At 54.4% G+C, this 57,671-nt stretch carries 40 protein-coding genes (2 of these 40 cut by a window edge); 38 read left to right on the top strand and 2 right to left on the bottom strand.

Going from position 1 to position 57,671, the window contains the following annotated elements; all coding sequences use genetic code 11:
- From NSU01_RS27245 to mtaB, 9 genes are all read left to right on the top strand, one after another.
- Window positions 1-723, top strand: the 3' portion of a protein-coding gene (locus NSU01_RS27245; protein WP_042139457.1) for a methyl-accepting chemotaxis protein. The gene continues 189 nt to the left of window position 1, outside the view; only the last 723 of its 912 coding nucleotides appear in the window; its start codon lies beyond the left edge, outside the window; its stop codon occupies window positions 721-723.
- Window positions 724-898: 175 nt separating this feature from the next.
- Entirely contained in the window at window positions 899-1,456 is a 558-nt protein-coding gene (locus NSU01_RS27240) for an RNA polymerase sigma factor (protein WP_042139456.1), read from the top strand.
- Window positions 1,416-3,074: a DUF4179 domain-containing protein gene (locus NSU01_RS27235; RefSeq protein ID WP_042139455.1), complete on the top strand. Its 1,659-nt coding sequence runs from the start codon at window positions 1,416-1,418 to the stop codon at window positions 3,072-3,074. Before NSU01_RS27240 ends, NSU01_RS27235 begins: the two co-directional genes overlap by 41 nt.
- 178 nt (window positions 3,075-3,252) lie before the next feature.
- Window positions 3,253-7,785: an S-layer homology domain-containing protein gene (locus tag NSU01_RS27230; RefSeq protein ID WP_076245049.1), complete on the top strand. Its 4,533-nt coding sequence runs from the start codon at window positions 3,253-3,255 to the stop codon at window positions 7,783-7,785.
- A gap of 401 nt (window positions 7,786-8,186) precedes the next feature.
- Window positions 8,187-8,756: a DNA-3-methyladenine glycosylase I gene (locus tag NSU01_RS27225; protein WP_076245046.1), complete on the top strand. Its 570-nt coding sequence runs from the start codon at window positions 8,187-8,189 to the stop codon at window positions 8,754-8,756.
- Window positions 8,757-8,970: 214 nt separating this feature from the next.
- Complete coding sequence (prmA, locus tag NSU01_RS27220) at window positions 8,971-10,041, top strand: 50S ribosomal protein L11 methyltransferase (protein ID WP_042139451.1); 1,071 nt, start codon at window positions 8,971-8,973, stop codon at window positions 10,039-10,041.
- A gap of 2 nt (window positions 10,042-10,043) precedes the next feature.
- The gene (locus tag NSU01_RS27215) at window positions 10,044-10,727 is read left to right on the top strand and encodes a site-2 protease family protein (RefSeq protein ID WP_076245043.1); all 684 of its coding nucleotides are present in this window, start codon (window positions 10,044-10,046) and stop codon (window positions 10,725-10,727) included.
- Window positions 10,728-10,884: 157 nt separating this feature from the next.
- A complete protein-coding gene (locus tag NSU01_RS27210) occupies window positions 10,885-11,649 on the top strand; it encodes an RsmE family RNA methyltransferase (RefSeq protein ID WP_042139449.1) in 765 nt (254 codons plus the stop codon).
- Window positions 11,650-11,652: 3 nt separating this feature from the next.
- The gene (gene mtaB, locus NSU01_RS27205; RefSeq protein WP_042139448.1) at window positions 11,653-12,996 is read left to right on the top strand and encodes a tRNA (N(6)-L-threonylcarbamoyladenosine(37)-C(2))-methylthiotransferase MtaB; all 1,344 of its coding nucleotides are present in this window, start codon (window positions 11,653-11,655) and stop codon (window positions 12,994-12,996) included.
- A gap of 134 nt (window positions 12,997-13,130) precedes the next feature.
- On the opposite strand, the gene NSU01_RS27200 is transcribed toward mtaB, so the two are convergent.
- Window positions 13,131-14,297, bottom strand: coding sequence for an acyltransferase (locus NSU01_RS27200; RefSeq protein ID WP_042139447.1), 1,167 nt, complete (start codon window positions 14,295-14,297; stop codon window positions 13,131-13,133).
- Window positions 14,298-14,680: 383 nt separating this feature from the next.
- Between NSU01_RS27200 and NSU01_RS27195 the strand changes: the two genes are divergently transcribed.
- The 4 genes from NSU01_RS27195 (at window position 14,681) to NSU01_RS27180 (ending at window position 20,308) form a co-directional block, all read left to right on the top strand.
- On the top strand, window positions 14,681-16,933 hold the full coding sequence (locus NSU01_RS27195) for an Ig-like domain-containing protein (RefSeq protein ID WP_076245040.1): 2,253 nt from the start codon (window positions 14,681-14,683) through the stop codon (window positions 16,931-16,933).
- A gap of 177 nt (window positions 16,934-17,110) precedes the next feature.
- Window positions 17,111-17,680, top strand: a complete 570-nt coding sequence (locus tag NSU01_RS27190) for an ECF-type riboflavin transporter substrate-binding protein (protein ID WP_076245038.1) — start codon at window positions 17,111-17,113, stop codon at window positions 17,678-17,680.
- Between the two features lie 97 nt (window positions 17,681-17,777).
- Window positions 17,778-19,484, top strand: a complete 1,707-nt coding sequence (locus NSU01_RS27185) for an ABC transporter ATP-binding protein (RefSeq protein ID WP_076245036.1) — start codon at window positions 17,778-17,780, stop codon at window positions 19,482-19,484.
- Window positions 19,481-20,308, top strand: coding sequence for an energy-coupling factor transporter transmembrane component T (locus NSU01_RS27180; protein ID WP_076245033.1), 828 nt, complete (start codon window positions 19,481-19,483; stop codon window positions 20,306-20,308). Before NSU01_RS27185 ends, NSU01_RS27180 begins: the two co-directional genes overlap by 4 nt.
- A gap of 88 nt (window positions 20,309-20,396) precedes the next feature.
- Here NSU01_RS27180 and NSU01_RS27175 read toward each other — a convergent pair whose 3' ends face one another.
- Window positions 20,397-21,386, bottom strand: coding sequence for a Na/Pi symporter (locus tag NSU01_RS27175; RefSeq protein WP_076245031.1), 990 nt, complete (start codon window positions 21,384-21,386; stop codon window positions 20,397-20,399).
- Window positions 21,387-21,488: 102 nt separating this feature from the next.
- On the opposite strand from NSU01_RS27175, the gene NSU01_RS27170 reads away from it, so the two are divergent.
- From NSU01_RS27170 to dnaG, 25 genes are all read left to right on the top strand, one after another.
- Complete coding sequence (locus NSU01_RS27170) at window positions 21,489-22,889, top strand: class I SAM-dependent rRNA methyltransferase (protein ID WP_042141546.1); 1,401 nt, start codon at window positions 21,489-21,491, stop codon at window positions 22,887-22,889.
- 772 nt (window positions 22,890-23,661) lie between these two features.
- The gene (gene addB, locus NSU01_RS27165; RefSeq protein ID WP_076245029.1) at window positions 23,662-27,246 is read left to right on the top strand and encodes a helicase-exonuclease AddAB subunit AddB; all 3,585 of its coding nucleotides are present in this window, start codon (window positions 23,662-23,664) and stop codon (window positions 27,244-27,246) included.
- Window positions 27,243-31,433 carry a UvrD-helicase domain-containing protein gene (locus NSU01_RS27160; RefSeq protein ID WP_076245027.1) on the top strand — a complete coding sequence of 1,397 codons (4,191 nt, stop codon included), beginning with the start codon at window positions 27,243-27,245 and terminating at the stop codon, window positions 31,431-31,433. The genes addB and NSU01_RS27160 overlap by 4 nt, the downstream gene beginning before the upstream one ends.
- Window positions 31,434-32,285: 852 nt before the next feature.
- Window positions 32,286-33,473 carry an exonuclease SbcCD subunit D gene (locus tag NSU01_RS27155; protein WP_076245025.1) on the top strand — a complete coding sequence of 396 codons (1,188 nt, stop codon included), beginning with the start codon at window positions 32,286-32,288 and terminating at the stop codon, window positions 33,471-33,473.
- A complete protein-coding gene (locus NSU01_RS27150; protein WP_076245023.1) occupies window positions 33,470-37,114 on the top strand; it encodes an SMC family ATPase in 3,645 nt (1,214 codons plus the stop codon). Before NSU01_RS27155 ends, NSU01_RS27150 begins: the two co-directional genes overlap by 4 nt.
- A gap of 606 nt (window positions 37,115-37,720) precedes the next feature.
- A complete protein-coding gene (locus NSU01_RS27145; RefSeq protein ID WP_042139435.1) occupies window positions 37,721-38,080 on the top strand; it encodes a histidine triad nucleotide-binding protein in 360 nt (119 codons plus the stop codon).
- A gap of 138 nt (window positions 38,081-38,218) precedes the next feature.
- Window positions 38,219-38,392 (top strand): 30S ribosomal protein S21, encoded by a 174-nt coding sequence (rpsU, locus tag NSU01_RS27140; protein WP_005547957.1) that lies wholly within the window; start codon window positions 38,219-38,221, stop codon window positions 38,390-38,392.
- Window positions 38,393-38,407: 15 nt separating this feature from the next.
- On the top strand, window positions 38,408-38,851 hold the full coding sequence (locus NSU01_RS27135; protein ID WP_039310385.1) for a GatB/YqeY domain-containing protein: 444 nt from the start codon (window positions 38,408-38,410) through the stop codon (window positions 38,849-38,851).
- Window positions 38,852-39,230: 379 nt separating this feature from the next.
- Window positions 39,231-40,571, top strand: coding sequence for an NfeD family protein (locus tag NSU01_RS27130; RefSeq protein WP_063779841.1), 1,341 nt, complete (start codon window positions 39,231-39,233; stop codon window positions 40,569-40,571).
- 87 nt (window positions 40,572-40,658) lie between these two features.
- Window positions 40,659-41,660, top strand: coding sequence for a flotillin-like protein FloA (floA, locus tag NSU01_RS27125; protein WP_039310446.1), 1,002 nt, complete (start codon window positions 40,659-40,661; stop codon window positions 41,658-41,660).
- Window positions 41,661-41,676: 16 nt separating this feature from the next.
- Window positions 41,677-42,291 carry a hypothetical protein gene (locus NSU01_RS27120; RefSeq protein WP_076245020.1) on the top strand — a complete coding sequence of 205 codons (615 nt, stop codon included), beginning with the start codon at window positions 41,677-41,679 and terminating at the stop codon, window positions 42,289-42,291.
- A 263-nt stretch (window positions 42,292-42,554) separates the two neighbouring features.
- Entirely contained in the window at window positions 42,555-42,848 is a 294-nt protein-coding gene (gene yqfC / locus NSU01_RS27115; protein WP_039304110.1) for a sporulation protein YqfC, read from the top strand.
- Window positions 42,845-44,026: a sporulation protein YqfD gene (gene yqfD, locus NSU01_RS27110; protein WP_076245018.1), complete on the top strand. Its 1,182-nt coding sequence runs from the start codon at window positions 42,845-42,847 to the stop codon at window positions 44,024-44,026. The genes yqfC and yqfD overlap by 4 nt, the downstream gene beginning before the upstream one ends.
- 15 nt (window positions 44,027-44,041) lie before the next feature.
- On the top strand, window positions 44,042-45,013 hold the full coding sequence (locus NSU01_RS27105; RefSeq protein ID WP_039304117.1) for a PhoH family protein: 972 nt from the start codon (window positions 44,042-44,044) through the stop codon (window positions 45,011-45,013).
- A gap of 17 nt (window positions 45,014-45,030) precedes the next feature.
- Window positions 45,031-47,310, top strand: a complete 2,280-nt coding sequence (locus tag NSU01_RS27100; RefSeq protein ID WP_076245016.1) for an HDIG domain-containing metalloprotein — start codon at window positions 45,031-45,033, stop codon at window positions 47,308-47,310.
- Entirely contained in the window at window positions 47,282-47,785 is a 504-nt protein-coding gene (gene ybeY, locus NSU01_RS27095; RefSeq protein ID WP_076245014.1) for an rRNA maturation RNase YbeY, read from the top strand. Before NSU01_RS27100 ends, ybeY begins: the two co-directional genes overlap by 29 nt.
- Complete coding sequence (locus NSU01_RS27090; protein ID WP_042139429.1) at window positions 47,785-48,180, top strand: diacylglycerol kinase family protein; 396 nt, start codon at window positions 47,785-47,787, stop codon at window positions 48,178-48,180. Before ybeY ends, NSU01_RS27090 begins: the two co-directional genes overlap by 1 nt.
- 331 nt (window positions 48,181-48,511) lie before the next feature.
- A complete protein-coding gene (locus NSU01_RS27085; RefSeq protein ID WP_039304130.1) occupies window positions 48,512-48,931 on the top strand; it encodes a cytidine deaminase in 420 nt (139 codons plus the stop codon).
- 895 nt (window positions 48,932-49,826) lie between these two features.
- A complete protein-coding gene (gene era, locus NSU01_RS27080) occupies window positions 49,827-50,720 on the top strand; it encodes a GTPase Era (RefSeq protein WP_039304132.1) in 894 nt (297 codons plus the stop codon).
- Window positions 50,721-50,827: 107 nt separating this feature from the next.
- Window positions 50,828-50,971, top strand: a complete 144-nt coding sequence (locus NSU01_RS27075; RefSeq protein ID WP_076244089.1) for a YqzL family protein — start codon at window positions 50,828-50,830, stop codon at window positions 50,969-50,971.
- 36 nt (window positions 50,972-51,007) lie between these two features.
- Window positions 51,008-51,763, top strand: coding sequence for a DNA repair protein RecO (gene recO / locus NSU01_RS27070; RefSeq protein ID WP_076244088.1), 756 nt, complete (start codon window positions 51,008-51,010; stop codon window positions 51,761-51,763).
- Window positions 51,764-52,224: 461 nt separating this feature from the next.
- The gene (glyQ, locus tag NSU01_RS27065; RefSeq protein WP_039304138.1) at window positions 52,225-53,112 is read left to right on the top strand and encodes a glycine--tRNA ligase subunit alpha; all 888 of its coding nucleotides are present in this window, start codon (window positions 52,225-52,227) and stop codon (window positions 53,110-53,112) included.
- Window positions 53,105-55,186: a glycine--tRNA ligase subunit beta gene (gene glyS / locus NSU01_RS27060; RefSeq protein ID WP_076244086.1), complete on the top strand. Its 2,082-nt coding sequence runs from the start codon at window positions 53,105-53,107 to the stop codon at window positions 55,184-55,186. Before glyQ ends, glyS begins: the two co-directional genes overlap by 8 nt.
- 179 nt (window positions 55,187-55,365) lie before the next feature.
- Window positions 55,366-55,839, top strand: a complete 474-nt coding sequence (locus tag NSU01_RS27055) for a DUF188 domain-containing protein (protein WP_042139425.1) — start codon at window positions 55,366-55,368, stop codon at window positions 55,837-55,839.
- A gap of 39 nt (window positions 55,840-55,878) precedes the next feature.
- Window positions 55,879-57,671, top strand: partial view of a DNA primase gene (gene dnaG, locus NSU01_RS27050; protein ID WP_039304434.1) — the 5' portion only. It continues 28 nt past the right edge of the window; only the first 1,793 of its 1,821 coding nucleotides appear in the window; the start codon lies at window positions 55,879-55,881; the stop codon falls past the right edge of the window.

Here is a 57,671-nt window from a genome sequence, read left to right as displayed (position 1 = left end):
TTCGTGAACAGTCCCGGCTATGAGCTATTCTGGGAGAACCTGTTTGCGGGCCGGAGCTTTCAGGATAAAATCGAACGGATGGACGCGGACGGGGAATCAGTCTGGCTTGAAGCCACGTATATGCCGGTGTTTGATGAGACGGATACGCATGTCATTGGCGTGTCGAAGGTGGCGACCAATATCACGGGCAGACAGAATAATATGAACCGTGTAGTGGAACAGATGCAGGAAATGGCTGACAGCCTGAATCAGCGTGCGGAAAAAGGAATTGAGCGCAGTCAGGATCTGCTGGTGAGTATTGATAAAATTGCCGAAGTCTCGAGCGAAAATACCGATACACTGCTGAATTTGCAGACGCAGGCAGCGGCCATTCACGGCGTTGTGCAGACAATCCGAAATATTGCGTCACAGACCCACCTGCTTGCGCTTAATGCGGCTATTGAGGCTGCTCATGCCGGTGAGTTCGGCCGGGGATTCGACGTAGTGGCCAAAGAAGTACGCAAGCTGTCCGCAATGGTTCAGGATCAGATCACGGAGGTTCGCGACAGCGTCCAGGCCATCACAGAGGAAGTGGGAAGAATATCTAACGGACTTAACCTGGTTCAGGAGAATGTGGGTGTGAGCCAGCAGCAGATTCAGGTAGCCCTGAATGAATTCACTTTGATTGCATCTTCCGCACAGGAACTGGACAATCAGGCGCGTGAAGTAATGAACATCGTCTGACGGTTGCTTTCTCCGAATACTGTTCCAGTTCCGCATAGAAGTTCCTTTTACAGCATGTATCCCGGGCATTTACGTGGAGACATGCTTTTTTTGCTTATTGTGAGTAGAAAATGAACCTTTTGAAGCCCCCGGTTGTTATATAGGGTAGTCCAAACAAGAAAGGAGGCATGCTCAAGTGGGCAATAGGGAATTGTTCCAAACCTACAGTAAAGAGGTATACCGGACCTGCTACTATATGGTGCACGATGCTGCCGATGCTGAGGATCTATGCCAGGAGGTATTCATTACCCTTTTCCGCAGCCAGTGGCAGAACATAGATCATTTGAAGGCCTGGATTATGAAGGTCACGGTTAATACCTGCCTGAATCACTTGAAACGCAGGAATAGCCTGCAGCAGAAGCTGATGGCTAATCTGCATTTGTTCAAGGGGAGTCCGGAGCCCCCGGTAGAGAAGCTGGCGGAGCAAAAGGAAACGAAGCTGGAATGGGCCGGATATATGTCCCGTCTTCCGGTAAAGATCAGGGCTGTACTGACACTGCGGTATATGCATGATTTCAGTATGGATGAAATTTCCGGTATGCTGGCTATTCCGCTGGGAACGGTCAAATCCAGGCAGCACAAGGGGCTGCGCCTGATGAAGAAAATTCTGGAGGATACGGGAGTTCAGATTATAGCTAAGGAGGAAGAGCAGTATGGACAGAACCGAAGCACTGCTAAAGCGTCGCTTAAATGACGATAACGAGATTCTGTATCCTGATTTTGAGGAGATGTGGGGACGGATGGAGCAGGCCGGACATGCTGGTACAGTAAGCAGAACCGATGCAGGGGCTCCCGCTCCGCGCCGTCACCGCAGCTGGCGCAAGTTCACCATCGCTGCTTCGCTCAGCGCCCTGCTGGTGGCTGTACCGGTATATGCTGCTGTGCAATATGACTGGGGCATCCTGCTCAGAGATAGAGGCGGTGTACAGGCCGCGCTGGCGCAGAATCTGGGTCAGCCGCTTGGACAGACGATCACTAAGGATGGAGTAACCCTGACGCTGCATACGGCGCTCACCGATGAGAACCGGACGGTGATTCTGTACAGTCTGGATGTCGGTGCAGACAGGGAAAGCGGAATATGGAATATCCAAGGCATGTCCCTTAAGGATGCAAAGGGGAACGGCGATGAAATGGAATACAATTATCAGCAATGGGACGAGAAGAATCAACGGTATAACGGGTATTTCGAGTCGAATTGGACGCCGGATCAGGAGACGGTCAAGGTGAGCCTGACGGCAGAGAGAATCGAGTCGTATTCACAGCAGGAGGTCGATCTGAACCTGGATACCGATTCACCGCAGCAGCAGAGCTTCCCTGTGAACCGGGATGGACTGGAATCCTTCAGTGTTCAGCCCTTTAAGGAGGGGAATGAGCGTCTGATGCTGTCCACGGCGGCAGTCTTTAATAATTCGGAAGCGAAGGACTTAGCTTTCCCGCAAATCATAGCCTATAGAGACGGAGAGCTTGTCAGGAATTCTCAATCAGGTGCTTTTGGCAAGCCGGGAGACAACGGGGAATACACCTCGCTTCAGTATTATAAGCCGGATGACGTCCCCAAGGCTGATACAGTGTATAAGCTCAGTTATACCAAGCTGGAACGCAATATAGACGGCCCTTGGACGTTTGATCTGGAACTGAGCAAGAAGAAGATGGCAGACGCCACAATCAAGACGGCGCTGGATCTGCCGCTGGAAGCGGGAGACACGGATAACAGGATTGAGCAAATGGTAGTCACGCCTACGCAAATTCGTGTGTCCGTCCGGAGCAAAGCTAAATTCGCTGAATTGCCGTATGTTAATTATACACTCGAGGTGGACGGCCGGAAGCTGGAAGGCGGAGCATGGCATTCGACAACCGGGGACAGGGAGCTGACAACCCTGCGTTTCGAACGGCCGGCAGATCTTGAGATTATAAAGACGACGCCAATGACACTTGTAGGGAAATATAAAGTTACCCGGCATGGGGACGATAAGGTGCCACTCCAATTGACCAATATCTCCAGCGAGAAGCAGACGCTGATCCGGGAAACCGGTGGTTATCCGGTACAGTGGACCTACTATATGCAGGGCGCAGATCTCTATGTGGAGACGAAGAGCGATGATCCCCATTTTGGCGGCGTGAATCAGACTCATATCGGCACAGGGAAAGACCGGATCTTAGGTAAAATAGTGACAGTGAACTTCCGCGGAGAAGGAAAAAACCACAGCATTGATGTGTATAAGGACTTCAAAGGAACAGAAGCTTCTATATACATGTTCTTCTATTCCACCAACGAGCCGGACAAAGAGACGCGGGTGCAATTGCAGCCTTAAAAGGCAGTCCAAACCTGAAAAGGGGCGGACGCCTTTTTTTCTTAGGAGACACCGGGAAAATTGGGCTGAAGTATTTATTGTGCTTACATTGCGATGATCTCACGAATACGTTGCCGCGTTATGCTGGAATAACTTGTCCCAGGTGAACAAGAACAGACAACGAGGAGCGTGGCAGGCAGTGAGTAAGCAGCATCCGCTTGTAAAGAGAGTATTAACCGGGATATTGGCAATGTCGGTGTTGATCCCGTTCATTCCACCCTCCTTCTCATCATCGACCGTGTATGGGGATCCGGCTGAGCCTAACGGTGTCGTTATGCTGGAGGATTTTGAACAGGTGAGCCTGGCAGACTTGACGTTTGACAGTGCGCGCATCTACAGCGGCAATATGGCGCTTGAAAGTGATCCGAAATACGTCCGTGACGGGGCAAAATCCTTGCGGATTGATTATGATTTTATCGGCATAACCGATAATCCCTCCCAGGTTGCAGTCGGGCCTGCAACCCAGTTAGCCTTGACAGGCAGAACGCCCCACAAAATCGGCATGTGGATTTACGCCAATAACGAAGGGCATGGCCTAACCTCCAAGTTCTATGTTTCAGCCACCGGAAAGTCCAAAACGTATGAGATGAGGAGCGAAGAGACAGGGATAGACTGGAGCGGCTGGAAATATGTCGAGGCCGAGATAGGGAGTGATCTGACGCTGCCCGGTACCGTGGCGTTCTACTTCCAGATGAAAGAACGGCAAATGAGCAAAAAGAACAAAGGCTCCATTTGGATCGATGACGTCAGACTTATTTATGATGAGCCGGCGGATGAGGATATGGATGTTCCCGTGCTGGCTCCGGTTTCACCTGCACCGGATCAAATCTTGACTGCTCCCGTATCCGACATCATCCTGTCGGCGGATGATGCGGAGTCGGGCATTGACCCAGACTCGATCCAATTAACTGTGGATGGCCAGTCCGTTGCACCGGCCGCTTACGCTTACGATCTGGATACTAATGCAATCACATATCACCCGGAGGTGCCGCTGGATGGCGGTTATCATCAAGTGGTTGCTGAAGTGAAGGATCTGGCGGGTAATCCGGCTTCAGCGGAGTATGCTTTTACAATTGAGCATGGGGCGATGCTCACCTTGGAAGGGCCGGAGGAAGCGGTCAGCAACGAGCCTTACCGGTTGAAGCTGGCGGCGAAGAATACCGGCGGAGCAACAAACGTGTTGACTAAGATTAAGTTCGACCCGCAGACGCTGCAGGCGGAGGCTGTGCACGCTCGTGACGGACTAAGCAACGTCCAGAGCACCATCGACAATACAGGCGGTTATGTTGAATTTAGCGCAGAAGGACTGCAGGGAGATTCTGCGGATGCCTTGGCCAGCATCGATTTCGCCGTGAGCCGGTCCGCAAAAATGGAACGTGGCGAGACCTACAAGCAGTTCACCATGGCGGAAGGCAGTTTTGGTTATGGCAGCGGGACCGCTGTAAGCTCGTTTGCTTCTCCCGTTAATTATAAGATTGGTTTCCCGTATGCCTTAACCGTCAAGGGATCGGGCCTGCAAACGAAGAATATCATCACCGTTACTACCCATGCGGGAGCTCCGGTTGAAGGGGCGGAGATTGATTTTACCGATGTAAGCGGCCCTCAGACCTATGTGACGGTAACAGCCGCCAATTCGAGTATATATACAAGCGCTGATCATTCGTCCGCCGTGCTGCTTACAGCAGAGAACAACGGGCAATTCTTCGCTACAGCAGGAAGCACCTCCGGATTCGTCAAGGTATATCTTCCGGATGGAACTGGGATAGGCTATATTGCCTCTGCCGATGTACAGCAGAAGAGCCTTACCGAAGGATTGGGACTGACGGATGCCAAGGGTGAAATTCATACTTCGCTGGCCAATCTTGCAGTCGGCACCTGGAAAGTGCAGGCGGTCAAGGATGGCGGCACCAGTGAGAGCTTCAGCATGAACGTTGTGACCCAGTTCGGCGGAGACGATCCGAAATATGTCCAGACCTTTGTTACCGAAGATATGGGTACGATGCTGAGCGTGGGCTGGCAGACGGCCCCCGGAGTTCAAGCAACTTCGATTCAATATGTGAAGAACAGCGATTGGGTGGACAATGGGCCGGACAGTGCTCAGCCAAAGGCGGTAGAGCAGACTGCACTTACCGAAGTGGAGGTCATCCATGAAGTGGAGGGCGGGCCGCTGGGTGAAATAAAGTTCCACAAATCATTGGTTGCCGGCCTGGAGCCGGGTACGGCTTATCATTACCGGGTGGGCTATGAAGGCCATTGGAGTGCCTGGTACGAATACAAGACGCTGGATGCAGCACCGGAAACTCCCGTTTCTTTCGTATTCGTAACTGATTCACATACCAAAGGAGATAATGGGCTTGAAATCTATCAGCAGCTGATCAGTGATTCCTTAACCCGTTATCCGGACACCCAGTTTATTATGCATGGCGGCGATATGGTTGACGACGGAGGAATCCTGAATGAGTGGAACCAGTTCTGGGAAGCTTCTTCAGTCTATGCCTCCTCCCTTCCTTCAGGCTACACGATGGGGAATCATGATGTTAAAGGTGCAGGCAAGGAGATTTTTGCCAAGGGACTTGATCTGCCGGAGAACGGCCCGGACGTTCAGAAGGAGTACGCCTATTCCTTCAATTCGGGTGAGGTGCATTTCATTGTGCTGAACTCTGAGGCGGACGAAGTAACCATGGCTAAGCAAGCCGAATGGCTGCGTGCGGATCTTCAGGCAAGTGATAAGAAATGGAAGATTGTGATGTTCCATAAGCCTGCTTATCATACCGAAGATGGACGCGGGAATGTAATTGAATACACGCAAACGTATTTTGCACCTGTTCTGGAGGAACTGAAAGTAGACCTGGTGCTTGAAGGCCATGACCATGTGTATGCGCGCACCTATCCGATGAATGGAGGAAAGCCGCTGCTAAACGGCAAGCGCGGGACGGTCTATCTGGACGGGGGCGCCTCCGGCTGGAAATTCTACGATGGTAAGCAGTATGAGTATCTCAACTTCATGTTTGACGAGGACGTTCCGGTGTATTCTGCCATTCAAGTCAGCCATGACAAAATCTCCATCCAGGCCCGTACTACAGAAAGCGATGCATTAATAGACAATTATATTATTGAAAAGAAGGATGAGCTTACGGTGACTTCCGTGGCGGTATCGCCTACAGTGCTGACATTGCAGGCCGGGGAGGAACGCGCGACAGTTCTCACCGCTACGTATAGCGATAAGTCCACAGCAGAGGTCACGAATGAAGCGATGTGGACTTCCTCCAATGACAATGTGGCTACGGTAGATGCCACAGGCGTGATTCACGCGGTAGCAGCAGGCGGTACTACAATCGAGGCACAATACGGAAACTTGCCGGCAGTCAGCATTGCTGTAACAGTTCAAGCGGAAAGCACGGTTCCTGTTCTGCTGAAACTGACAGCTGATCCAGGTACTCATAGGCTCCAAGTGGGCCAGACCGCAGCTTCTGTAATAACGGCAGTATATGATCATGCAGAGAATCTGGTGGTTACGGATCAAGTCATTTGGGTATCTTCTGACCCTGCTGTTGCTTCTGTATCGGACAAGGGGCTTATCACGGGCGTTGCGGCAGGCGAAGCAACGGTCACGGCTTCGTTCGGAGGCAAGTCCATTGCGATACCGGTTGTGATTACGGAGGTTTCCGCACCGGCAGTGGTAGACTTGGAGGTGACTCCTGCATCCATCTTCCTGACGGCAGGTCAAACGCAGAGCATAGCGGTAACGGCAAAGTATTCCGACCTTTCTAGCGCCTTCAAGACCCTGGAAGCGAAATATGCCACCGGCAATCCTTCGGTTGCAGCTGTGAGCGAAGCGGGTGTAGTCACAGCAGTGGGTACAGGAACGGCAAAGATCACAGTTTCATACGGAGGAGTGAAGAAGGAGATTCAGGCCTCCGTAACGGCGGCTACAGGCAACAATGATGGTGGCACCGTACCTGCAGCAACTCCAAGGCCAACATCAACGCCAACTCAGGCGGCAACGGTAACGCCGACACCTACAGCAACGCCGACACCGGCTGAAACTACGGAGCCAACATTGCCAACCGTGACGAAGCCTGTGTTCAACGACAGAGTAGATCTTGATAAGGTAAAAGCGATCATGGCAAAAGGGCAATCCGCTCCTGCTGTGACATTCCCGGATACTCCTGCAGCTTTGTGGAGTGCCGCATTCATTGAACGTGCGGCCCGGATGGGGATTATAACCGGCTACGCGGATGGTTCCTTCCGCCCTGACGCCAAAGTAAGCCGCGCTGAGTTTGCAGCGATGCTGTTCAAGACCTTTGGCCTGAGCCCTTCAGGCGGCACCGGCTTCTCGGATACGCGGGGGCATTGGGCCGCGGAAGCCATTAGTGCACTTCAAGACAACGGAGTGATCACCGGGTACGCCGATGGCTCCTTCCATCCCAAGCAGGAGATCACCCGAGCGGAGATGGTGACGATGCTGTCCCGTCTGACGAATTATGTGAGCAGCGATAGTGTTCCATTCTCTGACGTCACTGCGGGCTGGGCAGCAGGGCCTATCAATGCCTTTGCGGGAGCAGGTATCGTAACGGGAAAAGGCAATGGACAGTTCAAGCCGGAGGAACCGGCTTCCCGCGCCGAATCGGTAGTGATGATCCTCCGCCTTATGGATAAGCTCATGGAATAATAGGCAGCATTTTGTAGCGAGTATAGGAATAAACGAGTCCAATTAGGAAGAGCAGCCCGGCCGGGGCTGCTCTTTTTATGCCGTAAGCTAGCGGGCGCGTCATTTGGCGGACGGATCTCGCAGTAGATAAATATAAAGGGTTGGCCGTGACCCCATTACGGGATATGCGGTATACTTAAGTGCACTTTGTACAACTAAAACGTCTGATTTTCCACCGATTATCCGTTTAGTTGTATTTCATACAATTAAACAGCTCTATGTAGACGGATTATCGCCCATTGGGCAGATTTAGTTGTACAGACTACACTTATAAGTGCCAAGCATCCCTTTTCGCTGTTTTTAATTGTACATAATACAACTATCCTGAATTTCCATTTCAGTGAATAAGGAGAGAACAAGACTTGACGATAACACGCTGCGCCTGGGTGAATGAGGACCCTGTTTATATTGCTTATCATGATGAGGAATGGGGCAAGCCGCTATATGATGATCTGAAGCTGTTCGAGCTGCTGATGCTGGAGGGCATGCAGGCTGGACTGAGCTGGTATACGGTACTGAAGAAGCGGGAGAATTTCCGCGAAGCCTTCGATGGCTTCGATCCGCAGAAGATTGTGCTGTACGGGGAGGACAAGATAGCCGAGCTGATGCAGAATGAGGGGATTATCCGCAACCGGCTGAAGATTAATGCGGTCATCCGCAATGCGGAGGCCTATCTGCAGATTGTCCGGGAGGAAGGCAGCTTCGGAGAATATCTCTGGAGCTTCATCGGCGGAACGCCGGTGGTGAATCAATGGAAGAGCAGAGCGGAGGTTCCCGCTACCACTCCGCAGTCTGACAGCATGAGCAAGGCGTTGAAGCGCAAGGGAATGAAGTTTGTCGGTTCAACCATTTGTTATGCATTCATGCAGTCCTCGGGGATGGTGGACGATCATGTACTGGATTGCTTTTGCCGCACCGGTGTGACGGATTAAGGGATCTGACCCGCAGTTTGGCGCTGCACGGGTAAGAAATGCTATACTATCCTAGATATGCTTCACACAACTAAGCCGCGCTTTCGAATCCAGTTACGCGGAGTGATTTCAGGGAGACTGGGCTCTCATAACTAAGCGTATGCTTTCGAAGCAAGTTTTGCGAAGCAGAACCAACGGAGCATATGCTACCAAACTTTCAGGAGGATTTACTAACATGCTATGGCACGAACTGACGGTACATACAACGGAGGAAGCACAGGAGATGATATCCAATCTGCTGTATGAGGCCGGTGCGGGCGGAGTTTCCATTGAGGAATCCGGAACGCTGAATAAAGTACGGGATACCCGTTATGGTGAATTATACGATGAGCCGCTGAATGACATCCCCGAGGGGGAAGCGGTAATTAAGGGCTATTATGCCGAAACGGCGGCAATGGACGAGATTGTGGCGGAGGTAACGCCAAGGGTGGAAGAGCTGAGAGGGTTCGGGATCGATCCCGGCAAAGCACTGATCTCCTGGAAGACGGTGGATGAGGATGAGTGGGCCCATGCCTGGAAGCAGTACTTCAAGCCGCTGCGCGTCTCGGAACGGCTGACCATTAAGCCTACATGGGAAGAATATACCCCGGCCTCCCCGGACGAAAAGATTATCGAGCTCGACCCCGGCATGGCCTTCGGAACGGGGACGCACCCGACGACGGCGCTGTGCCTGCGCGCGCTTGAGAAGCATATCGCCAGCGGCGATGAAGTAATTGATGTCGGCACAGGCTCCGGCATCCTTGCCGTAGGCGCTGTGCTGCTGGGCGCGAAATCCGTTCTCGCCCTGGATCTCGACCCGGTGGCGGTGGAGAGTGCCCGTGAGAATGTGGCGCTGAACCGGCTTGAGGCTGCCATCACGGTTAAGGAGAGCGATCTGCTCTCCCTGCTCGGCGGAGAACGGGCGGCAGATACTACAGCCGGAGATATGTGGCCTTCGGCCAGACCGGGCTATACTGCTGAACAGGCTGGACAGGAAGCAGCTATTCCTGCCGCTGCTCCGGCTGCTGAGGGACTGGGAGTTACCCTGCCGGTGCGGGTTGTTGTAGCGAATATTCTGGCCGAGATTATTGTGCTGTTCACAGATGATGTGTACCGTGCACTCCAGCCGGAAGGAATCTACATCACCTCCGGTATTTACAAGGATAAGGAAGGACTTGTAGCGGAAGCGCTGAAGTCTTCCGGTTTCGAGATTATAGAAGTAACCCGTGAAGAAGATTGGGTGGCGTTCACAGCCGGAAAGAGGTAGAGATGGAATTTCTGCAAAGCTTTATACGAATGCCGCTGGAACAGCTTCCGTTCCTGCTCATTACCCTGCTGATCGCCTTTACAGTACATGAGTTTAGCCATGCTTACTTTGCGAATAAGTTCGGGGACCCGACAGCACGCCTGATCGGCCGTATGACCCTGAACCCGGCGGTGCATTTCGATTTCTTCGGAATTATTCTGCTTGTGGTCGCCGGATTCGGCTGGGCGCGGCCGGTTCCGGTCAACCGTGACAATTTCAGCCGCCCCCGTCTGATGGGCGTTATCGTATCTGCGGTCGGTCCGATCAGCAATCTGCTGCTGGGGTTCCTCGGAGCAATGATTTATTCGGCTCTGGCTGCGACCGGAGTGCTGGAGTCTATCAGCAATGACCGCGTGCTTCAGGCTATTTACTGGTTCTTCGGCATTTTCATTCAACTTAACTTCTTCCTGTTCCTGTTCAACCTGATTCCCCTGCCTCCGCTGGATGGTTACCGGATCGTGGAGGATCTGGCTCCTCGTCCGATCCGCGGGAGACTGCAGCAGTATGAGCAGTGGGCGGTCTTCATCTTTTTGCTGATTCTGTTTATCCCGGGTCTGCGTGCCTACACGATTACACCGCTGGATAACTGGGCCAATCAAATGAGCGCCGGAGCCGTGCAATTCTTTTACGGATTATTCGGCGGCTAGAATTCAGATTGAGGGATGTTCATGCAGCTCTAAACGTTGTACAATATAATGTGGTATTTTCGAGGTTTAATCATGTGAGTGAAGCGGCGGCCGGGACCTGATTTGACGGGAACGCCGCCGCTTTTACGCTGAATAACGGACAGGATGATGATAAAAGATGCAGCGTTATTTCGTAACACCGGCGCAGTTCGGCCAAGATAAGGTAAGCATTGACGGCGAAGATGCCCGGCATATTGCCAAGGTGATGCGCGGCAAGGCAGGGGATAAGCTGATCGTCAGCGACGGCGTTTCCCGCGAGGCATTGGCTGAGATCGCTGAAATAGAGATTGGCCTCGTAACCGTGAGCATACTGGAGAACCTGGCTATGACCCACGAGCCGCGGATTAAGATTACTGTAGCCCAGAGCCTGCCGAAGGGGGACAAGCTGGAGACGGTGATCCAGAAATGTACCGAGATCGGTGCGGTTGCCTTCACCCCGTTCCTCTCCGAGCGGACGATTGTGCAGTATGATGAACGCAAGGAGAGCAAGCGGGTAGAGCGCTGGCGCAAAATCTGCAAGGAGGCCGCTGAACAAGCTCACCGGAATATCGTTCCGGAAGTGCATTCGCCGCTTAGCTGGAAGCTGCTGCTGAAGAGCTTCAGTGAGTATGACGCGGTCTATTTCTGTTATGAAAAAGAAGAAGGGCTGCAGCTCCGCAGCGCAGCCGCGCCTTGGCTGTCCTCGCTGCCGCAGGATTCTACTGCGAAGGTAATGATTGTTGTCGGACCGGAAGGCGGCTTCAGTCCGGAGGAATGCCGCTCTGCCGAAGAGGCCGGTGCGGTCTCCGTAGGCCTGGGAGCACGCATTCTGCGCTGTGAAACCGCAGGTATGGTCGCCGCCGCCTGCATTCTATATGAATCCGGAGAAATGGGGGGAGCTTAAACAATGCCATCCGTAGCATTTTATACTTTAGGTTGTAAAGTCAATTTCTACGACACAGAAGCCATCTGGCAGCTATTCAAAAATGAAGGTTACGAGCAGGTTGATTTCGAAGGTTCCGCCGATGTCTACCTCATCAACACCTGTACGGTGACCAATACGGGCGACAAAAAAAGCCGGCAGATGATCCGCCGCGCGGTGCGCCGCAATCCTGAAGCGATCGTCGCTGTAACCGGCTGCTATGCGCAGACCTCGCCCGGAGAGATTCTCGACATCCCCGGCGTCGATCTGGTCATCGGCAACCAGGACCGCGAGCAGATCATGACCCATGTGAAGAATATCCAGGAATCACGCCAGCCCGTGAATGCGGTCCGCAACATTATGAAGACCCGGGAGTTCGAGGAGCTGGATGTTCCCGGATTCGCTGACCGGACGCGTGCATTCATGAAGATTCAGGACGGCTGCAATAACTTCTGCACCTTCTGCATCATTCCCTGGTCGCGCGGGCTGTCGCGCAGCCGTGATCCGAAATCGATTGTCGCCCAGGCACGTCAGCTTGTGGAGGCGGGATATAAAGAGTTTGTCCTGACCGGGATTCATACCGGGGGCTACGGCGATGATCTGGAGAATTACCGTCTGGCCGATCTCTTGTGGGAGCTGGATCAGGTGGATGGCCTGGAGCGGGTCCGCATCAGCTCGATTGAAGCCAGCCAGATTGATGACAAGCTGCTTGAGGTGCTGAACCGCAGCTCCAAGATGTGCCGCCATCTGCATATTCCGCTGCAGGCCGGTCATAACGACGTGCTGAAGGCCATGCGCCGTAAATATACGACCGAAGAGTATTATGCCAAAATGCAGCTGATCCGCCAGGCGATGCCGGATGTTGGCATTACAACCGATGTTATCGTCGGCTTCCCGGGCGAGACCGAGGAGATGTTCCGCGCCGGTTATGACTTCATGAAGGCGGTCAACTATTCCGAGATGCATGTGTTCCCGTATTCCAAGCGGACCGGTACGCCTGCAGCACGGATGCTGAACCAAGTGGATGAAGAGATCAAGAATGAGCGTGTCCAGCAGCTGATTGACCTCTCTGAGGAGATGCAGCTGGCTTATGCCCGGAAATTCGTCGGCAGAACACTGTCCGTCATTCCTGAGCGTGCAGCCAAGGGATCACCGGGACGCAGCATTCAGCACGGCTTCAGCGACAACTATCTGCAGATTCTCTTCAGCGGCGATGATTCGCTGCAGGGCGAGCTCTGCGAGGTGAAGGTGACAGAAGCTGGTGTAAATGAATGCCGCGGTGAGCTTGTCAGTGTGAGCAGAGCCACAGCAGAACCGCGCCGCGCGTAAGCGTACGCAAATATGAACAACACTCAGGGGATGCCTCCAAGAGCCGGTAACGGCTCTAAGGGCTCCCCTTTTTTTGCTTCCTGATCGATAGCTGACTAGTCTACTGACCCAAACCGCCTGCCGGTATCAAGAAATCAGATCTGCTGCGTCACAGCCTCAGCTTCAGGTGCCTTGTGCAGCGCGGAACGTCCCGCCCGGGGCCTGGTGACATAGCTGCTGAGATGCCGTCCGAGAGCCATAGCCGGCTTCTCCACCCCATAATAGCTTGCTGTAGCCGCCAGAATGCTAAGAGCCAGTGTAAGCAGGCCGAACAGCCAGTAGGGGATATAAGGCTGGATGGTGTAGGCCAGAGTGAGGAATACGATGAAATGGTAGAGATAGAGACTGTATGAGATTTTACCAAGGAAGCTGATGAAGTTCAGCGAGAGCAGCTTGATCAGCTGCGCTGAAGTAAGTGCCAGGATGATGAAGAATGCCACAGCCAGAGTGATCCCATAGTCGTCGATAACGCGGTTGAACGGCAGATGAATTTTGTCGGAGAGGAGACGGGAGTAGGCATAGAGCAGGATGGCTGCGGCCAGGCCGGCCGCCTTGTACAGCTGTCCGGCACGCCGGCAGAGGCTCATCAGTTCAGCCCTGTGTTTGGCCAGCAAGGCGCCGATGATGAAGAACGGGGTGTAATAGACGGTGTCCATATATGAGGTGTGAAATCCTCTGCTGGACTCCAGGCCGAAGATATCATTGGCTGCGCTGGCCATGTTCAGCAGGAGGCAGATGAGGAGATTGAACACCAGGCCGCGCCTGAGCACAAGGAGCATCAGCAGCGGGAAAATCAGGGAGATCCTCATCTCATGGAGCAAAGACCAGATGACGGTATTGTAGGCGTTGGTATTGAAGTTGGTGAGCAGCGTCAGATGCTCGGCGATCAGCCGCAGGCTGAACCCGCTCTGCCAGAAAAAGTAGAAGAATGAACCCACTTGACTCTCTGACTTGTTATGCAGCAGGCTGGCGGCAATGACAGCAAGGATCAGGGCCGCAAGATAGGGAAGATAGATCCGGCAGATCCGTTTGATGATGTAGGCGGAATACGGGGCAGTTTTGCCACTCAGGAACGGTAGGGCGAGTACGAAGCCGCTAAGGATGAAGAAGAGGATGACGGCCTGATGGCCGCCGATGAAGATCCGGGCCGGAGAATAATAGAATACAGCCGGCAATACCGGAGCTGACTGCCACAGATGATGAAGCACAACAGACAGCGAAGCCAGTCCGCGTATGGAATCCAGTTGAGCAAGCCGCTTCATGATAATCCTCCTCTGAATTGTTATCCGCGAACCCTAATGAATGATCATACGCAATACACTGTTATAGGAAGTAGGCAGAGACTCTCGTTGAAGTAAATGCGGATGGGGAGATACATAGAGTGAGGATGTTATAAAATACCATATCGGAAATGTAAATTTCAGACAATGGTGCAAATTAGGTATTTTATCTACTTCCTTTGGCGGTTGCCTGCCGGACTAAATGTATAGATATAGAGCACAATTTTTATAGTTATAAAGACCTGAATTCAGCAGAAACTGAAAATTAACTGAAAATGGGGTAAAGACTTGGGCTCCATTTGTCGATATAGTGGAAGAGTGTGGTAAAAGGCCACCGATAATAAGACCGTCTAAGGAGAGAACAGATGACCGTGTACAGGAAAATGACAAAAACGCTCCTCATTATGATATTGCTCGTTGCTGCAGCTTTTCCGGTAAACGTCTTTGCCGCTGCTGGAGACATCAACTCTATTGAAATCGACAGCTCTGACAAAATAGAGCTAACCGTTGGCCAGACACCGAAGCAGCTTAAGGTATATGCCAATGTAGAAGGCTCTTCCTCCAAGAGGGATGTGACGGCATCCGCCACATGGACCTCCTCCAAGAATGAAGTTGTCAGCGTAATTAACGGTCAGATCAAGCCGCTTACTTACGGGACGGCAATGATTACAGCTACTTATAGTAATAATGCGGTAGATACTGTTGAGGTATCTGTTACGTATCCGTATAAAGATCTGACACTGAAACGCAGCACGGAGGGCAGCTATAAACTAGGAGACAAAGAAGCCTCACTCCTGGTTACCGCAACGGCCAAGGGCGGCGAATCAGCCACTGAAGAGAAAAATGTGACGAAGGACGCCGACTGGAGCAGCTCGAATTCAGGCGTACTGACAATTACAGAGGGTAAGATTACGCTGGTTGGCGAAGGAACGGCGACAGTTACTGCCAAGTACAAGGGATTAACCGAGACTTTCAAGGCGGTTGTGGAGCTTCCTTATTCGGCAATCATGCTTAAAGACAAAGTGAGCGGTGCGGAAGTCAAAGAGCTTGAAATGCTGGTTGGAGACAACCCGGTGCAGCTGAAAGCAGTAACCAAAGCTACAGCGGTGAGTGATGAGCTCCCTATCGAGAAAGAGGCAGATTGGAGCAGCTCAAGCGAGAGCGTAGCTACAGTAAAAGACGGCATGATTACTATTCATGGCGTGGGTAAGGCTGTCATTACAGCAAGCTACCTGGGTGTGGAACAGTCCGTTGACGTCTATGTGCGGGCGCCTTATGAAGCGCTCCTGCTGACACCATCCGGCGACCAGTCTATTTTCCTGGGAGAAAGTCTAAATGTAACGGCAAAGATGCGTAATGCGGTCAATTCGACCACGAACGAAACGGCGTCAGCTACCTGGACCTCGGACAACCTGATGGCAGCTACGGTAGTTGCCAATGTTACCGATGCCAGCAATGCTTTTGCTACAGTGACAGGCAAAGCGGTAGGAACTTCTGTCATCAAAGCAGATCACCTCGGAATCAGTAAAACCTTCAAGGTAACGGTCTATCCAACCCTGACGGAGCTGACCCTCGAGAAGACAGAACAGGAAATATACACAGCAGACTCCGCCGGCTTGCCGAAGGTAAGCGGAACGAAATATGACGGAACCAAGCTGGATATCAGCGATGAAATCGAGTGGACCTCCGCCAATGAAGAGATTGTCTCGATTAAGGACGGGAAGCTTACCGGCGGCAAGGCAGGCACAGCTACCCTGACGGGCAAGATCAAAGCAGGTGCAGTAACTGCAGGTTCTGCTACTGCGATCCGCTCCAAGACCGTTGAGCTCAAAGTTACAGTTAAGAATAAAGTGCTTGTTCTGATTGGACCGGAAGATGCACTGGGTCTGGTCATCGGTGAAGAAACGCCGCTCCCGGCGGTTCAGGCCGTACTGGAGAACGGTGATGAGCTCGATGTGACAGACACTATTGTCTGGGAACTAGGCGGAAGCAACGCGGTTCTCAAGCAATCGGCAGCTGCCAAGACCATTAAAGGTCTGGTCAAAGGCTCGGCAACACTCAAAGGAACATATTCTAATAAGACGATCAGTGTTCCGGTAACGATTGAGCAGAAGGTTGTGAAGCTTGTCGTAGAACCGGCTGTGCTTGAGATGAATATCAAAGGCTCCAAAACGATTAAGGTCACCGGATATTTTTCGAACGGCAAAACTGCGAACTTCTCGGGCGGAATGAACTGGGTATCGTCAAATCCGGAAGTTGCTTCTGTGAAGGGAACGTCAGTCAAAGCGATTACGGAAGGTACAGTAACCTTGAGCGGTTCCTATCAGGGAATTCCTGCCACCGTCAAAATCTCAGTGGTGCCGAAGCTAATGAAGATTACGGTCAGTGAGAATAAGCTGATTCTTGCTCCGGGTGCAGGCAAAAGCGTAGTTGTAACCGCACTGTATGATACAGGCAAGAGCGCTATTGTCACAGGAAACGTAGTCTGGACCAGTTCCAAACCTTCTGTGGCTAAAGTGAATTCCTCCGGGCAGATTACAGCGGTAAGCAAAGGAACCACTTCGGTTAAAGGCAAGCTGGGCACGAAGACCGTGACGGTATCAGTTACTGTGAAATAGTACAGTACTGCCTGCTATCCTTAAGCATGATCATCAGACCTGAACATTTGCCTCTGGGCGGTGTTCAGGTCTTTTATTGTGTAACAGTTTCGGATATTAATTTGCTCTCCCCTATAGTAATCCCGAGTAAACCGATGTATAATTCGGAAAAGCATAGTATAAAGTCCATTAAGGGAGATGAAGCAGGTGGCTAAGCACAAGGCATTATCCATTCAAACGATTGTGGCAATCGGCATCGGTTCGCCGTTATTCGTAATACTGGGGAGGTTCGGTTCCATTCCTTCGGGTATCCCGAATACCAACATTGAGACTACATACGCACTTCTGGCGCTGTTTGCGCTGCTGTACGGACCGGTTGCAGGGCTCTTCATCGGACTGATCGGGCACACACTGAAGGATGCGATATTCTATGGCTCCCCTTGGTTCAGCTGGGTCATCTCCTCGGGACTGGTCGGGCTGATTATCGGGCTGCTGGCAGCCAGAATAGCGATCAGGGACGGTGAGTTCGGCCGGAAGGAGATTATAGCCTTCAATTTCGCGCAGATTGTTGCCAACGCCATTGCCTGGTTCCTGGTAGCGCCGGTGCTGGACATTCTCATCTACGCGGAACCGGCTAACAAGGTCTTCACCCAGGGGCTGATCGCCGGAGCGTCCAACATCGTAACGGTGGCGGTCATCGGAACACTGCTCGCTATTGCCTACTCCAAGACAAGAACGAAACAGGGTAGCCTGAAAAGACTGCAATAATATATAATTCAAACAGAAAGGCCGGTGCCCGTCACCGGCCTTTCTGTTTGAGCGGGTCAGTTAGGATACGTAAATCAGCATATGAGGAAGGTTACCCATGAGCAAAACGGTTATAGAATTCACCGATTTCACCTTTAAATACAGGGCCCAGCAGGAACCTACACTGCATAAGATTAACCTGAAGATTCATGAAGGCGAGAAGATTCTGATTGTCGGGCCCTCCGGGTCAGGCAAAAGCACCTTGGCCCATTGCATCAATGGCCTGATTCCTTTTGCGTATCCGGGCGAAATAAGCGGTACTCTTACCGTTAAAGGGACAGACACGAAGGAGCTGGGGATTGCCGGCCTGTCGGAGGTGGTGGGGACTGTGCTGCAGGACCCGGACGGGCAGTTTGTCGGCCTGACCGTAGGCGAAGATATTGCCTTCAGTCTGGAGAATGCAGCGGTTCCGGTGCGGGAGATGCATGAGCGGGTAGAAGCTGCGGCAAGAGCGGTCGATATTCAGGAGCTGCTGACAGCTTCTCCGCAGGAGCTGTCCGGCGGACAGAAGCAGAAGACCATGCTGGCCGGGGTCCTGGTCAGTAATGTGGACGTCCTGCTGTTCGATGAGCCGCTGGCCAGCCTTGATCCCTATACGGGAACAGGGGCGATTGAGCTGATCGACCGGGTGCAGCGTGAGACCGGCAATACGGTCATTATTATCGAGCACCGGCTGGAGGAAGTGCTGCACCGGCCGGTGGACCGGATCATTGTCATGAATGAAGGATTGATTGCGGCGGACCTGCCGGCTGCGCAGCTGCTGAGTTCACCGCTGCTTGCAGAGTCAGGCCTCCGGGAGCCGCTCTATCTTACTGCGCTCAAATATGCCGGCTGCGAGATTACACCGGAGATGAACCCGCAGCATCTGGACGGGATCAGGCTGGAGACCGGAGCCGCCAGGCTCCGCGCCTGGTATGAGGCCAGTGAAGTACCGCAGGAGGAGGAAGCAGCACCTGTGCTGCTTGAGCTGCGGGATCTTACCTTTGGCTATGACAAGCAGGCGAAGGTGCTGCAGGGGTTGTCCTTCAGCGTCCGCCGCGGCGAGATGCTATGCATTGCCGGTAGGAACGGTGCGGGCAAATCAACGGTGTCGAAGCTGATTTGCGGGTTCTACAAGCCGTCAGCGGGAAGTATTCTGCTGAACGGGCGGGATCTGGCAACGGATACGATCAAGGAGCGGGCAGAGCATATCGGCTTCGTGATGCAGAATCCGAATCATATGATCTCCATGACGCTGATCTATGACGAGGTTGCCCTCGGACTTAAGCTGCGGGGCTTCGCGGAAGAAGAGATACGCGGGCGGGTACATAAGGTCCTCCGGATTTGCGGACTGTATGAGTTCCGCGAATGGCCGGTTTCAGCGCTCAGCTACGGGCAGAAGAAACGGGTGACCATTGCCTCCATCCTGGTGCTGGAGCCGGAGGTGCTCCTTCTGGATGAACCCACCGCCGGACAGGATTACCGGCACTATAACGAGATTATGGAGTTTCTGCGCGGACTCGGCAGCTCCGGGATTACGGTGATTATGATTACCCATGATATGCACCTGATGCTGGAGTACGCGGAGCGGACGATTGTGCTGGCGGAGGGCAGGAAGCTGGCGGATGCCCGGCCGGAGGTGATTCTGACGGACCGGGATATTGTGAGCAGCGCCAACCTGAAGGAGACATCACTGTTTGCTCTGGCAGTGAAGGCGGGACTTAACCAGCCTGTGGAATTTGTCCGGCGGTTTATCGAATATGACAGGGGGAACCGGCGCGGATGAAAGCTAAGATGCTAACCTATACCAAACAGGATTCTCCGGTGCACCGGTTGACGGGGGCAACGAAGCTGATTATTTTTGCCGTGTGGTCGGTCTCTGCCATGATTACCTACGATACCCGCTGCCTGCTGCTGATGCTGCTCTTCAGCCTGGCCGTATTCCGCATTTCACGGGTCCGGTTTCAGGAATATGCCTTTGTGCTCTACTTCATTCTGCTCTTCTTCCTGCTGAATCACATCGCGATCTTTGCCTTCTCACCGCTGGAAGGTACACGAATCTATGGCACCCGGCATGATCTGCTGCATCTCGCCGGACGTTATACGCTGACGGCGGAGCAGCTTTTCTACCAATTCAATATCGCTCTGAAGTATGCCGTGGTCATTCCGATGGCGCTGCTGTTCCTGCTGACGACAGATCCGAGTGAATTCGCCGCCTCGCTGAACCGGGTCGGGGTCAATTACAAGATCGCTTATTCCGTTTCACTGGCCTTGCGCTATATCCCCGACATCCAGCAGGATTATGAGAATATCTCATTCTCGGCACAGGCGCGGGGCATTGATATCTCCCGCAAGGAGAAGCTGCCTAAGCGGCTGAAGAACATCGTATCCATTCTGCTGCCGCTGATTCTGACCAGTATCGAGCGGATCGAGAAGATCAGCACCGCGATGGAGCTGCGCGGCTTCGGAACTGGCCGCACCCGGACCTGGTACCGGGCCCGGCCGTTTACCCGCAGCGACTATGCTGCGCTGTGTCTGATGGTGGGGATAGCCGCAGCCGCGACGATTATTACTTTTTATGACGGCTCGCGGTTTTATAGTATTTTCTGAGGGGGATGCTGGAAGTGGAGCTTCCGTAGAACTGCGGGGCGGATTGAAGTATAATAAGACAGTTGTAATCCTGGCCGGACGGTATGGATTAGAGCTGAAGCCGCTGCTCCAGCCTGGTCCATACGGGCAGGTAGCACAGCGGCAGTACCCCTAGCGAGCACACAACATTGAAGATGGTCTGGGCATGGGCGAGCTGTGCGGCAGGTCCGCCGCCGATCCAGGCAGAGAGTGACTGCAGCGGTCCGATGAAGGGCAGGAAGAGCAGGGCGCCGCCGACATTGAGCGCCACATGCGACCAGGCAACGAATACGCCGGACGGCGTGCTGCCGATGGCGGCGATTACGGTCGTGACGCAGGTGCCGATATTCGCGCCCAGCACGATGGCGATTCCCAGCTCCGGCGGCATGACGCCGCTGGTCGCGAGGCCCATCGCCATGCCGATCACCGCCGCGCTGCTGTGCACCATCGCGGTCAGCACGGCACCTGCTGCCAGTCCCCACAGTGCGCTTGTGGCGGCATGCCCGAGGAACCAGCGGAACAATTCGCTGCCTTCAAGGGCGGGGCCGACCGACTGCATGACCGCGATGCCCCACAGGACCAGGGCGAAGCCGGCCACCGCGAGGCAGATGAATTGCAGCGGCCCCGAGATCCGGCGGCAGGCTTCAACCAGCCGCCATGCCTGCGGGGATAGCTCGCCGGCCATCACTGCGGCCGCCCAGAGGCATAGCGCGGCGGCCAGCAGCGGCGCTGCCAGTGTGCTGATCTGCAGGCTGATCAGCTCTGTAGTCAGGCAGGTGCCGATGTTGCTGCCGAGGATAATGCCCAGCGTCCGGGCATAGGTCAGCAGCCCGGCATTGACCATACCGATGGTCAGCACGGTTACGGCCGTGCTGCTCTGCAGCAGCGCGGACAGCAGGCTGCTGGCAATCAGGCCTTTGGCCGGCGTAGAGGTTGCCTTATGCAGACTCCGGGTTAGCAGCGGGCCGGCGAGCCGCGACAATGAGGCTTCCATCACCTTCATGCCGGCGAGAAAGATGACAAGGCCATAAATGACAGGGAACAGCAGGTCACGGATCATAAGGACAGGCTCCTTTTTGGACGGGGGTTGTACACCAATATATGAAGGCATTGCATGGGACATGTATACAAATCGAGCTACAAGAACAGGGAGTTGAAGTCATTGGCATCGGTAATTCTGGAACGAAACCGTAAGAAAAGACTGGAACAGGGACATCCGTGGGTCTACGCCAGCGAAGTAGCCTCGGTAGACGGGGAGCCGCAGGCAGGGGGACTTGTGGATGTGCTGAATCATCAGGGGCGTTATCTGGCCACAGGGTATTACAATCCGGCCTCGCAGATCCGGGTAAGAATTCTGTCGCAGAGTAAGCTTGCGGCGATGGACACGGTATTTTTTGCCGGCCGGTTCGCAAGCGCTCTGCAGCACAGGGAGCGTTTCCTGCCGGGTGCGGATGCTTACCGCCTGGTGTATGGGGAAGCGGATTTCCTGCCGGGGCTGATCATCGACCGCTTCGGGGAGGTTCTCGTCGTACAGCTGCTGACGCTGGCGATGGATCAGCACCGCTCCGAGATTGTGGAAGCGCTGGTACAGGTTATGGCGCCGCGCGGCATTTATGAGCGCAGTGACGTCAGCGTCCGCGAGCTCGAAGGCTTAGAGCAGACCACAGGCGTGCTCTACGGGGAATGCCCGCGCCACATCACGGTAAGCGAGAATGGATTGAAGGTTATCGTCGATATTGAAGAAGGTCAGAAGACAGGCTACTTCTTCGATCAGCGCGAGAACAGAGCCTCCATCGCTCCGCTCATGAAGGGCTGGGGCGGGCGCAGCGGAATCACGCTGCAGGAGGTAGCGGCAGAGGACGGATCACTCCAGACGCTGCCGGTCAACAAAAGCGGTAAGCCGGTCACCTTCCCGTTCTGGGACGGCGCAACCGTGCTGGAATGCTTCGCGCACACCGGCAGCTTCACCCTGCATGCCTGTAAATACGGCGCCAAGAAGGTAACCTGCCTTGATGTGTCCGCGCATGCGATTGAGAGTGCAAAAGCCAATGTGGAGATCAACGGATTCACCGACCGGGTGGAATTTGTAGTGGATGATGCGTTTGCCTTCCTGCGCAATCAGGTTAAGGGGCTGGAAGAACGCTCTGAGCGGGCGACAGGTCCGGCGGCAGAGAGCAAACCCGGCGCTAAGCCGGCTGCCAAGGCGGATACCGCGAAGCCGATGACAGCAGGCGGCGGACGTACCTGGGATGTCGTTATACTTGATCCGCCCGCTTTTGCCAAGACCAAAAGTGCTGTAGCAGGCGCTGTCCGCGGCTACAAGGATATCAATCTGCATGGCATGAAGCTGGTCAATGAAGGCGGATATCTGGTTACGGCCAGCTGCTCGTACCATATGCAGCCGCAGCTGTTCCTGGAGACCATCCAGGAAGCGGCCAAGGATGCCGGCAAAGTGCTCCGGCTGATCGAGTGGCGGGCCGCAGGCAAGGATCACCCGCAGATCCTCGGCGTGGACGAAGGGCATTATCTGAAGTTTGCCATCTTTGAAGTGCGCAGCAAATAATGATGTTAGTTCAAGCCGGAAGGCTTGTCTTGAGAGTCTCAGCTACTGAGGCTCTCTTTTTTTCTTACAGGGAAGTTGCTGTGCACTGTAGCGGGGAACCGTCAGCAGAGCGAAGCGGACTGAGAAGCTCCTATTTCTCCAAAAAACCTCAGAATGGGGCTTAAGCGGACTGAGACCGTTATGTTGCCGGCTGGATTCCATTAGCAGCTCTGACTGGTCCCTTAGCGGAATCTGAGTCCGTTTGCCCGGCGAATCCGCCTGATCTGCTCATATAACGGAATTTCAGTCCACTTCCCGGGCTGGGGATCATGAACTACGTAGCGGAATCGCGCTGGGTGCTGCCCTGCACTTGAGCCGGAATCAGCAGAGGAGTGACTCTGCTGATTTAATTGGATTTTCTCCATCTAATGAACCGGTTTCTACTTCCGGATTGATGCTAGATGGATTTATGACACTTAATTCTGCGGCTATCCCGGTTATATATCCGATCCGGCTAAATAATACACTCCATCCAGGCTCTCCCGACCAGCCGATCCATGGCTCCGGGAGAGTCTTCTTTGTTGTTGACCTTGGTTGCTGTGGCCTTTAAAAAAGCGGCAGGTATTTGCAAACAATGGCAAACGTACGTTCTGGAGCGCGCGGTGGAGGTATGCTATACTATTGGGACGAGATTATTCATAGATTCTGATATTCATCAGGCAATCCGCTTCTGTGTGTGCAGCAGCAGGGCGGCCTGCATTCTAATTCTCCGCCACGGAAGGAGTCTGCTGATATGACGGTTAACTTTTTGATCGGACGCTCGGGCAGCGGCAAGACAACTACAATATGGGAGACGGTATCCTCACGGCTGAAGACAGAGCCGCTTGGAGCGCCGATAATTATACTTGTCCCTGAACAGGGATCATTCGGTGCGGAGCGCGGTCTGTTGGCTGCGGGCAACGTGAAGGGCAGCATCCGCGCCCAGACACTCAGCTTCTCGCGGCTGGCCTACCGGGTGAAGCAGGAGACCGGCGGCAGCGCGAGTCTGCCGATCAGCGAGGAAGGCAAGAAGATGCTGATCTATAAGATCGTCAACCGGCGCAAGGAGGAACTGAAGCTGTTCGGCGCCTCCTCGGACCGGCCAGGATTCGTGGAACGGCTCAGCGACCTGCACACGGAGCTCAAGCGCTGCTGCCTTGGAGCAGGTGACCTCGAAGAACAGCTCGGCAGAATGCGGGATGCCCTGGGAGGAAGTCCGATTCTGGCCGGCAAGCTGGAAGATCTGCACCTGGTCTTCAGTGAGCTGGAGCAGGAAATGTCACAGCTCTACATGGATCAGGAGGACAGGCTGGCTGAGCTGGCTGAGCATATTCAGGATTCCGGCTATATCCGGGGATCCGAGATATGGGTAGACGGGTTCCACGGGTTTACCAATCAGGAATTCATCGTACTGCGTGAGCTTATGCAATATGCTTCGGGGGTGACCATTGCCCTGACGCTGGACAGGATCTATCCCGCAGGCCAGGCACCGCATGAGCTGGAGCTGTTTCACCCGGCTGCGGTTACGTATATCAAGCTGCGCGGAATGGCCGAGGAGATGGGCCTTACAGTCTGGGATCAGCTTCTGGCGCCGCCAGCACTTCCAAGGTTCAAGGACAGTCCGGCTCTCGCCCATCTGGAGCGTGGATTCCAGCGCCGGCTGCGCTGGAACGGAGCAGCCGGGCAAGCGGAGGAGGCAGTCAGTATCCGGGCTGCGGCCTCCCGCCGGATCGAGGTCGAAGGCGTGCTGCGCGAGATGCTGAGCCTGGCCAGAGATTCAGAGGCCAAGTATGGTGAGATGGCTGTATTCATGCGGAATATGAGTGATTATGAGCCGCTGATTGCTCCGCTGTTCCAGGACTTCGGCGTTCCGTTCTTCCTGGACCAGAAGCTGAATGAGCTGCACCATCCGCTGGTGGAATTCATCCGTTCCGCTCTGGATGTAGTCCGCCGCCGCTGGCGCTATGAGGATGTGTTCCGCTGCGTGAAGACCGAGCTGCTGCTTCCGCTGGACGGAAGTATTACGCGCGCCAATATGGATGAACTGGAGAATTACGTGCTGGCCTGCGGTATTCACGGGTACCGGTGGACTGACGGCCGTTCCTGGAAAGGCATTCCCCGCCTCTCGCTGGAGGGCAGTGAGGCTGTAGATGAAGCCATGCTGGCCAGAATGGAAGCCTGCCGGAGCGCGATCACAGGACCGCTGCAGGCTTTTGAGCAGAGGGTCAAAGCCAGCCGCAGCGGCCTGGAGCTGTGCAGAGCAGTATATCTGCTGCTTGAGGACACAGAGGCGGCGCGCAAGCTGGAACGGATGGGGGCGGAGTCTCTGGAGCAGGGACGCCCGGAAGCTGCCCGTGAGCATAACCAGCTGTGGGGGGCTGTGCTGGATCTGCTCGATCAGATTGCCGAGATGATGGGCAAGGAAAGAATGGAATTTGAACTGTTCGCCGGCGTGCTGGAAACAGGGCTGGCTGAGCTCAAGATGGGGCTAGTCCCGCCTGCCCTTGATCAGGTGCTGGTCGGAACGATGGACCGTACGCGGGTGTCGGGAGTGAAGTATGCCTTCCTGCTGGGCTTCAATGAAGGTGTGGTTCCGGCACAGTTCAAGGAAGACGGGATTTTGTCCGAGGGAGAGCGTCTGCTGCTGGAGAATGCCGGTATGGAGCTGGCTCCCGGCTCATCCCGCAAGCTGCTGGATGAGCGCTTCCTGATCTACAATGCGCTTACAACTGCCAGCAGGAAGCTGTGGATTAGTTACGCATTGGCTGATGATGAAGGCAAAGTGCTGCTGCCCTCGGAGATTATCCGCCAGCTTCAGGGCATGTTCCCTGAAGGGATGGATGAGAAGTATCTGTCAGGATTCCCCCAGGGAGGGGAGGCAGCTGAAGACAGCATGTCTGCACAAACGGAAGCGGTCCACATGAATTTCATCGGCCATCCTGAGCAAACCCTCCGCATGCTGATGCTTCAGCTCCGGCAGTGGCGCCAGGGGGTAGAGATTCCCCGATTGTGGTGGGATGTCTATAACTGGTTTGCGGCCGATGGACATGCGGACAAACCGGTGAACACACAGGCAGCGGCTGCTGGGCAGGCAGAAGTCTCAATGAAGCTTCAGCTTGAACGGCTGCTGGGCTCGCTGTTCTACCGCAACGAAGGGATCAGGCTGAAGCGGGAGACCAGCCTGCGGCTGTACGGCGGCTCCACACTGCGCGGCAGCGTGTCGCGCATGGAGAAATTTGTGGCCTGCTCCTTCTCTCATTTCGCTTCTTACGGGCTAAGGCTGAAGGAACGCCAGCTCTATAAGCTCCAGGCCCCGGATATCGGGCAGCTGTTCCATGCGGCTCTAAGCCAAATGGCGCAGCGGCTGCAGAAGGAGGGCCGCAGCTGGGGCAGCATGACGGCCGAAGAATGCCGCCGTGAGGCGGGTGAGACGGTAGACCGTCTGTCCCCGCTGCTGCAGGGCGAAATTCTGATGAGCAGCAAACGTTACAGCTATATCTCACGCAAGCTGAAGAATATTGTCGGCCGCGCTTCAGTGATCCTCGGCGAGCATTCGCGCAGAGGGAGCTTCGAGCCGGTCGGGCTGGAGCTGGATTTCGGTCCCGGGAAGGATCTGCCTCCGCTGAGAATTACACTGCCGAACGGCTGCGTATTGGAGGTGGTCGGCCGGATTGACCGTGTGGATATGGCTGAAGGCGAGCAGGGTATTCTGCTGCGGGTCATTGACTACAAATCAAGCCAGAAGGATCTCAAGCTGCACGAGGTCTACTATGGATTGTCGCTGCAAATGCTGACCTATCTTGATGTGCTGCTCACCTATTCCGAGCAATGGCTTGGCCAGGCTGCACTCCCGGCAGGCGCGCTCTATTTCCATGTTCATGATCCGCTGCTAACCTCAGCCAACGGAATGAACCGGGAGCAGGCGGAGCAGGAGCTGATGAAGCGCTTCAAAATGAAGGGTCTGCTGACGGCTGACCGTGAAGTGGTCTCACTGATGGATACCACACTCGACAAAGGCTATTCCTCTATTGTTCCGGTAGCGCTGAAGAGCGACGGCAGCTTCTACAGCAGCGCGTCTGTAGCTACCCCGGAGCAATGGGGTCAGCTGCTGTCTTCAGTGCGGAGCACGATTTCGGATATCGGTACGCGTATTACGGAAGGCGATGTGGCTATTCAGCCTTACCGCATCCAGCAGGAGACTGCCTGTACCTTCTGCTCCTTCCGCCCGGTCTGCCAGTTCGACGAGGCTGTGGAGGGCAATGGCTACAATAATCTGAGTAAGCCTGGCAAAGACGTAATCTGGGATCTGCTGTCCCGCAAAGGAGGAGAAAAATTGTGAGCATACATCCTGTAACGGAAGCGAAGCCGGAAGGGAGTCTGTGGAGTGACGACCAGTGGCGCGCCATTGCCGAGAGCGGCAGCGATATTCTCGTCGCGGCAGCAGCGGGTTCCGGTAAAACTGCGGTACTCGTAGAGCGCATTATCCGCAAAATCAGCAATGAGGAAGCAGGCTTCAGCGTGGACCGGCTGCTGGTAGCGACATTCACCAAGGCTGCAGCCTCCGAGATGCGGCAGCGGATCCGGGAGGCGCTGGAGCGCAAGCTGGAAGAGGACACAAGCGGTGAGAACGAATATCTGCGCCGCCAGCTTGCTCTGCTGGGCAGAGCCTCTATTACTACGCTGCATTCCTTCTGTCTTGAAGTGATCCGCCGGTATTATCAGCTGATTCCGATTGATCCGGGCTTCCGTATACTCAATGAGCATGAAGCGGAAATGATGCGCCAGGAGCTGCTGGAAGAGCTGATGGAGGAGAAATACGGTGAGGTCACTGAAGACGGGGAAGATAGCGTATTTGTCCGGCTTGTGGACTGGTTCAGCGGTGAGCGCAGTGATGACGCCGTGCATTCGCTGATTCAGCGGCTGCATGATTTCGCGCGCAGTCATCCCTGGCCGGCACAGTGGCTGCGGGATACGGCTGCTGATTTCTCACTGCCGGATGCGGAGTCCTTGAGCCATACCCCTTGGGTACAGAGCATTCTCGCTGAAGCCAGGCTGACGCTGGATGGTGCCATCAGCCAGCTGCTGCAGGCCCGCGAGATCGCGCTTCAACCCGGCGGACCTGCTCCTTATGCGGATAACCTGGCGGCCGATCTGGATATGGCGCAGGGATTACGGGATGCGGTAGAATCGCAGCCATGGGCTGAACTCTATGATATTTTCATGGAAATCTCTTTCGGCAAGCTGAAGCCCTGCAAGAAGGATGCAACCGATCCCGGCCTGCAGGAGAGTGTTAAGGCAATCCGGGATCAAGTGAAGAAGAGCCTGCTGGAGCTGCAAAAATCCTTATTCGGGCGCCCGGCGGAGTCTTTCCTGGGTGAACTCCATGAAGCGGCACCGCTGATGCACGAGCTGGCGGAGACGGTTATCGGGTTCGGTGAACGTTACCGGATGGAGAAGGCGGGCCGGGGGCTGGTGGATTTCAGTGATCTGGAGCATTACTGCCTGCAGATTCTGCGCCATCCGGACTCGGTTCCGGGGCATTCCCTGCCTTCTGATGCCGCGATGGAATACCGCAGCCAGTTCGATGAGGTGCTGCTGGATGAATATCAGGATACCAACAGCGTACAGGAGGAGATCGTCCGGCTGATCTCCCGTGAGTTCCCCGGCAACCGCTTTATGGTCGGGGATATGAAGCAGAGTATCTACCGCTTCCGCCTGGCTGAGCCGGGGTTGTTCCTGGACAAATACCGCAGGTTCAGCGCTGGGCCGTCTGCTGGCGGTAACGGCAGCGGCCTGCTTGCCGGTGAAGCGGATCCCCGGACTGAAGCCAGTCCCGGGCAGAACGATAATGGCGGCGGTTCGGTCATCGATCTGGCCCGCAATTTCCGCAGCCGGCTGGAGGTTGTGAATGCCGTAAATATGGTTTTCCGGCAGATCATGGACAGCAATGTCGCGGAGATAAGCTATGACGAGCGTGCAGAGCTGGTCTATGGAGCCAACTTCCCGGGAGCGGCGGAGAAAGGGCCGGATACTTATTTTGCGCCGGAGCTGCTGCTGATTGATAAGGGGACCTCTGCATCCGGTCAGCCGGAGGAAACCGGGGAGGACGATGAGCTGCCCCAGCAGGAGAATGAGGCAGTAGAGAGTGAGACTGCACAGCTGGAAGCACGGGCCATTGCCCGGCGCATCTCGCAGATGACAGGAATGACCGGCGGGGAACCGCTGCTGATCTATGATAAGTCACTGCGGATCATGCGTCCGGTAGTATACGGTGATATCGTCATCCTGCTGCGTTCCGCCCGTGTGTGGACGCCGCTGATGATTGAAGAGCTGCGGAATGAAGGCATTCCGGCATACGGCGACCAGAACAAGGGGTACTTCCAGGCTACCGAGGTGGAGATCGCCCTCTCGCTGCTGCAGATTGTCGATAATCCCCGCCAGGATATTCCGCTGGCCGGTGTACTGCGCTCGCCGGTGGTGAATCTGCGCGAGGAAGAACTGGCCAAGGTGCGCCTATGCAGCACCGGAACGTTCTATGACGCGCTGGTTGCGGCATCCGAAGCTGGGAATATACCGGGGGACAATCCTCCGGCGATGGGTTCAGCGGGTGCTGCCCTGCGGGTGGAGCAAGGGGGCGATGCAGGCGGTGATTTAACGGCAGAGACTGCTGCCGCGTATGATCTTTTTACAACATCAGAGCAAGAGACTCTGCTTGAAGACAAGGCTGCCGAGACAGAAGCCTCTGCGGCGCTGACGGCTATTCATCCGCAGCTGCGGATGAAGCTGAAGACCTTCCGGGACATGCTGGAGGACTGGAGAAACGCCGCCCGGCAGGGAAGCTTAAGCGAACTAATCTGGCGTATTTACCGGGAAAGCGGATATCTGGAATGGGTTGGCGGACTTCCCGGAGGCTTTCAGCGCCAGAACAACTTGAAGGCATTGTATGACCGGGCCGTTCAGTTCGAGAATGAGACCTCAGCCAGAGGCTTGTTCCGTTTCCTCGTCTTTATCTCACGGCTGAGAGAGAACGGCGGCGATCTGGGCGTTGCCGGGGGCAGCAGCGAGGAGGCTGGAGGTGTCCGGATTATGACGATCCATAAGTCCAAGGGTCTGGAGTTCCCGGTTGTATTCCTGGCAGGCATGGCCAAAATATTCAACCGCCAGGATCTGCATTCCCCGTTCCTGATGCATAAGGAACTCGGCTTCGGTCCCCGCTTCGTGGAGAGGGAGACACGGGTCAGCTACCCGACGCTGCCTTACCTGGCCATCAACCGCCGTTCACGGCTGGAGCTGCTGGCTGAGGAGATGCGCGTGCTCTATGTCGGACTGACCCGTCCGCGCGACAAAATGATCCTGGTAGGCACGGTCCGCGATTTGCCGCGCACAGTATCCGGCTGGACTGCTATGCAGGGCCGGGAGGAGCTGCTCCTGGCAGACCATCTGCTGGCCCGGGGCCGCAGCTATCTGGACTGGGTGGGACCGGCGCTGATCCGCCATCCCGCAGCCGCTATTCTGCGCAAGCTTGCGGGTAGTGAAGGCACGGTATCTACGGTGCTTCACGGCGATGAGTCCAACTGGAGCATATCGGTGCTCGGCGCTGCGGAGCTTGGCTCCGGATCTTTTCTGGCAGCAGACGGTGACAGTGACAAGAACGAAGAACGCCGTATAGCGCTTGAGGCGCTCCGTCAGGGCAGGACTGTGCCTTCGCTGGGAACTGCCTCAGCAGGGCAGATTGCGGACAGGCTACAGTGGATCTATCCGTATGCGGCTGCTTCCGGCATTCCCGCCAAAACATCGGTGACCGAGCTGAAGGCACTGCTGTCCATGCAGGACCAGCCCTCCCTTGATTTGCTGGAAGAAACCTATATTCCCGGGGGAAAGAAGACAAGAAGCGGCGGTGCCGGATATGGGGACAGCCTGCATCTGCAGCGCCCGAAATTTATGGAAAAGCGGGGACTTACCCCTGCTGAGCGCGGAACCGCGTATCATACCGTTATGCAGCATACTCCGCTGGATGAGCCGGTGCACCGGTCTGTTCTCGAGGCTACACTTGCGCGACTTGAACGGCTAGCCATACTCAGCAAGGAGCAGGCAGACGCAGTTGAACTGGGCGAAGTAGAGGATTTCTGTACTAGTGAACTGGGCCGCAGACTCTTTAAGTCTTCCTGGAAGACCAGAGAGCAGCCTTTCAGCTATAGCGTTCCTGCAGACGAGGCTTACCGGGGGCTGGCATACCTGGACGAAGCGGCAGCGGGACTTCCGGCTGACGGCGCCAGCGGAGCCTTCGATGAGACCGTTCTGATTCAAGGGGTAATCGACTGTCTGTTCCGGGAAGAAGGGCGCCTGATTCTGCTCGATTACAAAACAGATTTCGTCCCGGTGCAAGAGGGCGGGCTCGAATCGCTGACTGAGAAGTACCGCTTCCAGCTGGAGCTGTACAGAAAGGCGCTGCTTGATATTCTGGGCGAGCCGGTCAGCGAGGTCTGGTTGTACTTTTTCGATGGCGGACATGCTGTGAGGCTGTGAGAATAGGGGATTAAGGGGCTAAGAGGCTAAGTGCTAAGAGTGCTAAGAGTGCTAAGAGGCTAAGAGTGCTAAGAGGCTAAGAGTGCTAAGAGTGCTAACTGTGCTAACAGTCTAAGAGACTTAGGATGCTATTAGACAAGAGGCTAAGGATTCTCATAGACTTAGAGATTTAAGAGAATGAGAGATTTAACATATATAGGTTGAACATGAAAGTATATAGACAGGGGAATGTGGCGCGGAACCATTTTGGAATATAGGAGCGTCAGCGTCTGCCATTGTCTGCGGATTTCCACCGTGAACAGCGGAATATTTCAAGAAATCTGCAGACGGGCAGCGGCCGGAGGGCGAAGTGTTCTCTGGAGTCACGATATAGGTTGAGCTGATAGACTGACGAAGAGTTACTATATAGACAGCGCTTAGACTGTAAACAAACAAGTAACCGGCCACCGCTATTCTGTCACTCGGAATCTTTTGATCTTTATATCTGATTTGTTAGTGGCAGAAAAGAAATGAAAGCCTTACGTTTACGCTGCACAGGAGCAAATGTTGTACGTTATACAACTTGAAATCTTATATCCATAGCTATTCGAAAGATTGTTGTACGAAATACAAGAATTCTCCTTCTAATCCGCTTTGAGAAGCAGAAATGCTGCCTTTTATACAACAATTCTGGATTAGGATCGATATTATGAGGAAAATGTTGTATTTTGTGCAGGATTTCAACAAAATACGCGGATGGTCAACACATATGGAAGATTATCAAAATTTTGCTCTGGCTACAGCAGCAGGAAATCCAAACATCTATATATAAATCTATGATTGCCGCAGACAGGCGGGGAAAAGAGGGCGGATATGCGCATATTGCACACGGGAGACTGGCATCTGGGGCGGACGCTGGAGGGCAGAAGCCGTCAGAAGGAGCAGGAGCAGTTCGTGGATGAACTGGTGGGGATTGCAGATTCCTCCGGGGCGGATCTGATTCTGATGGCGGGAGATGTCTATGATTCGGTCAATCCTCCGGCTGCGGCGGAGCAGCTGTTCTACGAGGCTGCAGCCAGACTGACGGCAGGCGGCAGGCCGCTGGTTGTCATTTCGGGCAATCATGATCAGCCGGAGCGTGTAGCTTCCGTGTCTCCGCTTGTCCGCAGACAGGGGATTACACTTGTAGGGATGCCGACCTCAGAGCCGGTGACGGTGCATGCTGCAAGGACCGGTGAGATTGCCAAAATCGCTGCGCTCCCTTACCCCTCTGAAGCCCGGCTTGGCGAGCTGCTCGCCGGTGACGGCGGAGAGGCTGAGCTGCGGCTGGCTTACAGCGCACGAGTCGGCAGGCTGATGAATCTGCTCGGCCGGGAGTTCTCACCGCAGACCGTCAATCTGGCGATGAGCCATATTTATGTACTGGGCGGGGTGGAGAGCGACTCTGAACGCCCGATCCAGGTTGGCGGTGCCTATACCGTAGATCCTTCGGCGCTCTCCTGCGGTGCACAGTATACGGCACTCGGGCATCTGCACCGGGCCCAGCGGGTCAAGGGCGACGGCATGATCCGCTACAGCGGATCGCCGCTCGCCTACAGCTTCTCAGAGGCGGGGCAGGCAAAATCTGTAGCTCTGATAGACGTTGCGCCCGGCGGGGAGCCGGTCTTCGAAGAAATCTATCTGAGCTGCGGCCGTCCGCTGGTTAATTGGAAGTCAACCGGCGGATTGCAGGAGGTCTACAGCTGGCTGGATGAAGGCAGGGATGCGGGGGCCTTCATCGATCTGGAGCTACGTCTGACGGAAGCGATGTCGATGAACGATATCCAGCGGCTGCGCAAGTCTCGGGAAGGCATTGTACATATCCGTCCGGTTTATCCGCAGATGGAGCTGGAGCTGGAAGAGATGGCACGTTCACGCATGCCTGTGCAGGAATTGTTCCGCAAGTTCTACCAGCGCCAGACGGGCGGTGCGGAACCGGATGACAGCCTGATTGAGCTGTTCCTGGAGCTGGCTGAAGAAGAAAGGCAGGAATCTGCGGATGGGGAGGAGATGCTTAAGTGAAGCCGATACTACTGAAACTATCCGGACTGCAAAGCTATAGAGAGCAGCAGGAAATAGATTTTACCAGTCTTACCGAGACCGGGCTGTTCGGGATCTTTGGTCCGACGGGCAGCGGCAAATCCAGTCTTCTGGATGCGATCACGCTGGCAATGTACGGGAAAGTGGAGCGCGCAGTGAACGGGACTCAAGGCATTATGAACCATTCTGAGGACCAGCTCAGTGTAGCCTTCACCTTCGAGCTGACCTCTTCTTCCGGAGCGCGCCGTTACCGGGTGGAACGCAAATTTAAACGGACCGGTGAGCAATCGGTCAGTAATACGATCAGCCGGTTCATCGAGGTCAAGGATGACGGCGATGTTGTGATGGCCGATAAGCTTGCGGATGTTACCCGCTGTGTGGAAGAGCATATCGGGCTGAAGATGGATGACTTCACCCGGGCGGTGGTGCTGCCGCAGGGCAAATTCGCCGAGTTCCTGTCCCTGCGCGGTGTAGACCGCAGGCAGATGCTTCAGCGGCTGTTTCATCTGGAGCAATACGGGGACGGGCTGGCCCTTAAGCTTAGCCGCCGCGTCAAAGAGAACGAGGCGGCACTGCGCGCGCTGGAGGCCGAGCAGCAGGGACTGGGCAGCGCGGGCAAGGCAGACGTGGAAGCGGCAGCTGTCCGGGTGCAGGAGGCAGTCCGGCATGCGGAGGAATGCCGCAAGCGGCTCACGGAAGCCGCGGCGCGCGCAGAGCGCTTCGCCCGCATCCGCGAGCTGCAGGAGGAGCAAGCCCGCCGGGGGCAGCAGCGGCAGGCTCTACAAGCCCAGGAGGAGCAGATTCTCCTCCTGGAGCAGAAGCTCGGCAAGGCTGACGATGCCGAGAAAAGGCTGCCCGCGCTGAAGGCCTGGCGCAGCGCGGAAGAGGCCTGGAAGAGCCGCCATGCCCGCGCGGAGGGCCTGGAGGCTCTGGCCTCCGCCGCCGGTCAGGAGGCGGCGGTAAAGGCGGAGGCGGAAGCAGCGGCACAGGCCGCGCTTACCGCCGGGGAGCCGGCCCTCCGGCAGGAGGAGGGCCTGTTCCGCCGCGCGCTCGAGCTGGAAGCCGAGCTCGGCGGGCTGCGCCGGGAGCGCGCGGCGCTGCTGGCGCGCCAGGACGAAGCCGCCCGGGGCCTGGCCGCCGGGCGGGAGAGCCTGGCCCGGGAGCGTGAGCTTTTGGCCCGTGGCCAAAAGAAACAGCACGAGCTGCAGCAGAGCCTGCAGCCGCTCGCGGTCCGCTCCCAGGAGCGGCAGTCTCTGCAGGAAGCCATGCAGAGACTGCAAGGGCTGCGTTCTGCCGAGCTCCAGCGGGAGTCGGCAGCCCGCGAGCACCGCGAGCGCGCAGCGGTGCTCGCTGCGGCGCAGGCGCGGCTGGCCGCTGCTTCTTCGCGGCGGCAGGCGCTTGGTGCAGGGCGCGGGGAGCTGCTTGCCGCCGCTGCCCTGCACCAGGAAGAGCTGCTTGCGGCCGAAGGTGCAGCGGGAGCCGCTGCCGGCCGCCTGGAGCAGCACACCAGCGCGCTTGAAGCTGCGCTGAAGGAGCAGGAGGTTCACAGGCTCTCGCTGGCGCTCGCCCGTGAACTCCAGGAGGGTGTGCCCTGCCCGGTGTGCGGCAGCCAGCACCATCCCTCCCCTGCGCTTAATCAGGAGCAGGGGGGACATGAAGAGCTGGACCAACGGCTCCGCCATGTCCGCGTTCTGGCCCGGCAGGCGCTGGAGACGCGCCATTTGTTCCGCAGCCTGCTGGAGCAGGACGGATCATGGCTTGCCCAGCTGGGCGGAGCAGCGTCCGAAGAGGCGATGGAGCAGTCTGCTGCCACTGCTGCCGGCGGCTCTCTTGCAGCTCTCGAGTCCTCAGCCGCCTGCGACTCTCTTGCAGCTCTCGAGTCCTCAGCCGCCGGCGACTCTCTTGCAGCTCTCGAGTCCTCAGCCGCCCGCGGCTCTCTTGCAGCTCTCGAGTCCTCAGCAGCCGGCGACTCTCACGCAGCTCTCGAGTCCTCAGCCGCCCGCGGCTCTCTTGCAGCTCTTGAGTCCTCTGCAGCTCTCGACTCCCTCGGAGCCCCTGCGTCCGCTGCATCTCTTGCAGCCGCAGACATCCCGGATGAAGCAGCATTATCCGGTTTGAATGCCCGGCTGTCCTCGCTGAAGGCACGGTCCGGAGAATTGCGGCGTGCAGCCGCAGACTGGCAGCGTTCCATGCAGGAGCTGGAGCAGTTGTATCACAAGGAAACGGCCGGTGCCGAAGCCGAGCAGTCCTGGGTGCAGGGACTGGCTGCCAAGGCGGAGGAACTTGCTGCCTCGGCGAGTAAGCTTAGGGAAGAATGGAACGGGCTCTTTCCGGAGCTTGCGCCAGAGGAGGCGGAGAAAGCCTATCAGGAGCTGCTCGCCAAGGATGAGCGGGCCGAGGAGATCCGCAGCAGGCTGGAGATCAGCGTCAAGTTCCTGGACGAGAAGAGTCTAGCTGTACAGACGCTGCAGGAGCAGCTGGCCGGACTCGACAAGGAACTCGCGCAGTGGGACGCCCAGCTTGAAGGCAAAGAAGCGCTCGCGCGTGACAAAGAGCAGCTGCTCCGGGAATGGACCGGCGGACGTCCGCCAGCGGCGCTGCTGGCGGAATGCGAGCGCAGGCTGCTGGAGCTTCAGACTGCGCTTGAACGCAGCCGGCGGGAGCACCGCCAGGCGGCGGACAACGCCCAGCAGCAGACCCGGGAAGCAGCGGTTGCCCGTCAGGCGGCAGAGTCTGCCCATGAGCATTATACGGCAGCCGACTCCCAGTGGAAGGAGGCGCTGCAGTCTTCGGCGTTTACTTCAGCCGCTGAGGTTGAAGCTGCGTCCCTGGAGACCTCTGAGCGGGCACAGGCGGCTGAGCGGGTGCGGGCTCACCGCGAGGAGGAAGCCGAGTGTGCATTGCAGCTGCGGAGCATAGAGGAGAAGCTGGATGGTGCTGTGCTCAGCGGTGAGGAGTGGCAGGAGAGCCAGGAGACACTGCAGAAGTGCAGGGAAGAGGATGAGAGTTCACTTCAGGCCCGCGCACGTGCGGAGCGTGATCTGGAGGATCTGCAGCAGCGGCACATCCGCTGGATGGAACTTGAAGGCCAGCGGGCAGGACATGCTGCTATGCAGGAGCGCTTGTCCAAGCTGCAGACGGTGCTGCGCGGCAACGCCTTTGTGGAATATATAGCGGAAGAACAGCTGATGCAGGTATGTCAGGCTGCCTCACAGCGCCTGCGTTTCCTGAGCAAGCAGCGTTATGCGCTGGAAGTGGACTCCGGCGGAGGTTTTGTCATCCGTGATGACGGGAACGGCGGTATGAAGCGGCCGGTCTCCACGCTTTCCGGCGGAGAGACTTTCCTGACCTCCCTTGCGCTGGCATTAGCCCTGTCAGCCCAGATTCAGCTGCGCGGACAATACCCGCTGCAATTCTTTTTCCTGGATGAGGGCTTCGGTACATTGGACCCGGATCTGCTCGATACCGTGATAACCTCACTGGAAAGATTGCACAATGACCAGCTGTCCGTAGGCATCATCAGCCATGTTCCCGAGCTTCGTGCCCGTCTGCCGCGCAAGCTGATTGTAGTTCCTGCAGAACAGGGCGGCGGGGGTTCAACCATTCTTTTGGAAAAAATGTGAAAGACGGGGTTGAATGTGACAACGATCACAGATACACCTTCAACCCCCTGTTATAATACAGCTAAGCCGACATCATTTGAAACACCTCGGCGGACGTATGACAGGGAATTTGTTCCTTCTCATACGTCCGCCGCCGAAGCAGCTCATATGAGCTGTGAAGGGTGTTTCTTTTTTTTGTTTTTTTTGTATGGAAATTTCTATGCCTTAAATCCTCGCTCCACCGCACCAAAATTATGCTGCCTGTTATAATACAGCTTTGTCCTCTTTGTCCTTATTTCATTTTCTTCTCCCTGAGGCAGCCTTTATGCTTGGACTCCACCTTTCGTTATGTTTCAATTTCCTGTATGATTAGAGCCATAAACTATATTTGTCGCGAAGCGGATCAGGCCGGAATAACCAACAGATTCAGGCTAATGCGCCCCGCCGGCCAAAAGCTGAGCTAATGATTACAGGGCAAGCCCCTGTGAGCGGTGGATTTTTATGAAGTGGAAACGGCCGTGAATACGCCTGTTTTTACAATATAAGGACTGCCGGTGCTACAGATTTTACCGCGGAAAGTGCCGGATGCAAGCTTCTGCATCACAAATTTTGGGGAGGAAGCGTTGTATGGAAACTGTGTTCAGCAAAATTATCGAAGGTTCGATCCCGGCGAGCAAAGTATTCGAAAATGAGCGGATTCTGGCGTTCTACGATATTGAGCCTGCAGCCCCTGTGCATGTGCTGATCATCCCGAAGAAGTTCATCGCTTCGATGAATGATGTCACGCCTGAGGATCTGCCGCTGATCGGCGAGATCCATGCTGTGGCGCAGCAAATTGCGGTAGAACTGGGAATCGCTGATTCCGGATACCGGCTGATTAACAACTGCGGACCGGACAGCGGACAAGCGGTGCCTCATCTGCATTATCATCTGCTGGGCGGAGCCAAACTCGGCGCCCTCGTCGGGAATTCTGCTTCCCACGCATAATCAGGAATTCAATAAAACAGACCGGCTAAAAAATAATAACACGAAGGTTGACACCTTATTTAGGTTTGACCTATAATGAAATTTGATGAACCGTGTTGTTATGCTCTTGGACGGTCTGGTCGGAGGGAGGGAAAACTGGTGTCTGAAACGAAAGTTCGCAAAAACGAGACAATTGATGCTGCACTTCGTCGCTTTAAACGTTCCATTGCTAAAGATGGTGTCTTGGCTGAGGTGAAGAAACGCAAGCATTATGAGAAGCCAAGCGTAAAGCGCAAGAAGAAGTCTGAGGCTGCTCGTAAGAGAAAGTTTTAGGAGGATTACCCACGCATGAATCTTAGCGAACGATTAAACGAAGATATGAAGCAAGCGATGAAGAGTAAGGACAAGTTCAGACTCTCCACCATTCGAATGGTTCGTTCTACAATAAAGTATCTTGAAATAGATTTGAAGAGAACATTAGACGACAACGAAGTGCTTGATATCCTTAGTCGTGAAATCAAACAGCGCAAAGATGCCCTCCAAGAATTTGAAGCAGCGGGTCGCGAAGAGCTTGCCGCGAGTACTAAGGCAGAAATCGAGATTATCATTCAATATCTTCCTGAACAGCTTTCCGAAGAAGAAATTAAAGTAATTGTACAGCAGACCATCCAGGAAACCGGTGCTTCTTCGAAAAGTGAAATGGGTAAGGTGATGAGCGCACTGATGCCTAAGGTCAAAGGTCGCGCCGATGGTAAACTCGTGAACCAGGCGGTTCAGCAATTTCTGCAATAATATAACGCTAGCACCCCTTTAATTAGGGGTGTTTTTCGTTATGTGGAGTGTTGCGGACTCCAAGTACCATAGCTTCGAATGCGGCAGTTTATCATAATGAAAATTTATTACCTCTATTAACATAAACCTCTCTAAACCTTTCTATTAACCTCTAGCTTCCCGTATTCCCTCCTCAAACAGTTTTGCAATCCATCAGTGAAGATGATCTTAATAGATACACTTTATCCACTGTTGAAACGCCTGTGCAGAAACTGGCGTACTAAGGATTATATGCTGCGTTTTATTATATGATAAGGATGCAGGTGGTTTTAAATCGTGCAGAGGGGAGGCAGCAAGCTTGAAAAAGTTACGCATAGGGGTCTTGTCCTGTATAGCCGCGATGATGATTCTGCTGATTCTGCCGTTAGCGGGCAGGGTCCATGCAGATAATGAAGCGGTTCGCGCGCCGGCTGCGGCTGCGGGTACAGTTGTGGGCGGTCCTGTGTTTATCATTCCGGTGGATCAGGAGATTGAGCGCGGATTGCAGAGCTTTCTGGAACGCGGATTTCAGGAGGCTGCCAATTACGGCGCGGTTCTGATTGTGCTGGAGATTGACACACCGGGCGGCCGGGTGGATTCAGCTGAACAAATCGGAAATATGGTCAGGGACAGCAAAATTCCTACCGCGGCCTACATCAAAGGCGACGCCGCTTCCGCCGGCAGTTACATAGCGCTTAATGCTGGCGCCATTATCATGAAGCCGGGCAGTATGATCGGTGCCGCTTCACTGGTAGACAGGAATGGCAATAGCGTGGAAGACGCAAAAATGGTATCCTACTGGAAATCCAAGATGGTAGGAGCCGCATCGCTGAACGGGCGTGATCCGGAAGTGGCTGCAGGGATGATGGATATCAACCTGGTGGTGAACAAGCCCGAACTTGGCGTGGCCAAGGGGCAGGGGGAAATCATCGCTCTGAGCAGTGAGGAAGCGCTCCAGGCAGGTTATGCCGACCGTATTGCGGGTACAGCCAATGAGGCCATTACTTGGCTGGGTTATTCTACAGATGACATTTTTCGCGTAGAGCATACCGGTGCGGAGAAAATGTCGCATTTTCTGACGAATCCGGTTATTATGACGATTCTGCTCTTTGTCGGCATCGCCGGGGTGTTCATTGAACTGCTGGTACCCGGCTTTGGGGTGCCCGGAATTATCGGGACGCTGGCATTTGCTCTCTATTTCTTCGGGAACTATGTGGCTGGCTTCGCCGGGGCGGAGACGTTGCTGCTGTTCATTCTGGGACTCGTAATGCTGGTGCTTGAGCTGTTTGTGCCAAGCTTTGGTATTCTGGGGCTGCTGGGCTCTGTCAGCCTTGTGGCTGGTGTTGTAAGAGCTGCTTACAGCTTTACGCATGCGATGTTCAGTCTGGGCATTGCTTTTTCGGCAGCGGCAGTGGTGATTGTGATTGTGGCTGTGGTCTTCAAGGAGCGGGGGATCTGGAACCGGTTCATTCTCCAGGATAGCCTCACCAAAGAGCAGGGGTTTGTGCCTGTGACGGAGAAGCTGAGTTTGATCGGAGCTTCAGGAATCAGCGTAACTCCGCTGCGCCCGGCCGGAACTGCCGCTATTGGCGGCGAGCGGATTGATGTGGTGACAGAGGGCGGATTCATCGGCGCGCAAACCGCTATTTCGGTGGTAAAGGTCGAAGGCGGCCGGGTGGTTGTGAAGGAATCCGTGAAATAGCTGTACCTCTGTTATGAGCAGGCAGCAGCGTGTAATACTGTATGGAAATAAGGTTAATCCCAAAAAATAACGGAGGTTGTAAAGCGTATGATGGAAGCATCTATGATTACTTTTTTGTTGATCGCGGTTGTCGTGATCATTGTACTAAGCGTCTTCTTCAGCTTCTTCCCGGTCATGCTGTGGGTTTCGGCCTGGGCATCGGGCGTTCGAATCAGCATTATTACGCTGGTAGCGATGCGTCTGCGCCGGGTAACGCCAAGCCGGATTGTCAATCCGCTGATTAAGGCTACCAAGGCAGGGCTGGGCCTGAATATCAACCAGCTGGAGAGCCACTACCTTGCCGGAGGGAATGTAGACCGGGTAGTGAATGCGCTGATAGCGGCACAGAGAGCGGATATTCCGCTGGAATTCACCCGTGCTGCAGCCATCGATCTGGCCGGACGCGATGTGCTGCTGGCGGTTCAGATGAGCGTTAACCCGCGGGTCATTGAAACTCCGATTGTTGCGGCTGTGGCCAAGAACGGGATTGAGGTCAAGGTTAAAGCGCGGGTAACCGTCCGGGCCAATATCGACCGTCTCGTCGGCGGCGCCGGTGAAGAAACGATTATTGCCCGTGTCGGTGAGGGGATCGTAACCACAGTAGGTTCGAGTGATTCGCACAAGGATGTGCTGGAGAATCCCGATTCCATCTCGCGGACGGTGTTGTCCAAGGGTCTGGACTCTGGTACCGCTTTTGAGATTCTGTCTATAGATATTGCGGATATTGATGTTGGGAAGAATATTGGCGCGTACCTCCAAACCGAGCAGGCGGAGGCGGATAAGCGCATCGCCCAGGCCAAAGCGGAGGAACGCAGAGCCATGGCTGTCGCCCACGAGCAGGAGATGAAGGCCCGGGTGGTGGAGATGAAGGCGCTGGTGGTTGAAGCCGAATCCCAGGTACCGCTTGCGATGGCCGAAGCGCTGCGCTCCGGCAAGCTTGGTGTAATGGACTACATGAACCTCAAAAATATTGAGGCCGACACGCAGATGCGCGGCTCCCTCGGTAAATTAAACGACGGGGACGACAGCAGTCGTCCGCCCCACAAATAAAGGGATGTGATTTCCCATGAGCAGCATACTCTACATCGTGGTCATTGCGGTGATCGCGGTCATCAGCAACTGGAACAAAAATAAAGGCAAGTCCGCCCCGCGCGGCGGCATGCCTACCTTTGGCGGCGGGGGCGAAGGCGGTCCGCTGCGCCGCCCCCGTGCTCCCGCCCGGACAGCGGATAGCGGGCGCCCTGAACGTCCGGGCAGCGGATTTCCGGAGCCCGGGGGGCGCCGGGGGAATTCGGGCCGGCCTGATCCCGCGCCGGAAGAGCGGGAATACGATGCTTCGCCGGCGTGGCCGGAGCGGGCAGAGCAGCCTTCGCCTGACTATGAGACAGGCGAAGGGATGTCCATGGAGCAGACCGGCGATATGGACGGTGTGCAGGCGCGGACAGAACGCATGCAGCGGGAGCTGGAGCGGCTGCAGGCGGCTTTTGACGGCATGGCGGCTGCAGTGCCTTCCACAGGCACAATGACTGCCGGAGAGGGCGCCAGTCCGTCTCAGGCGGGTACAGGGCAACATCCGCTGGTGCAGGACCGTGAGGCGCTGCGCAGCGGCCTGATGTGGGCGGAGATTCTGGGACCGCCCCGTTCCCGGCAGCCGCATGCCTCTGTCCGCAAGGAAGGCTGAACCCCCGGCAGAAGAGCGGCTGCTTTGCACTGCGGTTACCTCTTTGCTTTGCCTGAAAGCTCGAATTTGCTCCTTAAGAGGAGCAGATCCGGGCTTTTTGCCGTGTTATCCCGTGGACTTATCCTGCAGAATCCGCTGCATATACCACTGCCTGACTGATGGAGCCGCAGGAGCCTCCCGGTACAAATGATGTGAGTTCTTCTCATAAACAAACGCCCTCCCGCATAAGGTGTACAGAAGGCAGGAAGGGGGAGCGTCTATATATGACCCGTATTGGCCGCAGGCTGCGGGGATGGACAAACGGGGTACTGGATCTTCCGCAGGATGTGCTGCAGGAGATGCCCCGGATCACCCTGATCGGCAATAAGGAATTGTATATTGAGAACCACCGCGGTGTGCTGCATTTCTCATCGGAACAGCTCAGGCTGGCGTTGGCCAAGGGATATCTGGAGATTTCCGGTGAAGGGCTGGTCATCCGCAATATTCTGGGCCAGGAGCTTGCCGTTGAAGGTATTATCGGTGAAATCAGGTATAAGGAAAGTGGGGAGAATCCATGAAAGAGCCGCCTCTGTCATCGCTGCGGGGGTTCGTTACACTGCATGTGACGGGACCGCAGGTGGAGACCTTTATCAACGCTGTAACCGGAGCAGGCATCGTCATCTGGGATGTGAGGCCTGCCGGGGACGGCGCTTCGCTGAACCTGCTGCTGGATGATTTTTTCAGACTCCGTCCGCTCCTTAAGAAGACAGGCTGCCGGATGCATGTTACGGCCCGTAACGGAATTCCATTCCGGGCGGCCCGCTTGTGGAAGCGGAAGTTTTTTGCCGCAGGACTGCTGATCTTCGGTGTGGGGCTGCTGCTGCTGTCCTCTATGGTGTGGAGCATTAAGGTTGAAGGGAATACCCGCATTCCTACCGAGGACATTCTCGAAGCCGCACGCAAGGAGGGGGTGTACCCTTTTCAGTGGATTTGGCGGATGGAAGAGTCGGACAAGCTCTCCAGGGAGCTGACCACCCTTGTTCCGGGGCTGACGTGGGCAGGGTTTCACCGGACGGGGACGAGCATTACGATCCAGGTTGTCGAAGCCGACCGCCCGGAGACTAAGCCGCTACTCAGCCAGCGCCATCTGATCAGCAGGACGGATGCGGTTGTCACTGAAATCTATGCAGAGCAGGGCAGACCTGTGGTGAGCCGCAACTCCCGCGTCAAAAAAGGGGACATCCTCATCTCCGGAGCGCTGGGGGACGAGGAGAATACAGAGTTTGTAGTAGCCAAAGGCGATGTTAAAGGCCTGGTATGGCATGAATATAATCTTGAGGTGCCCCTCAAAAGAACGGGCAGTTCCTATACAGGAGAACGCAAAGACCGCACGTATCTCGTTCTCGGCAAATGGGCGGTGCAGCTGTGGGGGTACGGGGATTCCGGCTTTGAGAAGTCACGCACGCTTACGGAGCCCGATATGCTGTCCTGGCGGTCCTTTAAGCTGCCGCTGGGCATGATGACCGAGAAGGAGCTGGAGATTAAATATACCGCTGAAATGCTGACTCCGGAGGCCGCGCGGGAGGAAGGCCTGACGCGGGCCAAGAGTGATATTTTCGCGCGTTACGGTGCTGACAGCGTCATCAAAAGTCAAAAAATTTTGCATGAGAAGAAAGAGAATGGTAAAGTTTATATGAAAGTGCTGTTTGAGGTGGAAGAGAGAATCGCGGAAGAACTTCCGATAGTAAACAATTGAGGAGAATGAGGCTACTTGTCAGAACAGACTGCAAGCATTCGTATATCTTTGCAAAATGCGGGAGAAGCTCAATCCCTGTTCGGCCCGCAGGACGGATTCCTGAAAATTATCGAGAAAGAAATTCCGGCGGTTATCGACTCGCGCGAAGCTGAAGTTACCATACGCGGCGCTGAGCGTGAAGTGGACATGCTGGGCCAGCTGTTCAACGTGCTGCTGTCCCTGGTGCGGGGCGGTTACATACTAAGTGAACGCGATGTGCAGTACGCCGTAGAACTGGCGAAGGATTTCCGTGCCGATCAGCTGCTTGACCTGTTCAAAGGTGAAATTACAACAACTTTCCGCGGTAAACCCATCCGCGTCAAAACGATTGGCCAGAAACATTATGTGACAACCATCAAAAAGCGTGATATCGTCTTTGGCATCGGGCCGGCGGGGACAGGCAAGACTTATCTTGCCGTTGTGCTTGCGGTAACGGCGCTCAAGGAAGGGTCCGTCAAGCGCATCGTGCTGACGCGTCCGGCAGTGGAGGCAGGCGAGAACCTGGGCTTCCTTCCCGGTGATTTGCAGGAGAAGGTAGATCCGTATCTGCGGCCGCTCTACGACGCCCTATACGACGTTATGGGTCCTGATCAGGTGGCCAAGGCGCTGGAGCGCGGGCTGATCGAGATTGCGCCGCTTGCCTATATGCGCGGGCGTACGCTGGAGGACGCTTTTATTATCCTCGACGAGGCCCAGAATACGACACCAGAACAAATGAAAATGTTCCTCACCCGGCTGGGCTTCGGCTCCAAGATGGTCATTACGGGCGATGTTACCCAGATTGATCTGCCGCGCGGCAAGAAGTCAGGGCTGATAGAAGCCAAAGCGATATTATCCGGTATTGAGGAGCTCGGCTTTGTCTATTTTGCAGAACAGGACGTAGTCCGGCATTCCCTGGTGCAGAAAATTATCGTTGCCTATGACCGCTCTGCCGAAAACCTCCAATAAAAAAGGGGATTGTCTTCATGGCTTCAAAGCAACCATCGAAATTAAGCGGATTTGTATATAGCACTAACGGGTGGAAGTATAGCGCGGTCTCGCGCTATGCTCTTTTCCTGTTATTGGGGCTTGTTTTCTACTTCAGCCTGTCCTCTGATCTGCTGCCCAAAAAGTACGATATCAAAGAGGGTACACGCAGTGCCAAGGAAATCACGGCGCCCAAGCAAATCCCGGACACCAATGCCAAGCTGAAAGCCCAGGAAGAGGCGGCCGAGAATGTAACTAACCGGTATGCAATTATACCCATGCGGGCTGAGAATCTAGTAACCCTGCTGCTCGACCGGATTGACCGGCTGAATCAGGATGATACGATTTCACAAAGCGATAAGACGACGATCTACCGTGAGGAAATTCCGCGGCGGGCCAACGATTTTATTCTTAATTTTGTTGCTGCCAGCAGTAAAGCCGGAACGTATTCGGAGCATCTGCTCGCTGAAATGCAGTCGGTCATCAAGGACCAGGCCTATGTGATTCCTGAAGAAACGTATATTAAAATTCCGCGGCTAACCTCCCAGGATATCATTGAGATGAAGCCTGTTGCCCGGGATATTGTCACCAAACTGATGAATGACCAGATTACTGACGCCCAGACCGCGCGAGCTAAGGTGGCCGAGCAGGTCAGTGTCAGTTCGCTGAGCCAGCGGACCGCCCGTGAGGTTGTGCAGGAGCTGGTGCGGCTGGTCATTACAAGCAACAAGTTCTACGATGAGGATGCGACCAAGGAAGCGAAGGTGCAGGCCCGCCAGAATACACCTGATGTATTCATCGAGCAGGGGGATGTGCTGGTCGCCAAGAACCAGGAGATTACTCCGGAACTGTATGCCCTGCTGGACGAGAACGGCCTCTTGAGCAAAGAAGTTAATTATTGGCCGCAATTCGGACTGCTGCTGCTCTCCGTGCTGCTGTCTTTTGGCCTGATGACATTCATCCGCTACAACGGCGGTACATCCGGTTTCAAGTATAATAACTCCCAGCTGCTCATGCTGGTGCTGGTGTTTATAATTACAATTATTATGATGAAGCTGGCGGCATTCCTGCAGACGGATGTCCGGACGTATATAGGCTTCCTGGCTCCTGTAGCGATAGGCGCGATGCTGATCTCCATGCTGCTGGATATGACCTTGGCCTATTTCTGTTCCATTCTGTTCAGCGTTCTTGCCAGTATTATTCTGAATGTGCAGCAGAACACCGTATTTGATTTCACTTTCGGCTTCTTTGCACTTATTGTGAGCTATGTGGCTATTTTCTCCACCCATCGGGCAGGACAGCGCTCTACACTCCTGAAGGGCGGAATCATGGTCTCCCTGTTCGGCTGCCTGACGGTAGCTATACTGACCATGCTGGGCGGTGGTGTGTGGAATGAGACGCAGACGCTGTATTCCATCGGGTTCGCGTTTGCCAGCGGCCTGCTGACTGCCGTGCTGGTAATCGGCCTGATGCCATTCTTCGAAGCCACGTTCGGCATCCTGTCGGCGCTGAAGCTCGTGGAATTGTCTAACCCGAATCATCCTCTGCTGCGTAAGCTGCTTACGGAGACACCGGGAACGTACCATCACAGTGTTATGGTCGGGAACTTATCCGAGGCCGCTGCTGAAGCGATCGGTGCAGACGGCCTGCTGTGCCGGGTGGGTTCGTATTATCATGATATCGGCAAGACGAAACGGCCGTTCTATTTCATTGAGAACCAGAACAATATGGAGAACCCGCATGATTCGATTGAGCCCAAGCTGAGCAAATCCATCATTGTGGCCCACGCCCGTGACGGGGTGGAGATGCAGAAGGAGTACAAGCTGCCGAAGCCGATCCGCGATATCGCGGAGCAGCATCACGGCACGACATTCCTGCATTATTTTTATCATAAAGCACTGAAGATTGCGGAGGAGAAGGGTGTGGAGCCCGACTTCACGGAGGAGGACTTCCGTTATCCGGGACCGAAGGCACAGTCGAAGGAATCTGCAGTGGTCGGTATCGCCGACAGTGTGGAGGCCGCGGTCCGCTCCCTCCGCAAGCCTACTGTCGTGCAGGTAGAAACGATGATCGAGAAGATTATCAAAAGCCGGCTGGATGACCATCAGTTTGATGAATGCGACCTGACCATCAAAGAGCTGGACATTATTGCACGGACACTTAAAGAGACTGTAATGGGCATTTTCCATTCCCGGATTGAGTACCCCGAGGATGTGCGCAAGCCCAAAAAAGAGGAAGGGGCCATCAAAAATGAGCCTGAGCGTCGTTTGGAGCAATGAACAGGAAGATCATGAGATTAACGGCGAGCTGATCGCCCTGCTGGAGATCATTCTGCAGAAAGCGGGCAGCGCTGAAGGAATCGATGAGGGTGAAGTGGATCTTACCTTCGTTAATAACGAACGCATCCATGAGCTGAATCTGGAGTACCGGGGAATCGACCGTCCAACGGACGTGCTGTCCTTCGCGATGAATGAGACCGGAGAAGATGAGCCGGAAATTATATATGCTGTGCCCAATGGTGAGGGCGAGGTGCTGGAGGAAGTACCTAACGTGCTCGGAGATATCATTATCTCCGTAACGCGTGCGCAAGAGCAGGCGCTGGAATATGGACATTCGCTGGAGCGCGAGCTGGGCTTCCTGTTCGTCCACGGTTTCCTGCATTTGCTGGGATATGACCATCAGGATCCGGAATCTGAGGCCGAGATGATGTCTAAGCAGGAGAATGTTCTGGCTCAGGTCGGGTTGACACGCTAATGGTCAAGAACACGGCGGTCGGCCACAAAAAATTCTGGCATTCTTTTCGCTTTGCGGCTCATGGCATTGCTGCGGCTTTCCGGTCGGAGCTGAATATGAAGGTGCACAGCGGCCTCGCTGTTATTGTACTGGCTGCCGCCGCAGTATTCAGGCTCCCCCTGTCAAGCTGGATGCTGCTGCTTCTGGCGATTACGCTGGTGCTGACCGCCGAGCTGCTGAATACGGCGATTGAAGCGACGATTGACCTGGTGTCGCCGGAGATTCATCCCTTGGCCAAGAAGGCCAAAGATACCGCCGCAGGAGCTGTACTGCTTACGGCGGTGTTTGCTGTTATTACGGGAATCTATGTTTTTTATCATCCCGTGATGGACTGGATCACAAGTCTTATGTCATAATCAGTTTACAACTTCAGCTTAGGGAGAGGCGGATCCGCTTTGTGCGCTCCGTCATCTTTACTTAGAACCACAATACCAGGCCACGTTTAAGCGGCCGGTAGTGTACGAAGAATAATGGATGCGGTGCATGCTTATAAAGCGGGTTTTAGACGAAGAATAACCGAAGTGGTGGATGCTCACAAAACTAAGGTTATGCTTACGAAGTGAGTTTTGTACGAAGACTAATCGAAGTAGGATATGCTCACAAAACTAGGTCCATGCTTACGAAGTGAGTTTTGTAAGATGACTAATCAGAGAAGTATATGCTCACAAAACTTTTAGGAGGACAACTATGGATTCTGCTCTACTTCTTCAGGAAGCGATCAAGGCAAGAGCCAATGCATATATACCTTATTCCCGTTTCGGGGTCGGCGCTGCACTGCTGGACCAGGACGGGAATGTTCACCACGGCTGTAATATTGAGAATGCTGCCTACGGACCGACCAACTGCGGGGAACGGACCGCTATGTTTCGTGCGATTGCGGACGGGCATAAGCCTGGTACCTTCCGGGCTATCGCTGTAGTCGCGGATACGGACGGACCTGTCTCGCCTTGCGGCGTCTGCCGTCAGGTAATGGTTGAGCTGTGCGGCCCTGATATGCCGGTCATTCTCGGCAACCTGAAGGGCGACATCGTGGAGACTACAGTGCGCGACCTGCTGCCCGGCGCGTTCGGTCCTGCGGACCTGGAGCAGGGTCAGGCTCCGGAGTAGCAGCAAGACAGGTGAAGTATTTAGTTGGGTTTAATTATGCCTGTGATCATAGTTTAATTGTATTTTGTACAATTAAAATCCCGCTAAATCCGCTAAACTTCGATATAACTGCAAAAAGTACAACTATATTTGCTAGTTTGTCCAATAACAGCCTCTCATTGAGGAAATAGTTGTACGAAATACATTTAAACCTGTAGAGTCTCTGATTCTAAACAGAATAAGTGTACAAAATACAACTAAGTTTGTTTTAGAGGGTTCAAGTATGGTTTAGGTGTTCAAGTAACCAGTCTTTTCCGCGCCGCAGTATAGCGTGTCAGTCACTTATTGCGCCGCAGTAAAGCGTGTTCCCGCAGGGAACGTAAGCGCTCATGCTCCACCCCCGCTTTCCCCGTGCCGGATGCTGAGTCCAAACCATTTCCGGATGTCCAGAGGGCCGGGGCCCTTGGGGTCCCCCTTGGCTAAGGGGGACTTAGGGGGATCGAAAAGATTTGGAAGTATTGTTTTTGACCAAGCTTTGGGTTATTCAAGTAACCAGTCTTTTCCGCGCCGCAGTATAGCGTGTCAGTCACTTATTGCGCCGCAGTAAAGCGTGTTCCCGCAGGGAACGTAAGCGCTCATGCTCCAACCCCGCTTTCCCCGTGCCGGATGCTGAGTCCACGCCATTTCCGGGTGTCCAGAGGGCCGGGGCCCTTGGGGTCCCCCTTGGCGAAGGGGGACTTAGGGGGATCGAAAGGTTTTGAAACGTTTTTGATCGAAAGGTTTTGAAACGTTTTTGATCGAAGGGTTTTGAAACGTTTTTGATCGAAACGCTTTTGACCTAGTATCAAGGTTTCCAGATTGATCTAAAATGTTATGAACGTTTTTGACCAAGTTGTAAGATAAATAGGAGGATTATATGAAATTCAAATCAGGGTTTGTCGCCATTATCGGCAGACCGAACGTAGGCAAATCGACACTTATGAACCAGGTGATTGGCCAGAAGATCGCCATTATGTCGGACAAGCCGCAGACCACCAGAAACAAAATTCACGGGGTATATACAGCCAATAATTCGCAGATCGTATTCCTGGACACACCGGGTATCCATAAAAGACAGTCGAAGCTGGGCGATTACATGAACCAGACAGCGATGAGCACCCTGCATGAAGTGGAGGCTGTGTTGTTCCTGGTGGATGCTTCTGAGGGCATGGGCGGCGGTGACCGTTATATTGCGGAACAGCTGAACTCCATCAAGACGCCGGTCATTCTCGTGATGAACAAGATTGACAAAATCGAGCCCGAAGCGCTGCTTCCGATGATTACCGAATACAACAAGCTGCATGAGTTCGCCGAGATCGTGCCGATTTCTGCCAAAATGGGCAGCAATGTCAATACGCTGCTGGAGCAGGTGCAGAAGTATCTGCCGGAAGGCCCGCAGTATTATCCGGATGACCAGATTACCGATCACCCGGAGCAATTCGTCTGTGCGGAGCTGATCCGCGAGAAGATTCTGCATCTGACCCGCGAAGAGGTGCCGCATTCCATTGCGGTGGCGATTGAGGACATGAGCGTTGAACCGAATGGCGTAGTGCATATTTCAGCGGTTATTTTTGTGGAGCGCGATTCCCAGAAGGGGATCATTATCGGCAAGCAGGGTGCCCTGCTGAAGGAAGTCGGACGGCGTGCGCGGACGGATATTGAGAACCTGCTGGGTTCGAAGATTTTCCTGGAACTATGGGTAAAAGTGAAAAAAGACTGGCGCAATCAGGACCGCGTACTGCGGGATTTGGGCTTCCATAAAGACCAATAAACCTTCCCTCCGCTTCTACTTGGCAGGAATTGCAAGGATAGATCCCTGAGCTTCGTACATCCTACTTCTGAAGAGACATCGTGTTTCCGAAGAAAGGATGAATACGAATGCGGAACTTTTCGTGGAAGTATTTTGCAATGACTGGAGATGTCGATGCTTATTTGCTGTACAGAGAAGCTGGGGATTCGCCGGAGAGCAGCGGACCGCTGCCGGCGGAGGAAGAGATGGTCACTGATGAAGAAGCACAATAAGGACTGGTTGCTTGCCGAGTGGTTGGGAGAAGAGGCATGCTATACAGGGTGGAAGGGATCGTCATCCGCAGCATGGACTACGGCGAAGGGAACGCAATTATTACGCTTTGCACCGAGAACGCCGGTAAAGTAGGTGTTCTGGTACGGGGCGCCAAGAAGGTGAAAAGCCGCCATGCTGCCCTGATCCAGTTGTTCACAACAGGAGAATTTGTATTTTTCCGTAACAATGGAGGACTCGGAACACTGAATGCCGGGGAGATCACGAAGTCCCATCATCCGCTGCGTGAGGATCTTGTCAAAGCGGCGTATGCATCCTATGCCTGCGAGCTGCTTGACCGGGTACTGCATGATGAAGAGACGGGAAGCTTTTGGTTCCGTCAATTAAGCGCCTGCCTGAATGCACTTGAAGAAGACAAAGAGCCCGGCATCATCATAAATGTTTTTGAAATGAAAGTGCTGCAGGCGGCAGGCTATGGCCCGCAGCTTGATACCTGTGTAGTCTGCGATATGGACAAGCCGGATGAGGAGCTTAGAATCAGTCCGCGTCTTGGCGGTGTAATCTGCCGCAGCTGCCGGCATAATGATCCTCCCGCGATGGAGATTTCTCCGCGTGCACTGAAGCTGCTGCGTCTATTCGCGCTACTTGATCTGACCAGACTTGGCAATGTGGATGTGAAGCCAGAGACACGCGCAGAGCTCAAGGCCATTATGCGGGCATTTATGGATATGCAGCTGGGGCTCCGGCTGAAATCGCAGAGTTTCCTCGATCAGCTTGATAAATACAATATTTGACGAAATGCGAATTATCCGTTACTATAAGTTCAGTTTCTTTTTACAGCAATTTATAGGAATGCCGTGATTGCTCCAGACATGGAGAGAGTGCAGCGATCGGGAAAGTAATGAATCGATTTGTCGCTTCAGCGAGCCGGGGATAGTGGAAGCCTGGCAGGACAACGTTCATGAACATGGCGCCCGGGAGTACGGAAGCGGCAGAATGAAAAGTGGATTTCGCGTAGCGTAATCAAGTAGGGTGGAACCGCGGGAGAAGAATTCAGGCTCTCGTCCCTATGTCTGTTAATCAGGCATGGGGGCGGGAGCTTTTTTGCCTTGTGGCGGACTTATGAAGGATATACTCTCCATAACCTGCCGCAGGGATACAGAAAGAAGCCGGTGACCGCCTCCATCGCGCAGCAGCAAGAGCCAGTCATAAGTAAAGAGGCAGTACACACTTGTAAAGCGAAGGAGTCGGTAGTATGAACTTTCAGCAGATGATTCTGACACTGCAGCAGTTCTGGGCAGCCCAGAACTGTATTCTCGTCCAGCCGTATGATACGGAAAAAGGGGCGGGCACGATGAATCCCATGACCTTTTTGCGGTCACTCGGTCCGGAGCCCTGGAAGGTCGCTTATGTCGAGCCTTCACGCCGTCCGTCAGACGGCCGTTACGGGGAGAACCCGAACCGCCTGTACCAGCATCACCAGTTCCAGGTCATCATCAAGCCGTCCCCGGACAATATTCAGGAGCTGTATCTGGATAGCTTGAAGGCACTGGGCGTAGATCCCCTGCTGCATGACGTGCGGTTTGTCGAAGACAACTGGGAGAATCCGTCACTGGGCTGTGCAGGCCTCGGCTGGGAAGTGTGGCTGGACGGAATGGAAATCACGCAATTTACCTACTTCCAGCAGGTAGGGGGAATTGAAGCCAGCCCGGTAGCGGTGGAGATTACTTACGGTATGGAGCGTCTTGCCTCCTACATTCAGGATAAGGAAAATGTATTCGACCTGGAATGGGTAGACGGAATGACTTACGGTGATGTGTTCCATCAGCCGGAGGTGGAGCATTCCACGTATACTTTTGAAGTTTCCGATGTCAAAATGCTGTTCACCCTGTTCAACACCTACGAAGAGGAAGCGCGCAGAGCGATGGAGAACCATTTGGTTTTCCCCGCCTATGACTATGTGCTGAAATGCTCGCATACCTTCAACCTTCTGGATGCGCGCGGAGCGATCAGTGTAACCGAACGTACGGGATTCATCACAAGAGTGCGTAATCTTGCCCGCACCGTAGCGGCAACATATCTGGAGGAACGCGAGAAGCTCGGCTTCCCGCTGCTGAAGAAAGAAGGTGCTGACCTTGTCTAAAGACATTTTGTTCGAGATCGGTCTCGAGGAAATTCCGGCCCGCTTCATCCGCGCCGCCATGGAACAGTTGAAGGATAGAACAGCCAAATGGCTCGAAGCCTCGCGGATCAGCCACAATGGCGTTACCGCATTTGCAACACCGCGCCGTCTTGCTGTACTGGTGAAGGATGCTGCTGAGCGGCAGGAAGATGTGAGTGAAGAAGTCAAAGGCCCGTCCCGCAAAATCGCACTGGACGCAAGCGGCGAGTGGAGCAAGGCGGCACTTGGATTTGCCCGCAGCCAGGGCGTTGCGCCGGAGCAGTTTACCTTCAAGGAACTGGCGGGCGTAGAATACATCTATGCCACCAAGAGCAGCACCGGGATTGAGACAGCCTCCCTGCTCTCTGAAGGTCTTACAGGTATTGTCAATGCCATGACTTTCCCGAAAAATATGCGCTGGGGCGCTTATGATTTCAAATTTGTCCGGCCAATCCGCTGGATGGTCGCGCTCTTCGGTCAGGAGATTATTGACCTTACGATTACCGGAGTCAAAGCCGGCAATGTGAGCCGCGGCCACCGTTTCCTCGGAGAAGAAGCAGTTATCGCTGAACCTGCCCTGTATGCCGAAGCTCTGCGCAGCCAGCATGTGCTCGTAGATGTGAAGGAACGCGAAGAGCTGATCCTTAGCGGAATCAACAAGCTCGCCGAAGAGAAGAGCTGGAAGATTGCGATTAAGGAAGATCTGCTCGAAGAAGTGCTGTTCCTGGTAGAAACACCGACCGTCTTGTTCGGTACATTCGACCCTGCTTTCCTGAACATTCCGCAGGATGTGCTGATTACTTCTATGCGCGAGCATCAGCGTTACTTCCCGGTGTTCGGCGAAGACGGCAAGCTTCTTCCGTTCTTCGTAACTGTCCGTAACGGGAATGCCATATCGCTGGACGTAATTGCCAAGGGTAACGAGAAGGTGCTGCGCGCCCGGCTGCAGGATGCCAAGTTCTTTTATGAAGAGGACCAGAAGCTGCAGATTAACGATGCGCTGGCCAAGCTGGAGAATATCGTCTATCACGAAGAGCTGGGCAGTGTAGGGGATAAAGTGCGCCGCATCCGTGCCATCGCTGACCGTCTGGCTGTGAAGCTTGCGCTGCCGGCAAGTGCCGCAGCTGAAGTCAGCCGGACTGCGGATATCTGCAAATTCGACCTGGTTACGCAAATGGTGGGCGAGTTCCCTGAGCTGCAGGGTACAATGGGTGAGGATTATGCCCGTAAGGCCGGTGAAGCTGACAATGTATCCAAAGCGATCTTCGAGCACTATCAGCCGCGTTTCGCAGGGGATGCCGTTCCTTCAACGGAGGCAGGTCTGGTAGTCAGCCTTGCCGATAAAATCGATACGATTGTAGGCTGTTTCTCGATCGGAATCATCCCGACCGGTTCCCAGGACCCTTATGCGCTACGCCGTCAGGCGGCAGGAATTGTGCAAATTGTGCTGGAGCATCAGCTTAGTATCAGTTTGCAGGAAATTTTCGCTGCAGCGCTGGAAGTTCATGAAAGTTTACGTTCAGAGAAACATTTCACCCCTGAGCTGCGTATAAACCTTTACGAGTTCTTTGGTCTGCGCGTCAAACGCCTATTATCCGACAACAATGTCCGCTATGATGTTGTGGATGCAGCTATTGCTGCCGGTTTCGATGATATCGTTGACGTAGTAGGCAGAAGTCTTGCGCTTATGAATGCAGTATCAGACGTAGCTGATTTCAAAATCACTGTGGATTCCCTGACCCGCGTCAGCAATCTGGCGGCCAAAGCAGCCGAAGGAACGGTAATCGACCCTTCTCTGCTCAAAGAAGAAGCCGAACAGAAGCTGTATCAGACTTGGCAGAGTATTCATGCTCCTTACCGCGAAGCTCTGGCTGCCTTGCATGCCGCAGAAGCACTGCAGATTCTGTCGGGGCTGAAGGATGCCGTTACCGGATTCTTCGATTCCGTTATGGTCATGGCTGAAGACGAGGCGGTTCGCGCTAACCGTCTGGCACTCTTGTCCGGCATTAACGCGGATTCCAGATTGTTTGCCGATTTCGGCAAGCTGGTGTGGTAATCAAGGATTGAAAATTCAGCTAATGTTTATGACTTATGGTATAGATTGAGGGTTTAGGGTATAAATATACGGAACGGTGCCAATGCGTAAGTTGACATTCGTTCCGTATTTATGCTTTACAAAGAAGGATTTCTGCCAAGCGGAGCGTATATATATTACACGGGAATTTGGTGAGAATCATGGTAAGGTCCCAGGAAAGAAAGATCGTCGTTGATGGGGATGCTTGTCCGGTCAAACAGGAGATTAATGCTGTGGCCCGCAGCTTTGGCATACCGGTACTGATGGTTTCTTCTTACGATCATGTGCTCAAAGCTGAGGAAGGTGTCACGGTTGTCCAGGTGGACCGGGGAGCTGACAGTGCCGATTTGTATATCGCCAATCATATTTCTGCGGGAGATGTCGTAATTACGCAGGATTATGGACTTGCGGCGCTGGCGCTGGGCAAACGCTGCAGGGTGCTCTCGAACCGGGGGCAGGAGTATGAGGATTCCAAAATGGATTTTATGCTGGAGGGCAGGCATGCCCGGGCGGTAGAACGCAGGCGAGGCCACTATTCCAAGGGTCCAAAAGCGATTACCGCAGAGGAAAAAATTTATTTTCAACATAAACTGACAAAACTTTTAACTTTTTTGCAGGAGAATGTACAGCTGTAGCGAATTATATTTATTTGTTAAGAGATGAAGGTGGCTAATGTGGCTAGCGGACACGGTAATATTCCGGAAGAGGTTATCGAAAGCGTGCTGGCGCGGCATGATATTGTCGATACAGTCGGTAAGGTTGTCCATTTGTCCAAGCAGGGGAAATATTTATGGGGCCTCTGCCCGTTCCATTCGGAGAAATCCCCTTCCTTCACCGTCACCCCTGACCGGGGAGTATTTCATTGCTTTGGCTGCGGTATGGGCGGAAATGCCATCAAGTTCAGGATGGAGATCGAAGGATTATCCTTTCCCGAAGCAGTCAGAATAATGGCGGAAGAAAGTGATATACCCGTGCCCGAGGGCAGAGGGGGAGCGCTTGCTCCACCCGATCCAGAGCGGGACCGGCTGATTCAGGCGTATGATTTATCGGCGAAGTATTATCATTATCTGCTGAAGAACACGGAATACGGCACAGCCGCCATGGATTATTTAAGAACCCGGGGTTTCAGCGATAGAATGATTGACCAGTTTCAAATTGGCTATGCGCCGGACCGTTGGGATACACTGCTGCAGTTTCTGGAGAAACGGAGCTTTGATCTCGCCGAGATGGAGAAGGGCGGACTGCTGTCTGCCCGGGGGGAAGGCAAGGGTTATCTGGACCGTTTCCGCGGCCGGGTCATTTTTCCGATTGCTAACCGCATGGGCAAGACCATCGCCTTTGCCGGAAGAATATTCGGTGAGGGGCAGCCGAAATACCTGAATTCCCCGGAGAGCCGGTTATTCAACAAAAGCCGGATCCTGTACAATTTGCACCAGGCCAAAGCATCCATCCGCAAAACGCGGCAAATCGTCCTGTTCGAGGGATACGGTGATGTCATTTCGGCTTGGGATGCAGGTGTGCATAACGGGGTGGCGACCATGGGTACATCGCTCACCGAGGGCCATGTGGCGCTGATGAAAAGCCTGGGGGATGAGATTGTTCTCTCCTATGACGGAGATAAGGCGGGACAAGCTGCCGCACTTAAGGCCATTCCGCTGCTCGAAGAAAGCGGGCTGAGAGTTAAGGTTGCGCTGCTCCCGAGCGGCCTGGACCCCGATGAATTCATCAACCGGCATGGCGGGGACAGATTCAGGGAACAGGTGATTGACTCCGCCGTATCATCCATAAAATTTAAGCTTATATATCTGAAAAAAAACCATATACTCCTAGAGGAAGACGGCAAAATTGCCTATGTCAAGGAGGCTCTGGAGATTATTGCCGGACTCCATTCTTCGACGGAGCGTGAGGTATATCTGAGGGAAATCGCCTCCGAGCTGGAGCTGTCCTATGACAGCTTGAAGCAGGATTGCAATTTACTTCGGGCGTCCATGCAAAAAAACATTCCCGAAGGGGATAATAACGACAAAAGGTGGAATAATGGTAGGCATAAAAAAGGGCAAGTGCAGACACCTACACTGCTGCCTGCTTACCATGTTGCGGAACGGCGCCTTTTATCACTGATGATTCAAGATCCGGAAGCGGCGGCCTATGTGGGCGAACGCCTCGGGGAAGAGTTCAATATTGATGATCATGCGGCAATTGCCGCTTATCTATATGCCTATTATGCGCAAGGCAAACCACCCGGCATCAGCCGGTTTCTATCATCGCTTCAGGATGACCGTCTGGAGAAGACTGCTACGGCGATCTCCATGATGGATACCCCTCCGGACTGGAATACCCAGGTTCTGGACGATTGTATTCGTGAAGTGCAGAAGTATCCTCTGCAGCGCAAAATAGAACCCAAGCGTGAAGAGATGATTCAGGCGGAAAAATCCGGTGACTTTTTGCGTGCAGCACAAATAGCAAG

This window comes from Paenibacillus sp. FSL H8-0259, assembly GCF_037963255.1.
Taxonomy (GTDB): Bacteria; Bacillota; Bacilli; order Paenibacillales; family Paenibacillaceae; genus Paenibacillus_AQ; species Paenibacillus_AQ phytohabitans.
Note: the sequence above shows the minus strand (reverse complement) of the source record. Positions and strands in the feature narration are given on the sequence as shown.

What these genes read in the sequence shown, in the direction of transcription:
- NSU01_RS27235 (WP_042139455.1), top strand. Translation starts at nt 1,416, where the DNA reads ATGGACAGAACCGAAGCACTGCTAAAGCGTCGCTTAAATGACGATAAC.
- prmA (WP_042139451.1), top strand. Translation starts at nt 8,971, where the DNA reads ATGCTATGGCACGAACTGACGGTACATACAACGGAGGAAGCACAGGAG.
- NSU01_RS27215 (WP_076245043.1), top strand. Translation starts at nt 10,044, where the DNA reads ATGGAATTTCTGCAAAGCTTTATACGAATGCCGCTGGAACAGCTTCCG.
- NSU01_RS27210 (WP_042139449.1), top strand. Translation starts at nt 10,885, where the DNA reads ATGCAGCGTTATTTCGTAACACCGGCGCAGTTCGGCCAAGATAAGGTA.
- mtaB (WP_042139448.1), top strand. Translation starts at nt 11,653, where the DNA reads ATGCCATCCGTAGCATTTTATACTTTAGGTTGTAAAGTCAATTTCTAC.
- NSU01_RS27200 (WP_042139447.1), bottom strand. Translation starts at nt 14,297, where the DNA reads ATGAAGCGGCTTGCTCAACTGGATTCCATACGCGGACTGGCTTCGCTG.
- NSU01_RS27195 (WP_076245040.1), top strand. Translation starts at nt 14,681, where the DNA reads ATGACCGTGTACAGGAAAATGACAAAAACGCTCCTCATTATGATATTG.
- NSU01_RS27190 (WP_076245038.1), top strand. Translation starts at nt 17,111, where the DNA reads ATGAAGCAGGTGGCTAAGCACAAGGCATTATCCATTCAAACGATTGTG.
- NSU01_RS27185 (WP_076245036.1), top strand. Translation starts at nt 17,778, where the DNA reads ATGAGCAAAACGGTTATAGAATTCACCGATTTCACCTTTAAATACAGG.
- NSU01_RS27180 (WP_076245033.1), top strand. Translation starts at nt 19,481, where the DNA reads ATGAAAGCTAAGATGCTAACCTATACCAAACAGGATTCTCCGGTGCAC.
- NSU01_RS27175 (WP_076245031.1), bottom strand. Translation starts at nt 21,386, where the DNA reads ATGATCCGTGACCTGCTGTTCCCTGTCATTTATGGCCTTGTCATCTTT.
- addB (WP_076245029.1), top strand. Translation starts at nt 23,662, where the DNA reads ATGACGGTTAACTTTTTGATCGGACGCTCGGGCAGCGGCAAGACAACT.
- NSU01_RS27155 (WP_076245025.1), top strand. Translation starts at nt 32,286, where the DNA reads ATGCGCATATTGCACACGGGAGACTGGCATCTGGGGCGGACGCTGGAG.
- NSU01_RS27145 (WP_042139435.1), top strand. Translation starts at nt 37,721, where the DNA reads ATGGAAACTGTGTTCAGCAAAATTATCGAAGGTTCGATCCCGGCGAGC.
- NSU01_RS27135 (WP_039310385.1), top strand. Translation starts at nt 38,408, where the DNA reads ATGAATCTTAGCGAACGATTAAACGAAGATATGAAGCAAGCGATGAAG.
- NSU01_RS27130 (WP_063779841.1), top strand. Translation starts at nt 39,231, where the DNA reads ATGATGATTCTGCTGATTCTGCCGTTAGCGGGCAGGGTCCATGCAGAT.
- floA (WP_039310446.1), top strand. Translation starts at nt 40,659, where the DNA reads ATGATGGAAGCATCTATGATTACTTTTTTGTTGATCGCGGTTGTCGTG.
- NSU01_RS27120 (WP_076245020.1), top strand. Translation starts at nt 41,677, where the DNA reads ATGAGCAGCATACTCTACATCGTGGTCATTGCGGTGATCGCGGTCATC.
- yqfC (WP_039304110.1), top strand. Translation starts at nt 42,555, where the DNA reads ATGACCCGTATTGGCCGCAGGCTGCGGGGATGGACAAACGGGGTACTG.
- yqfD (WP_076245018.1), top strand. Translation starts at nt 42,845, where the DNA reads ATGAAAGAGCCGCCTCTGTCATCGCTGCGGGGGTTCGTTACACTGCAT.
- NSU01_RS27100 (WP_076245016.1), top strand. Translation starts at nt 45,031, where the DNA reads ATGGCTTCAAAGCAACCATCGAAATTAAGCGGATTTGTATATAGCACT.
- ybeY (WP_076245014.1), top strand. Translation starts at nt 47,282, where the DNA reads ATGAGCCTGAGCGTCGTTTGGAGCAATGAACAGGAAGATCATGAGATT.
- NSU01_RS27090 (WP_042139429.1), top strand. Translation starts at nt 47,785, where the DNA reads ATGGTCAAGAACACGGCGGTCGGCCACAAAAAATTCTGGCATTCTTTT.
- NSU01_RS27085 (WP_039304130.1), top strand. Translation starts at nt 48,512, where the DNA reads ATGGATTCTGCTCTACTTCTTCAGGAAGCGATCAAGGCAAGAGCCAAT.
- era (WP_039304132.1), top strand. Translation starts at nt 49,827, where the DNA reads ATGAAATTCAAATCAGGGTTTGTCGCCATTATCGGCAGACCGAACGTA.
- NSU01_RS27075 (WP_076244089.1), top strand. Translation starts at nt 50,828, where the DNA reads ATGCGGAACTTTTCGTGGAAGTATTTTGCAATGACTGGAGATGTCGAT.
- recO (WP_076244088.1), top strand. Translation starts at nt 51,008, where the DNA reads ATGCTATACAGGGTGGAAGGGATCGTCATCCGCAGCATGGACTACGGC.
- glyQ (WP_039304138.1), top strand. Translation starts at nt 52,225, where the DNA reads ATGAACTTTCAGCAGATGATTCTGACACTGCAGCAGTTCTGGGCAGCC.
- NSU01_RS27055 (WP_042139425.1), top strand. Translation starts at nt 55,366, where the DNA reads ATGGTAAGGTCCCAGGAAAGAAAGATCGTCGTTGATGGGGATGCTTGT.